The 57,671-nt window shown below is 47.6% G+C and carries 59 protein-coding genes (2 of these 59 cut by a window edge); 3 read left to right on the top strand and 56 right to left on the bottom strand.

Annotation, left to right across the window (positions count from 1 at the left end; genetic code table 11):
* The coding region annotated (locus Ga0451573_RS13210) for an IS110 family RNA-guided transposase (protein ID WP_231684597.1) crosses the window boundary (this coding region is incomplete at its 5' end): on the top strand, positions 1-644 show 644 of its 1,074 nt. Its footprint begins 430 nt before the window's first position.
* Positions 645-777: 133 nt separating this feature from the next.
* Here Ga0451573_RS13210 and Ga0451573_RS13205 read toward each other — a convergent pair.
* The 20 genes from Ga0451573_RS13205 to spoVAEA form a co-directional block, all read right to left on the bottom strand.
* Entirely contained in the window at positions 778-1,569 is a 792-nt protein-coding gene (locus tag Ga0451573_RS13205; RefSeq protein ID WP_231684596.1) for a hypothetical protein, read from the bottom strand.
* 849 nt (positions 1,570-2,418) lie between these two features.
* Positions 2,419-2,832, bottom strand: coding sequence for a GNAT family N-acetyltransferase (locus Ga0451573_RS13200; RefSeq protein WP_231684595.1), 414 nt, complete (start codon positions 2,830-2,832; stop codon positions 2,419-2,421).
* Between the two features lie 112 nt (positions 2,833-2,944).
* Positions 2,945-4,081 carry a tyrosine-type recombinase/integrase gene (locus Ga0451573_RS13195; RefSeq protein ID WP_231684594.1) on the bottom strand — a complete coding sequence of 379 codons (1,137 nt, stop codon included), beginning with the start codon at positions 4,079-4,081 and terminating at the stop codon, positions 2,945-2,947.
* A 206-nt stretch (positions 4,082-4,287) separates the two neighbouring features.
* Positions 4,288-4,974, bottom strand: coding sequence for a DUF554 domain-containing protein (locus tag Ga0451573_RS13190; RefSeq protein ID WP_231684593.1), 687 nt, complete (start codon positions 4,972-4,974; stop codon positions 4,288-4,290).
* A gap of 24 nt (positions 4,975-4,998) precedes the next feature.
* Entirely contained in the window at positions 4,999-5,172 is a 174-nt protein-coding gene (locus Ga0451573_RS13185) for a hypothetical protein (RefSeq protein ID WP_231684592.1), read from the bottom strand.
* A 10-nt stretch (positions 5,173-5,182) separates the two neighbouring features.
* Positions 5,183-6,256 (bottom strand): branched-chain amino acid aminotransferase, encoded by a 1,074-nt coding sequence (locus tag Ga0451573_RS13180; RefSeq protein WP_231684591.1) that lies wholly within the window; start codon positions 6,254-6,256, stop codon positions 5,183-5,185.
* 219 nt (positions 6,257-6,475) lie between these two features.
* Complete coding sequence (locus tag Ga0451573_RS13175) at positions 6,476-7,834, bottom strand: TrpB-like pyridoxal phosphate-dependent enzyme (protein ID WP_231684590.1); 1,359 nt, start codon at positions 7,832-7,834, stop codon at positions 6,476-6,478.
* A 43-nt stretch (positions 7,835-7,877) separates the two neighbouring features.
* On the bottom strand, positions 7,878-9,080 hold the full coding sequence (locus Ga0451573_RS13170) for a phenylacetate--CoA ligase family protein (RefSeq protein ID WP_231684605.1): 1,203 nt from the start codon (positions 9,078-9,080) through the stop codon (positions 7,878-7,880).
* A gap of 84 nt (positions 9,081-9,164) precedes the next feature.
* Entirely contained in the window at positions 9,165-9,752 is a 588-nt protein-coding gene (gene iorB / locus Ga0451573_RS13165; RefSeq protein ID WP_231684589.1) for an indolepyruvate ferredoxin oxidoreductase subunit beta, read from the bottom strand.
* A complete protein-coding gene (gene iorA / locus Ga0451573_RS13160) occupies positions 9,749-11,617 on the bottom strand; it encodes an indolepyruvate ferredoxin oxidoreductase subunit alpha (protein ID WP_231684588.1) in 1,869 nt (622 codons plus the stop codon). Before iorA ends, iorB begins: the two co-directional genes overlap by 4 nt.
* Positions 11,618-11,941: 324 nt before the next feature.
* Positions 11,942-12,928: a 3-hydroxybutyryl-CoA dehydrogenase gene (locus Ga0451573_RS13155; protein ID WP_231684587.1), complete on the bottom strand. Its 987-nt coding sequence runs from the start codon at positions 12,926-12,928 to the stop codon at positions 11,942-11,944.
* Entirely contained in the window at positions 12,925-14,016 is a 1,092-nt protein-coding gene (locus tag Ga0451573_RS13150; RefSeq protein ID WP_231684586.1) for an NAD/NADP-dependent octopine/nopaline dehydrogenase family protein, read from the bottom strand. Before Ga0451573_RS13150 ends, Ga0451573_RS13155 begins: the two co-directional genes overlap by 4 nt.
* A 393-nt stretch (positions 14,017-14,409) precedes the next feature.
* On the bottom strand, positions 14,410-15,699 hold the full coding sequence (locus tag Ga0451573_RS13145; RefSeq protein WP_231684585.1) for a TRAP transporter large permease: 1,290 nt from the start codon (positions 15,697-15,699) through the stop codon (positions 14,410-14,412).
* Positions 15,696-16,229, bottom strand: a complete 534-nt coding sequence (locus tag Ga0451573_RS13140) for a TRAP transporter small permease (RefSeq protein WP_231684584.1) — start codon at positions 16,227-16,229, stop codon at positions 15,696-15,698. Before Ga0451573_RS13140 ends, Ga0451573_RS13145 begins: the two co-directional genes overlap by 4 nt.
* Before the next feature lie 20 nt (positions 16,230-16,249).
* A complete protein-coding gene (locus Ga0451573_RS13135; protein ID WP_231684583.1) occupies positions 16,250-17,290 on the bottom strand; it encodes a TRAP transporter substrate-binding protein in 1,041 nt (346 codons plus the stop codon).
* Positions 17,291-17,508: 218 nt separating this feature from the next.
* A complete protein-coding gene (locus Ga0451573_RS13130) occupies positions 17,509-18,486 on the bottom strand; it encodes an acyl-CoA dehydratase activase (RefSeq protein ID WP_231684582.1) in 978 nt (325 codons plus the stop codon).
* A complete protein-coding gene (locus Ga0451573_RS13125; protein ID WP_231684581.1) occupies positions 18,471-19,604 on the bottom strand; it encodes an acyl-CoA dehydratase activase-related protein in 1,134 nt (377 codons plus the stop codon). The genes Ga0451573_RS13130 and Ga0451573_RS13125 overlap by 16 nt, the downstream gene beginning before the upstream one ends.
* Complete coding sequence (locus tag Ga0451573_RS13120) at positions 19,601-20,587, bottom strand: acyl-CoA dehydratase activase-related protein (RefSeq protein ID WP_231684580.1); 987 nt, start codon at positions 20,585-20,587, stop codon at positions 19,601-19,603. The genes Ga0451573_RS13125 and Ga0451573_RS13120 overlap by 4 nt, the downstream gene beginning before the upstream one ends.
* 133 nt (positions 20,588-20,720) lie before the next feature.
* The gene (locus Ga0451573_RS13115) at positions 20,721-22,289 is read right to left on the bottom strand and encodes a spore germination protein (protein ID WP_231684579.1); all 1,569 of its coding nucleotides are present in this window, start codon (positions 22,287-22,289) and stop codon (positions 20,721-20,723) included.
* Positions 22,286-22,855: a stage V sporulation protein SpoVABEA gene (gene spoVAEA / locus Ga0451573_RS13110; protein WP_231684578.1), complete on the bottom strand. Its 570-nt coding sequence runs from the start codon at positions 22,853-22,855 to the stop codon at positions 22,286-22,288. The genes Ga0451573_RS13115 and spoVAEA overlap by 4 nt, the downstream gene beginning before the upstream one ends.
* Before the next feature lie 190 nt (positions 22,856-23,045).
* Here spoVAEA and Ga0451573_RS13105 point away from each other — a divergent pair, with 190 nt between their 5' ends.
* The gene (locus Ga0451573_RS13105) at positions 23,046-24,053 is read left to right on the top strand and encodes a 4Fe-4S binding protein (RefSeq protein WP_231684577.1); all 1,008 of its coding nucleotides are present in this window, start codon (positions 23,046-23,048) and stop codon (positions 24,051-24,053) included.
* Between the two features lie 16 nt (positions 24,054-24,069).
* Here Ga0451573_RS13105 and Ga0451573_RS13100 read toward each other — a convergent pair whose 3' ends face one another.
* The 18 genes from Ga0451573_RS13100 to Ga0451573_RS13015 form a co-directional block, all read right to left on the bottom strand.
* Positions 24,070-24,435, bottom strand: a complete 366-nt coding sequence (locus Ga0451573_RS13100) for a hypothetical protein (RefSeq protein WP_231684576.1) — start codon at positions 24,433-24,435, stop codon at positions 24,070-24,072.
* Positions 24,436-24,503: 68 nt separating this feature from the next.
* Positions 24,504-24,863 carry a stage V sporulation protein AE gene (spoVAE, locus tag Ga0451573_RS13095; RefSeq protein WP_231684575.1) on the bottom strand — a complete coding sequence of 120 codons (360 nt, stop codon included), beginning with the start codon at positions 24,861-24,863 and terminating at the stop codon, positions 24,504-24,506.
* A 286-nt stretch (positions 24,864-25,149) separates the two neighbouring features.
* Positions 25,150-26,178 (bottom strand): stage V sporulation protein AD, encoded by a 1,029-nt coding sequence (spoVAD, locus tag Ga0451573_RS13090; RefSeq protein ID WP_231684574.1) that lies wholly within the window; start codon positions 26,176-26,178, stop codon positions 25,150-25,152.
* 12 nt (positions 26,179-26,190) lie between these two features.
* Positions 26,191-26,622 (bottom strand): stage V sporulation protein AC, encoded by a 432-nt coding sequence (gene spoVAC / locus Ga0451573_RS13085; RefSeq protein ID WP_231684604.1) that lies wholly within the window; start codon positions 26,620-26,622, stop codon positions 26,191-26,193.
* 480 nt (positions 26,623-27,102) lie between these two features.
* Entirely contained in the window at positions 27,103-27,297 is a 195-nt protein-coding gene (locus tag Ga0451573_RS13080; protein WP_231684573.1) for a dodecin family protein, read from the bottom strand.
* A gap of 71 nt (positions 27,298-27,368) precedes the next feature.
* On the bottom strand, positions 27,369-28,130 hold the full coding sequence (gene sigF, locus Ga0451573_RS13075; RefSeq protein ID WP_435052290.1) for an RNA polymerase sporulation sigma factor SigF: 762 nt from the start codon (positions 28,128-28,130) through the stop codon (positions 27,369-27,371).
* Between the two features lie 35 nt (positions 28,131-28,165).
* Positions 28,166-28,627, bottom strand: coding sequence for an anti-sigma F factor (gene spoIIAB / locus Ga0451573_RS13070; protein ID WP_231684571.1), 462 nt, complete (start codon positions 28,625-28,627; stop codon positions 28,166-28,168).
* Positions 28,628-28,638: 11 nt separating this feature from the next.
* Positions 28,639-28,974: an STAS domain-containing protein gene (locus Ga0451573_RS13065; protein ID WP_231684570.1), complete on the bottom strand. Its 336-nt coding sequence runs from the start codon at positions 28,972-28,974 to the stop codon at positions 28,639-28,641.
* A gap of 173 nt (positions 28,975-29,147) precedes the next feature.
* The gene (locus Ga0451573_RS13060; RefSeq protein WP_231684569.1) at positions 29,148-30,296 is read right to left on the bottom strand and encodes a D-alanyl-D-alanine carboxypeptidase family protein; all 1,149 of its coding nucleotides are present in this window, start codon (positions 30,294-30,296) and stop codon (positions 29,148-29,150) included.
* A gap of 153 nt (positions 30,297-30,449) precedes the next feature.
* The gene (locus Ga0451573_RS13055) at positions 30,450-31,775 is read right to left on the bottom strand and encodes a pyrimidine-nucleoside phosphorylase (RefSeq protein ID WP_231684568.1); all 1,326 of its coding nucleotides are present in this window, start codon (positions 31,773-31,775) and stop codon (positions 30,450-30,452) included.
* On the bottom strand, positions 31,772-32,596 hold the full coding sequence (locus tag Ga0451573_RS13050; protein WP_231684567.1) for a purine-nucleoside phosphorylase: 825 nt from the start codon (positions 32,594-32,596) through the stop codon (positions 31,772-31,774). The genes Ga0451573_RS13055 and Ga0451573_RS13050 overlap by 4 nt, the downstream gene beginning before the upstream one ends.
* A 32-nt stretch (positions 32,597-32,628) precedes the next feature.
* Positions 32,629-33,810, bottom strand: coding sequence for a phosphopentomutase (locus tag Ga0451573_RS13045; protein ID WP_269438266.1), 1,182 nt, complete (start codon positions 33,808-33,810; stop codon positions 32,629-32,631).
* A 30-nt stretch (positions 33,811-33,840) separates the two neighbouring features.
* Positions 33,841-34,728, bottom strand: coding sequence for a site-specific tyrosine recombinase XerD (xerD, locus tag Ga0451573_RS13040; protein ID WP_231684566.1), 888 nt, complete (start codon positions 34,726-34,728; stop codon positions 33,841-33,843).
* A 104-nt stretch (positions 34,729-34,832) separates the two neighbouring features.
* Positions 34,833-35,186: a hypothetical protein gene (locus tag Ga0451573_RS13035; RefSeq protein WP_231684565.1), complete on the bottom strand. Its 354-nt coding sequence runs from the start codon at positions 35,184-35,186 to the stop codon at positions 34,833-34,835.
* A gap of 12 nt (positions 35,187-35,198) precedes the next feature.
* On the bottom strand, positions 35,199-37,790 hold the full coding sequence (adhE, locus tag Ga0451573_RS13030) for a bifunctional acetaldehyde-CoA/alcohol dehydrogenase (RefSeq protein ID WP_269438265.1): 2,592 nt from the start codon (positions 37,788-37,790) through the stop codon (positions 35,199-35,201).
* Between the two features lie 95 nt (positions 37,791-37,885).
* The gene (gene spoIIM, locus Ga0451573_RS13025) at positions 37,886-38,521 is read right to left on the bottom strand and encodes a stage II sporulation protein M (protein WP_231684564.1); all 636 of its coding nucleotides are present in this window, start codon (positions 38,519-38,521) and stop codon (positions 37,886-37,888) included.
* Between the two features lie 80 nt (positions 38,522-38,601).
* Positions 38,602-39,282: a hypothetical protein gene (locus Ga0451573_RS13020; protein ID WP_231684563.1), complete on the bottom strand. Its 681-nt coding sequence runs from the start codon at positions 39,280-39,282 to the stop codon at positions 38,602-38,604.
* 16 nt (positions 39,283-39,298) lie between these two features.
* Entirely contained in the window at positions 39,299-40,516 is a 1,218-nt protein-coding gene (locus tag Ga0451573_RS13015; protein WP_231684562.1) for an endonuclease Q family protein, read from the bottom strand.
* Positions 40,517-40,734: 218 nt separating this feature from the next.
* Here Ga0451573_RS13015 and Ga0451573_RS19845 point away from each other — a divergent pair, with 218 nt between their 5' ends.
* The gene (locus tag Ga0451573_RS19845) at positions 40,735-40,866 is read left to right on the top strand and encodes a hypothetical protein (protein ID WP_269438264.1); all 132 of its coding nucleotides are present in this window, start codon (positions 40,735-40,737) and stop codon (positions 40,864-40,866) included.
* Here Ga0451573_RS19845 and Ga0451573_RS13010 read toward each other — a convergent pair.
* The 18 genes from Ga0451573_RS13010 to Ga0451573_RS12925 form a co-directional block, all read right to left on the bottom strand.
* A complete protein-coding gene (locus Ga0451573_RS13010; protein WP_231684561.1) occupies positions 40,863-41,996 on the bottom strand; it encodes a DUF3866 family protein in 1,134 nt (377 codons plus the stop codon). The genes Ga0451573_RS19845 and Ga0451573_RS13010 overlap by 4 nt on opposite strands.
* Positions 41,997-42,043: 47 nt before the next feature.
* A complete protein-coding gene (locus Ga0451573_RS13005) occupies positions 42,044-43,183 on the bottom strand; it encodes a M20/M25/M40 family metallo-hydrolase (RefSeq protein WP_231684560.1) in 1,140 nt (379 codons plus the stop codon).
* Positions 43,184-43,290: 107 nt separating this feature from the next.
* Positions 43,291-43,503, bottom strand: a complete 213-nt coding sequence (locus Ga0451573_RS13000; protein WP_231684559.1) for a transcriptional regulator — start codon at positions 43,501-43,503, stop codon at positions 43,291-43,293.
* A 51-nt stretch (positions 43,504-43,554) separates the two neighbouring features.
* Positions 43,555-43,998 carry a GNAT family N-acetyltransferase gene (locus Ga0451573_RS12995; RefSeq protein ID WP_231684558.1) on the bottom strand — a complete coding sequence of 148 codons (444 nt, stop codon included), beginning with the start codon at positions 43,996-43,998 and terminating at the stop codon, positions 43,555-43,557.
* A gap of 549 nt (positions 43,999-44,547) precedes the next feature.
* Positions 44,548-44,859, bottom strand: coding sequence for a type II toxin-antitoxin system RelE/ParE family toxin (locus Ga0451573_RS12990; protein WP_231684557.1), 312 nt, complete (start codon positions 44,857-44,859; stop codon positions 44,548-44,550).
* Positions 44,849-45,109, bottom strand: coding sequence for a type II toxin-antitoxin system Phd/YefM family antitoxin (locus Ga0451573_RS12985; RefSeq protein ID WP_231684556.1), 261 nt, complete (start codon positions 45,107-45,109; stop codon positions 44,849-44,851). Before Ga0451573_RS12985 ends, Ga0451573_RS12990 begins: the two co-directional genes overlap by 11 nt.
* Before the next feature lie 263 nt (positions 45,110-45,372).
* A complete protein-coding gene (locus tag Ga0451573_RS12980; RefSeq protein WP_231684555.1) occupies positions 45,373-46,698 on the bottom strand; it encodes a sigma-54 interaction domain-containing protein in 1,326 nt (441 codons plus the stop codon).
* Between the two features lie 21 nt (positions 46,699-46,719).
* Positions 46,720-48,444, bottom strand: coding sequence for an acetate--CoA ligase (gene acsA, locus Ga0451573_RS12975; RefSeq protein WP_231684554.1), 1,725 nt, complete (start codon positions 48,442-48,444; stop codon positions 46,720-46,722).
* Between the two features lie 64 nt (positions 48,445-48,508).
* Positions 48,509-49,072 (bottom strand): GNAT family N-acetyltransferase, encoded by a 564-nt coding sequence (locus Ga0451573_RS12970; RefSeq protein ID WP_231684553.1) that lies wholly within the window; start codon positions 49,070-49,072, stop codon positions 48,509-48,511.
* A gap of 208 nt (positions 49,073-49,280) precedes the next feature.
* Entirely contained in the window at positions 49,281-49,832 is a 552-nt protein-coding gene (locus Ga0451573_RS12965) for a 2-oxoacid:ferredoxin oxidoreductase subunit gamma family protein (protein WP_231684552.1), read from the bottom strand.
* Entirely contained in the window at positions 49,832-50,587 is a 756-nt protein-coding gene (locus tag Ga0451573_RS12960; protein ID WP_231684551.1) for a thiamine pyrophosphate-dependent enzyme, read from the bottom strand. The genes Ga0451573_RS12965 and Ga0451573_RS12960 overlap by 1 nt, the downstream gene beginning before the upstream one ends.
* Positions 50,587-51,648, bottom strand: a complete 1,062-nt coding sequence (locus tag Ga0451573_RS12955) for a 3-methyl-2-oxobutanoate dehydrogenase subunit VorB (RefSeq protein ID WP_231684550.1) — start codon at positions 51,646-51,648, stop codon at positions 50,587-50,589. The genes Ga0451573_RS12960 and Ga0451573_RS12955 overlap by 1 nt, the downstream gene beginning before the upstream one ends.
* Before the next feature lies 1 nt (position 51,649).
* Entirely contained in the window at positions 51,650-51,868 is a 219-nt protein-coding gene (locus Ga0451573_RS12950) for a 4Fe-4S binding protein (RefSeq protein ID WP_231684549.1), read from the bottom strand.
* A 214-nt stretch (positions 51,869-52,082) separates the two neighbouring features.
* On the bottom strand, positions 52,083-53,153 hold the full coding sequence (gene buk / locus Ga0451573_RS12945) for a butyrate kinase (protein WP_231684548.1): 1,071 nt from the start codon (positions 53,151-53,153) through the stop codon (positions 52,083-52,085).
* Positions 53,154-53,287: 134 nt separating this feature from the next.
* A complete protein-coding gene (locus Ga0451573_RS12940) occupies positions 53,288-54,238 on the bottom strand; it encodes a phosphate butyryltransferase (protein ID WP_231684547.1) in 951 nt (316 codons plus the stop codon).
* 482 nt (positions 54,239-54,720) lie between these two features.
* Entirely contained in the window at positions 54,721-56,181 is a 1,461-nt protein-coding gene (locus Ga0451573_RS12935) for a sigma-54 interaction domain-containing protein (protein WP_231684546.1), read from the bottom strand.
* Positions 56,182-56,333: 152 nt separating this feature from the next.
* On the bottom strand, positions 56,334-57,188 hold the full coding sequence (locus Ga0451573_RS12930; protein WP_231684545.1) for an MraY family glycosyltransferase: 855 nt from the start codon (positions 57,186-57,188) through the stop codon (positions 56,334-56,336).
* A gap of 7 nt (positions 57,189-57,195) precedes the next feature.
* A protein-coding gene (locus Ga0451573_RS12925) for a glycosyltransferase family 2 protein (RefSeq protein ID WP_231684544.1) crosses the window boundary here: on the bottom strand, positions 57,196-57,671 show its 3' portion. Its footprint extends 202 nt past the window's final position; 476 of the gene's 678 nt are visible here — the last part of the coding sequence; its start codon lies beyond the right edge, outside the window; it ends in the stop codon at positions 57,196-57,198.

Here is a 57,671-nt window from a genome sequence, read left to right as displayed (position 1 = left end):
AAAGTGTTTTAGCAGCCGCTAAAGAAGATGTTTTAGCACTACTTAAAGCAGAGTATCAGCGAAAAGGATGGGTGGAAAATATTTATGATAAATTACTGGCCGCCGCCAAGGCAAGTTTGCCCTACAAAGTCTCCCAACAGTCCAACATACGTGTTCTCCGTGAGTACATTGGCATACTCATGACACACAAAGCTCAGTTGGCTGACATACAGGCTCAAATTGTTGCAGCGGCCAAGGAGATATCTGTTTATGCTTTGTTGAGAACTATCCCCGGTGTTGGAGAAATCACTGCTGCCTTTATCCTGGCAGAAATTGAAGATGTTAACCGTTTCTCTGGTGACCATCAGCTAACAGCTTATGCCGGTCTTGATGCTTCTGTCTTTGAATCAGGTAAATTCAAATCATCAAGAAACAAAATATCAAAACGCGGGTCTGCTTACCTACGTAAGGCATTGTTTCAAGCAGCAAAAGCCGCGATACGCACTACAAAAAAGGGACCTGTAAATCCTCTATTGCAAAACTATTATCTGAAAAAAGTAAGTGCAGGTAAACCTAAAATGGTAGCCTTGGTTGCTACAGCTAACAAACTGCTAAGAATCATCTATGGTATGTGGCGGAAAAACGAACCCTTTAAACTGACCTAGAATCAACACGGGTACTGCTTTTCTTAAGTCTACCATTGGTAGGCTTGCTTTGCTATGCCTTTTTAAAAGGACAAAAAATATTTTTTAAAAAACTCTTGACGTTTACTAGCTGGTTTAGGCGATGTTGGCACATTTACCACAAAGTGTCTTTAGGAGGTTGGTTTGTAATATAGGAGTCAATATTTTCTGCAAGCACTTGTAAGCATTCATCTAATTGATCGAGAAATTTAGTTAACTCGCATTCTTTTATTACTGGTATAGCAAATCTTCCAAATTCGTATCCCTTAGAAGGATAGAAAAACGAAACCAACAGTGAATTAACTTCTTCAACTTCAATTCGCCCGTTAACTAACTCACCCTTAAATAACTGTCCGTCAAATACAATAATAGGATAATAGAAGCAAAAATTATTAGTACCATCCGTGCCAAATCTAGTTTTCATAAAATAGGAAGTTGCTTTTGTTACAGTTGTTAATGCTTTGAAAATCGTTTCGCCAGTTTCACCATTTTTAAATGCTTCGAAATAACTTCTCCCCATTACCTCTCTTAGGGCAAACGGATGTGTGTTTTCTAGCTTTTCAAGCTCTAAGATGACAAAGTCTTGCATTGGCAAGAAAGGAAGATCATAAAAATCCGCGTCATAACAAGCTTTTGGTGAAGTCAAGAAAACCCAAGGTTTACTTGCACTTTTCTTGCACTCTACTATCAAACAGTTTCTGACAGTTGTTCTCACACTTTGATCTGAATTATAAGTAAATGCATTTTTTAATGCACGCAAATCTACTTCTCTGGCTTTACCCTCATCTTCATCAACATAATAAAGACTATGAGCAACATAATAATCCTTGCCCTGTAATAAATCTGCTACCCTAAGTTCAAGCGGAAAGCCTGTTTTCTCGATTTCGTTCTTGATTTTTTCAAGCATGCATAAATACCCCCTAAGACATTCATCAAATGTGCCAATTTCGCCTAACGCGGCGCCGGGTTCCCGAAGTGCCCACGCAGTGGGCATTTGGGCATCAGCCGGGAACCCGGCTGATAGGCGACGTCGCGAGCGTTCTGCGCGAGCTATGACGTCGCCGTGCCCTCGGGAAACCGGCGCCGCGATAATCGGACGAGTGAGCGCAGCGAGCGATGTCCGCTTATCGCATTGGCACTAAATGAACTTTGTCGACCGCAGGGCTGGCGCGATTTTTGCTCTTGCACTCCGTCCACACTTACCGCAAAAATCGTGACAGCCCGAGGACCGGCAAAGTTGGGTGAGCGCTAGCGAACCATTTAGTGCGTTGTTATGCGATGTGTCGAGCCGACGGCTGGCATGGCCCCAATTCATGCAACTCTTTTTCCCCGGAGCCAGCCGGCGGGCAGGGCCGGTCATTAGGTAGCACGCCGAGCGTCAAACAGCCACCTTTTAAAAAGCTTTCATTGCTGAACCAGCCACTTTCTGCCTGTTAAGAAGCACTCTGTCGGCCGGTTCAGCTACATCAAAACGATATGTTTTTTTAAAATGAGAGAAAGCTGTTTGACGCGCCAGGTTTTTGACCCCAGAGGATTACCAGGCCCCGAAGACATTTCGCATAACGCATATTGGCTAAACGAACTTGTCTGTCGAACTGGCTGGCGCGATTGTTGCTCCTGCATCCCTTCCCCACTTACCGCAAGAAGCGTGACAGCCAGGGCGACAGGCAAGTTGGGCCGTCCCGAGACACCTTCCCCAAAGTCCGCCGTTTAGCCTGTTGTTAGGTGATGTATGAATACACCTGCCCAAAACTGATTATTTGTACTTACACATACCCGGACCAAAATGGCCATTAGGACGTTCTATAAAACCAAATTTCTTATAGAATGCTTCGCTTTCCCTGGCTGCCATTAAACCCACAAACGATCCTTCGCTTGTTTTCGTTTCTAGTAATTCCATAAGTCGCTGCAGCATAGCCGATCCAACCCCCATGCCTTGACACTCAGGAAGAACAATTAAATCTTGGATATAAAAATACAATGCACCATCTCCAATAATCCGCCCCATCCCAATGGTTCTGTTTTCGAGCAGCGCACAAATTGAAAATATAGAATCGTTTAATGCTTTTTCAAGTAATTTTTCATTTAATTTAGGCCAGCCCACCGCTGAACGGAGCCGATTGAAAACCTCCGGACTAGGCAGTTGCTCAGTTAACACATAGTTACCCAATCAAACAACCTCCAATGATGCTCTGATTATTTAAAGACCCCAAATCAGTGTGTTCATATTTCACCTATCTTCCGCATTTACGAATAAACCTTTCGTTTATGCCACCTATCTGTTAATCCTCTTCACAATCGTCAAAAGAATTTATCCTGTCCAGGGGACTCTGTATCTTCCCCAAATCCTTGCGGCTGACATGTGTATATATTTCTGTTGTCTTCGAGCTGCTATGCCCCAGTAACTCCTGTATGTATCTGAGGTCAGTCCCGCCCTCCAGTAAATGGGTGGCAAACGAGTGCCGCAGTGAATGTACAGTTACATCCTTTTTAATCTCTGCTTTTGCCCTGGCATCTTCAAATGCCTTTTGAACACTTCTCTCAGTAATATGTCGTCCTGACTGAACTCCGGGGAACAGCCACCTCTCCGGCCGGTAAAGCTCCAGGTATAAACGGAGGGCCTCTAAGGCAACCTGGGACAGAATCGTGTAACGGTCTTTTTTCCCTTTGGCCTTCCTGATATATATCATTTTCCTGTCAGTGTCCACGTCCTCAATTCTAAGCCTTACTGCTTCCCCTACCCTGAGTCCTGCGGAATAAATAATGAACAATATTGCCCTGTGTTTAATGTTTTTTATTTCCCCGAATAGCCGGATGATCTCTTGCCGGCTGAACACCTGTGGCAGTCTGTGTTCCTTTCTGGGCCGGGGTATTGCCAATATCATACCTGGATGTCCCAGTATTCTTACGAAGAGAAATTTGAGCGCGCTTATCGCCTGGTCAACACATGCTGTTGAAACACGTCTTTCATTAACCATTTGCAGAAGGTACTTCCTGACCTCTCCTTCTCCTACCCTTCTCAGGCTATTATCCAGACAATAACTTATAAATTCCTTTATTTGCCATCCGTAGGCCTTTCGCGTCTTCGGGCTGTAACCACAGAGTTTCATTTCATTATCCAGTTCTTCCAGGGTTTTTTCACATCTTTCTCCATAATCCGCCTTTTTTACACAGCCTTCACTGTTTACCGCACTATCGGCCATAGCCTGCAGTTTAGGACAAAGCTCTACAGTTTCATGTTTGAAAAGTCTTAACAGCAAATTTAACATGTTTTTAGAAATCGGTACAGTCCAGTACTTCCCCTCAGCATTCCATTCCCGGCCTTCCAGTGATTTTATCTTGGAAATCAGTTCAATGTTATATGGTACACGAATTATTACCCTGCCAAATTTCCCTGCTTCAATTTTCACCCGCGCCATTGCCCTCTTCAGTCCTTTATAGATTAAATTTCCCAGTGCTTCAGGATATTTATAATTTTCAACAATGATTTACATGTTCCCTGCATTTTCTGGATGTTATTTTGTAATATTTTTCTATTATTTAGACATTTTGGCATGAAATGCGGTTTTTAGGGTGTGAAATGCGGTTTTGAAGGGTTAAAATGCAGCTTGAGAGCAATTTCCTGCTACCCCACTCCCTGAAAAGCCAACGCAAGTATCAAAGCATAAAACACTGCCGGCAGCAGATTGCCTACCTTAATTTCCTTTATTTCCATCATTTTGATGCTAATCCCGATAATCAAAACCCCGCCTGTGGCAGTGATCTCCTTAATAACATCACTTGTCAGGAAACCCTGCAGGTATTGGGCCAATACGGTTATAGACCCCTGATAAAGAAATACGGGAATCGCGGAAAAGGCAACCCCAATTCCCAGTGTTGATGCAAAAACCACTGATGCTACTCCGTCCAGGAGTGACTTGGCATAAAGGGTCGTGGCATCACCGCTTATACCATCCTGAATAGAACCCACTATCGCCATCGCACCGACACAGTATATCAGGCTGGCGGTGACAAAAGCCTTGGTAAAATTCCCCCCGTTTCCGCCCAGCCTTTTTTCAATATTTGTACCCATAAGAGTCAACATATCCTCTATTTTCAACAGTTCTCCTGTTAATCCACCAAACACCAGACTCAGCACAACTATCAGTACATTTTCTGTCTGTAAAGCCATTTGCAGTCCGATTACCATAACTGCCAGGGATAACCCCTGAATAACCGTACTCTTAAACCGCTCCGGAATCCCCTTTTTGAGAGTTATTCCCAAACCCGTACCAACCACAATTGCCACTGCATTAATAATTGTCCCCTTCATTTATGCCTCCTGAACTGCTTTATTTTACCATTCCCGAACTGTCTTGCCTCCCGAAAAGTTTAAACCTTCTATATAAAAACAGCAAAGGGCTGACCAGTCCTTGCGTTGCAGCCGGCCAACCCTTCCGTAATTTTCCTTGTGCACTGTCATCTTCTTCTCTTCACCTGGTTCTTCTCTTCGCCTGGTTCTTCTCTTCAACAGTGTTCTTCTACTCGACCTCTTCCATCCAGTCAAAAATGTCGGCACACCTGCCGTACTGTATTCCAGTTATTTCATCATACAGCTTCAGCGAGGTTTCCCCTGCGTCCCCATTGTTTACAGTGATAATGTTGCCCTTCCAGTTAAGGGCAGAAACCGGCGAAATAACTGCTGCAGTCCCTGTGCCAAATATCTCCTGAAGGGTCCCTTTATCATGTGCTTCATATACTTCCTCAATAGTCAGCGGCTGTTCACTGACTCTCAGTCCCCATTCCCTGGTCAAACGCAAAACGGAATCCCGTGTCATTCCGCCCAAAATGCTGCCTTCCAGGGCCGGTGTGATAACAGTGTCATCTATCTTGAAAAAAATATTCATTGTCCCGACTTCTTCAATATACCTGCGCTCAACACCATCAAGCCATAGCACCTGGGTATACCCATGGGCCTTAGCCTCTTCAGCCGCCAGAATACTGGCAGCATAGTTGCCGGCCGTTTTTGCCGTACCGGTGCCGCCTTTAACCGCTCTGACATACTTGTTTTCCACCCATATCTTAACAGGTTTGAAGCCTTCAGGGTAATATGCGCCTACAGGTGACAGGATGATAAAGAACCTGTACGTCTTTGACGGCCTTACACCAATAAATGGGTCCATGGCAACAATAAAAGGCCTGATATACAATGAAGTCCCTTCACTGGCAGGAACCCAGTCCTTTTCTAAGCTGAGAAGCTTCATCAGGGCGCCGCGCACAAACTCAACATCTATCTTAGGAATGCAAAGCCGCTCAGCTGACCGGTTCATCCTGGACAGGTAGTCCCTGGGTCTGAAAACCTTCACCTTACCGTCAACCGTCCGATAGGCCTTCATTCCTTCAAATATTGCCTGTCCATAATGCAGTGTCATATTCGCCGGCTCAATACAGAATTTGCCGTATGGTTCTATCCTGGGGCTGTGCCATCCCTTACCGTCTTCATAATCCATTACAAACATATGATCTGTAAATAATGTGCCAAAACCCAGTTTGGCGTCACTCTGCGGTTTGGCTTTAAAATTAGATGTCAATGTAATATTTAGTTCACCGCTCACTTTAACTTCCTCCTCAACAATGCGCGTTTTCTGGCAACCATAAAAATAACATATTAATAGTATAAGATATTTGCATTTATTTTTCCAGTTAAACTTCATTTTTTATCATATTTTTTGCATTTACTCTGTAATGCTGATTCTTTTAGCGTTTTGTATTTTGATATTATGAAAGGGCAGATGTGTTTTGAGAACATCTGCCCTGTACATTTTTCCTATGCTTTATTCTTTAACAGGAAGCTTTTTCAGAGATTCCTCTATCAGAGAATCCGGATATTCATAGTCTTCCAGTTTACCGTTAATGTATGCATCATAGGATGGCAGGTCCAGATATCCGTTGCCGCTGAGGCAGAACAGGATAGTCTTCTCTTCCCCTGCTTCCTTTGCCTGTAGAGCCTCGTCTATAGCCACACGGATAGCATGTGATGATTCCGGAGCAGGCAGGATGCCTTCACTCTGGGCAAAGGTGATTGAGGCCTCAAAACAGGACCGCTGTGTCCTGGACACTGCCTCAATAATCCCATCATGATACAACTGGCTGACCAGTGGAGATTCCCCGTGATACCTCAAGCCTCCGGCATGAATTCCGGGCGGCATAAAGTCATGTCCCAGGGTGTACATATTAAGTATCGGCACAATTCCGGCAGTATCACCGAAGTCATAAGCAAATTTTCCTCTTGTCAGTGTCGGGCAGGCAGCAGGTTCGACTGCAACAGCCCTTATCTTGGTGCCTTTTGTAAGTTTATCCTGCATAAATGGGAATGCCAGGCCTGAGAAGTTGCTGCCCCCGCCGCAGCACCCTATTACTACGTCAGGATAATCGCCCACCTTCTCCAGCTGAGCCTTTGCTTCCAGGCCAATAACAGACTGGTGAATCATAACATGGTTTAACACACTTCCAAGGGCATAATTTGTATCGCCCCTCTGGGCTGCAATTTCCACTGCTTCACTGATAGCCATTCCAAGGCTGCCCGCCGTATCCGGGTCACGCTCCAGGATTTTGCGCCCTGATTCGGTTGTATCACTTGGGCTGGCAATTACATTAGCGCCATATGTCTGCATGAAAATCCGGCGGTATGGCTTCTGGTGGTAACTGACCTTTACCATATACACCAGGCACTCCATGTCAAAGAATTTACATGCAATACTCAGGGCGCTGCCCCATTGTCCCGCTCCCGTCTCAGTGGTCAGGCGTTTTATCCCGGCTGCTTTGTTGTAATAAGCCTGGGGTATGGCCGTGTTTGGCTTATGGCTTCCTGCAGGGCTGACCCCTTCATATTTGTAATAAATCTTTGCCGGCGTATCCAAAACCTTTTCCAGCCTGTGCGCCCGGTAAAGCGGGGCCGGCCGCCACAGCTTGTAAATCTCCTGTACCTCTTCAGGAATTTCAATCCACCGGTCTGTGGATACCTCCTGCTTGATCAGGTCCATAGGAAATATGGCCCCAAGGTCTTCCGGTCCAATCGGTTTCTGGGTTGCCGGATGAAGTGCAGGTTTGGGCAGGTTTGGCATATCTGCCATCACATTGTACCACGAAGTCGGCATTTCCTTTTCTGTAAGCAGAATTTTGGTTTCACTCATCTCATCAGATCTCCTCTCATAAGTAACTTATTTATTTGCTTAATCAACAGTCACGATTATCATAAACTCTCTTGGTTTTCTTTTCACTCCTGGGCAGGGTTCCCTTGGGCACTGCTTCAACATCTGCAATAATGCCTATTTTTGTCTTGATATTCTTTTTACATTCCCCGGCTACCTGTTCCAGGCCGCAGCCATCTTCTGCCTCCACCTTTATCAGGATTCGGTCCTTGGCATTTTCCCTGGTAAGCACAATCTGGTACTCACTGCAGGCTCCCGAAGTCACCCTAAGCACATGGTCAATTTGTCCGGGGTATATATTTACACCCTTAACCTTAATCATATCATCAGTTCGTCCCAGTACCCGGTCAATCATCGGGAACGGGCTTCCGCACCGGCACTGCTCTGTGCGCAGTGTAGACACATCATGGGTCCGATACCGCAAGAGCGGCATGCCTTCCTTCGTAAGAGTAGTAATCACCAGTTCCCCCTGAGTTCCCGGCGGAAGCTGTTTGCCAGTCTCTGGATCAATAATTTCAAATATCAGGTGATCACTCCAGAAATGTATTCCCTGGCGCTCAGGACAGTCGATTCCTATTCCCGGGCCATATATTTCTGTAAGGCCATAGATATCAAAGGTGTCTATGGCGAGGTCCTCTTCAATCCTGGCCCGCATCTTGTCACTCCAGCGTTCCGAACCAAATATCCCAATTCTGAGTTTTACCTTGTCCCTGAGACCCCTTTTATGAATTTCTTCAGCAAGGAGCAGTCCATATGATGAAGTTCCTATTAAGACCGTAGTCCCTATATCAACCATCATTTCCAGTTGTTTCTCGGTATTTCCCGGCCCTGTCGGGATAGCCATTGCCCCAAGCTGTTCCACCCCGGCCTGAAAACCGATACCCGCAGTCCATAAACCGTAACCGGGAGTTACCTGCACCCGGTCTTTGGGGGTTACCCCTGCCATTGCCATACACCTGGCCATCATTTCGGCCCATACAGCCACATCATTTTTGGTATAGGGAACTATTATCGGCTTGCCGGTAGTCCCTGATGATGAATGTATCCTGACCACCTGATCCTCGGGAACAGCCATTAAACCAAAGGGATATCCTTCCCGCAGCTCGCTCTTGGTAGTAAACGGAACCTTTTCCAGGTCCTTGACACACTGGACATCTTCAGGTTTGAGGCCTGCTTTATCGAGCTTTTCCCGGTAAAAAGGCGAATTCCGGTACAGACGCTCAACCATTGCCGCCAGCTTAGTGCTCTGCTCCTCAAATAGTTCTTCAAAATCAATCTCTACATTGCATTCTCTCTCATCAACAACCAACTATCACACCTCCACAGCCTGCCTGCCCAGCTCAAATGCCTTGCTGTTAATATCTCTTAACTTAGCAGGAATTGTCTCCAGTAATGCGGACAACAGGCCTTCTGATTTAAACGGTAAACAGGGAAGGGTTGACATCGCCCCCAAAAGTACGGTATTGGTCGCCCGGTAATTCCCTGCCTTTATCGCCAACTCTGTGGCATCCAGCATGGTCAGGCTATCGGTAGTTGACCTAAGGTATTCCATTATGGAATCAGCTTCATATGTCGATCTTCCACTGGCCACAGATACAGGTATTATCCTGGCGCTGTTTGCCAGAACGGTTCCACCCGGTTTGAGCTTGTGCAGCCAGCGAACGGTTTCCGCCATTTCAAAACCCAGCAGTACATCTGCCGACCCGTCAGGTATAAGCGCTCCATAAAGAGGTTCGCCAATTCTCACATGACTGGTAACAGTACCTTCTCTCTGGGCCATTCCAATCGTTTCCGAGGTGCGTACCGCAAGTCCGGCATCAAGAGCAGCCTGGGCAATAACCCGTGAAGCAAGAACTGTACCCTGTCCTCCGACTCCGGCAATAACTATGTCTATTCTCATAAGACCACCTCCCCGATTGCCCCGACAGGACATATCTGCCCACAGACATTACACCCGTTACAGGTATTGCCTATGGCAACCTTATCCCCATCAGAAATCATGGCCGGGCAGCCCAACTCGTTCATACACTTCTTACACCCGATACACTTTTCGGTGTCAACTGTGCATTTCTTCACAGCTTTTACAATAGCTATACATTCCCGTTTCATGATTACAACCGAAACCCCTTTATGGGCAACAGCCGCAATGGCGGTCTCCCTGGCAGCCTCCAGGTCATAAGGGTCAACCTCCCTGACAAACTCCACCCCGACTGCCCTGGTCACAGCGGCAATATCTATATGCTTCTCATTCATGCCCGTTGCCGTCCGGTTTAGCCCGGGATGCGGTTGGTGGCCTGTCATGGCCGTAGTTCTGTTATCGAGCACAACAAGGGTAATGTCTGAGTTATTATAAACCGCATTTATCAGGCCTGCCAGACCTGTATGGAAAAATGTTGAATCCCCCAGGAAGGCGATGTGCTTCCGGTCTTTTTCCACAGCTGCCATACCTGATGCAATAGTAACACTGGCGCCCATACACAGGCAGGTATCCATTGCGCTGAGCGGCGGCATTACCCCAAGGGTGTAACACCCGATATCACCGGTAAACACAGCATCATCTTTACGGGCTGTTTCTTTAAAAATATAGAATGAAGCCCGGTGGGGACATCCGGCACAAAGAATGGGGGCCCTCTCAGGAAGAGCCGGTTTTTCGCAAGTACTATCAGAGTTCCTGTTTACACCGGGTGCAGCCTGAGACTCATCATCTGCTGCCTTAGACTCTTCATTTGCAGCCGGAGAAGCTTCACTGCCGGCCAGACCGAAATAACGCACCAAAATATCCCTGACCTTATCTACATTAAGTTCTCCCTCGCGCGGTACAAACGTATCGTTTTTTCCGGAAATCCCGGCAGCCATACCGTTTTTCCAGGCCATCGCCATAACCTGGTCCTCGACCACTGGTTCCAATTCTTCAATAACAAGTACCCTATCGGTATTCTTCAAGAGCTGCAGCACCTGTTTGTCCGGCAGCGGATACGGTGTCCCAATCTTTAGGATGGAAACTTCCATATCAAGCATATCCATGGCCTCTTTAACATAATTGTAGGCAACTCCGGTAGTAATAATGCCTGCTCTGGTTTTCAGCTCCAGCTTGTTAAAAGGCGATTCATTGAAAATCTCTCGGGCTGCTTCCTGCTGCTCATTCAGCCACTTATGTTTTTTATATGCAAGACTGGGAAAAATAACCCATGAAGGGTCTTTTTCGAAACCGATACTGTTTCGCGGACCGGTTTCATTAATCTCGACATCCTGACACACATGACAGGTACGAGTTGTCGGCCTTATAAAAACCGGGAGCTTAAGTCTCTCTGAGAGTTCAAAAGCAGCGATTGTCATCTCCTTGGCTTCCTGGGGAGACGCCGGGTCAAACACCGGCAGCTTGGCAAACCGGGCAAATACCCTGGTATCCTGCTCATTCTGAGAGCTGTGGGGTCCGGGGTCATCAGCCACCACCAGAACCAGCCCTCCCTTGACCCCTATATAGGCAAGAGTCATCAACGGATCAGCAGCAACGTTGAGGCCAACCTGTTTCATGGACACAATGGCCCTGGCGCCTGCATAAGCAGCTCCTGCAGCAACCTCAAGGGCTGTCTTTTCGTTAACTGACCACTCGGCATAATAATCATACTCCCGGGTAAACCTTGCCAGGGTGCTGAACACTTCGGAAGAAGGAGTGCCGGGATAAGCCGTGGCTACCTGGACACCTGCTTCAACCGCTCCGCGGGCGATGGCTTCATTTCCCATCAACAGCATTTTCCTTGTCATGTCCTATCCCCCCATACGAAAACATTCAATACAGTATTCATTTCAAAATTGGATGGGTAACGCCGGAAACGTAGGTTAAATAGTTAAAACCAGGTCTTTTTTCTCAAAAAGCCTGGCCTAATAAACTGATCACGCTCAGCTCATCAGTTCCAGCTCAACTCTGCTCACTCATCTCTTCTAATTATTAATTTTTTTTGATGTAATCCTGCAATCTATTTCGTCACAATACTACAATAAATTGTAGCACATTTCTACAGGTTTGTCAGCAAAAATTGCCCCCCTCACTATCAATCATCACTGGAACAGGCACCACTGAAACAGGCATCACTGGAACGGTTTGACAAGCAGGCCCAGGTGGTTCAGCAAATCAGCAAACTTTTTGATCGTTTCCCGCCGATATGCGTCCACATCCATACCGCTGAAATCATAGAAACCCCGTCCTGCTCTCAGACCGGTTCTGCCTGTCTCCATATTTGATACAATTATCTCAGGCGGCTCATACCGGTCTGTTTTAAGGGCATCTTTGAGGTAATTGTCCGCATAATACAGAATGTCTCCGCCACCCCAGTCAATAAATTCAAGCAGCCCCAGGACAGCAAACCTCAGACCGAAGCCAACCCTTGCGGCCTTATCAATGTCTTCCGGAGAAGCAACTCCCTCCTCCGCCAGTCTGGCAGCCTCATTCATGGCCAAAGCCTGGATGCGCGGCACAATAAAACCTGGGGAAGCAGCACACTTGACCGGAACTTTACCTGCTGCTTCAAGGAGGCTGAGCATAGCTGTCACCTCTGATGAACCGGTTCCCTCTGCCGGACTAACTTCCACAAGCGGTATCAGGTAAGCAGGATTCAGCCAGTGTGTATTCATAAACCTCCGGGGGGAGGTTACATAGGCAGCCAGACTGTCAGACAAAAAAGTGGAGGTTGTTGATGCAATAAGGGCTTTATCTTCTGCAAGGCTGCTGATAAGACCAAAAATATAGCATTTTATGTCCATCACTTCAGGAACCGCTTCAAATACTACGCCGGCATCCTTAAGCGCTTCTTCCATCTGTTCCAGCCCGAAAAATCCGATTCGGGCCATGATAGTATCTACCTGCACTTCTCCCATTACCTTGATTGAAGCCAGCATGGTCAGGGTTTCCCTTATCTGCCTCTCTGCTGAATCCAACACCCGTTGAGTCTCCTGTGAAGACCTTTCCCGGGCATCAAGCAGCCTCACCCTGTAGCCTGAGTATGCAAAGACCTGGGCAATGCCTATACCCATGCGCCCGGCCCCAACCACCGCAATAACCGGTTTATTCCTCATCATGCTAATACACCCTTTGTCAAGAGTTTCTTCATTTCTCCTCCGGATAATCCCCGTAAGCCCATGCCTTCCAGAGTCCTGGAGCCGGCAAGCAGGTCCCTGCCCAAAATCGCCGACGCCAAAGACAGAAGTCCCCGGGCTACAGGAACATCAATACCTGCCCACTCAGCCACAGATACCAGAAATGCCAGACCACAGGCAATATCCTCAGTCATGTACCGATGCCCGTAAAGATCCAGGCGTTCCCGCCAGTCACGGCTGTCAACAAGCTTTTCATGTGCCGCGTTCCCGTACATCCACTCATCTCCGCCGGTATTGTTATAATGGTCTGCCAGAGGAAAATGCGGCGGTCTGTAGCCAAGGGCTTCCCTCACGGCTATCCGCTCTGCGTCCAGGGCATCATGAACCCTGCGTACAGCCGGCTGGGTACCCTCATTGTGAATATCCCAGAAATCAAAGTGCTCAATAGGCCCGGCATTTAGTATTACCAGCGGCGGATGGATAATAGGTCCCGCATTCATCAGCGCTCCGTCAAGGGCATCAGTTAGCTGTTCTGCTGCAGGATAAGCCTTTTTTATGATATCAAAAGCATAAGCGGATTTCTCTGCCGGAAAAACTCCGGTTGGCAGGCGGGTCGCCCGTGCAGTTACCGCAACCGTATCCGGCCCATGTTTCCTCGCCAGATAAGGAAGGGTCCCGGTTTCCGCAAAAACCACCCGGGCAGAACACCCGCTTTCTATGAGTCCCCTAGCCATTACAAGACTCCCGAAAGTTCCCGGGCAGAGCAGGATTACCTGCCCGTCCTCCAGGCACGGGGCCAGTTCCGGCACCAATGATTCCTGTGCTGTAGCCGGAAGGGGGACAACCAGGATCCGGGCACCCTGGACAACCTCAGCAATGTCACTGCCGGCAAGTGCCAGCTTAACACTTCTGGTTCCGTTAAAGTCTTTTAAAATAATAGCCTGTTTTTCAACAACAGTCTGGAAGTCCTCCCGGTTACGCCTCCATAACCGGACCCTATGTCCTCGTTCTGCCAGGTCGGCAGCCGCAGCATAAGCTCCATGGCCGCCTCCTATCACAGCTATATCCATTGTAAATATCTCCTTATAGCTTTTTTTGTAAATATCTCCTTATAGCTTTTTTGTTGTTTTTTTCTTTTCATTGGCTCCGGAAATGACCGAGGAATATGTTGAGGTGTTGTACAAGATTTTCCTGACAATGCCGCCGTTCTGAGTCTTGCTGTGTATCACCGGCAACAAGACAGGGAGTCCCCGCATGTCCGAAGATAGCGAAAGCCGCCGGGAAATTTTGGCTTGCCAAAACGAGAGGCGGCTATCTTATTAGAATAACTCCAATGAGCTATCGAGTTCGGGGACGCTGCCTTGTTGCCGGTGAGCGGCAGCTTAGACTCATAGGCGGCACTGCGGAAAATCGGTGCAACACCTCAACATATTTCATTCCCGGTCATTTCCGCGAGCCTACATTCAAAGCATAAATGTGACGATTTGCGGAAAGGCAATAAGCAAAACGGTAATTACCGCATAAGCAGCCAGGAAATAGCCCGCACCCTTAAAAATTGACATAATAGGTATCTCAGGTGTCAGTCCCTTGACCACAAAAACCGAAACCCCAACCGGTGGTGTGATGGCTCCGGCAGTTGTTACCATGCATAGTACCACGGCAAACCATACCGGGTCATATCCCAACCCGATGATAGTAGGAAAAAAAATGGGAATCGAAATAATCAGGAACCCCAGAGCATCCATCAGAGCGCCGCCAATAACGAATATCACCAGAATAGCGGACAGTATAAGTACCGGCGCTACATCCAGAGAACCGGTCCAGGCCGCAATATCGTACGGCAGCCTGGTTATGGTAAGGAACCTTCCAAACACCATAGCCCCTATCATCAGTGTAATCACCATTGTTGCTGATTTTAGGGTTCCCGCTAGGGCATCCTTAAGATTGGCAAAGGTCAGTTTTCGCATCACCATTGCTATTACCAGCGCCCCAAAGGCTCCAAAGGCGCCTGACTCCGTCGGGGTAAACCAGCCGCGCAAAAGACCTCCAATGACAAAAACAAACAGCGCCAGTGTTGGAATAACCCCTATCAGTGACCTGAGCTTATCTACGAAAGTCGTCCTGGGCCCGGCCGGCCCCAATTCGGGATTTCTCATACACAGAAAAAACACGATGGCCAGAAAAGTCATGGTCAGAATTACCCCGGGGATAATGCTGGAAACAAACAACTGCCTGACAGACTGCTCTGTCTGGAGGGCAATAACCAGCAGTACCGTACTGGGCGGAATCACTACCCCAAGGGTACCTCCTGCAGCCACAACACCTGAGCTCAAGGTATCGTCATATTTATATTTTTTCAACTCTGGCAGAGCCATGGTGCCCATGGTTGCAGCTGTCGCTGAGTTTGAACCACAGATAGCGGCGAAACCCGAACTGGCCAGGATAACTGTACTGGCCATCCCGCCCCGGAACTGCCCTACCCATTTGTAGGCTGCCTTAAAAAGACTCTCCGTAACACCGCTCCGGAAAACTATTTCACCCATAAAGATGTATAAGGGGATAACACTCATAGTATAACTGGAAAACTGGTTCCACAGGTCCGCACTGAGTACGTTGAAGGCAGCTGTAGGTGAAACCACAACCATAAGTCCCAGGAACCCCACTATAAACATGGCAAAACTTATCGGCATTCTCAGCAGCATTAATACCAGCAGCAGCAGCATCCCGATTATAGCCATTGTCAAAAGGCTCATTTCTCCACACCCCCGGTCACCTGTTTAAGAAAATCCACCAGAAGCGCCAGGGTCAGTCCTGCAAATCCCAGGGCCACCAGAAATATCAAGGGGTAGAAGGTAATTCCCATTGTCTCGGAAAGGTTGCCGTTTTCAGCAACATTAATCCCATAGATACAGACCTTCCAGCTTACAAGCCCAAAGAAAATCGTGCTGGCAAAAAGCATAATACTTCTTAAAATGTTCTGCACTCCCATTGGAAATTTTTCCACCAGAGCTTCAATATCAACATAGCCTTTATTTAGCTGGGTATACCCGAGGCCAAAGGCTGTCGTTACAGCTGCCAGCCAGCCGACTATTTCGGTAGTCCCCGCATATGGAGCAGAGATTTCCCGGGCCACGGCATTTACCACAACTGTCAGCACCATCAGCAGCAGACTGCAGCCGGCTATGCCGGCAAGTCCGTTGTTCAGATACCTGCTCAGGCTGTCAAGCCGGGATACTGTATTCCTGTTTCTTTCACGGACAATTTGTTCTTCCAATACCCCCAAAATAGAGCACCCCCATATTGCTAGTTACTGTATTTTTCTATAAGCTCATAGAGCCTCTTTTGATAAGCCTTTGCCGGAAGTCCCCGGTCCTCCATTTCCGCAACATAGCCATCCTGGATAGGCTTTAGTTTCGCGTCCCATCTTGTCTTTTCTTCCGGTGTCAGAGTTGTCATCTGCAGCCCATATTCCTGCTTGCTCCATTCTAAGGCATCCTTGACATGGTTATCCATATAATCTCCGGTCCACACTGCCATTTCACCGCTTAGCTCGTCTATTACCTGCTGCACGTCAGAAGGCAGGGATTCCCATACATCCTTGTTCATAACTGCCACAAAGGTGGTTATTGTCAGCGGGTAATCAGTAGTATACCTGGCATTTTCCGCAAGCTTCAGGTCCTTAAGGACTTCCCTGGAACTGACAAGACCTTTAACAATTCCGGTCTGCAGAGCTTCCGGAACTTCTGACATTGACATCCCCACCGGAGAAGCTCCCAGTTCCTCCAATACAGGGGTCAGGGCGCCGGATATTCTCAACTGGCGTCCCTTAAGGTCTTCCAATTTGGCAACCGGTTCTTTGACCATCAGGTGTGACGGTTCTGTGGCAAATGCGGTAATAATCTTGTAATCCTTGAAGGCTTCGGGTGGATACTCGCTTACCAGGTCAAAAACCACCTGACTGGCAACTTTGGAATTGGTGAACCCTGAAGGCAGGTCTGCAACCGCCATCAGCGGAAACCTTCCCGGTTCGTAAGTAGTGCAGGACAGGCCAATCTCAGCCACTCCGTCCCTGACACCGTCATACATATTCTTATCTGTCAGCAGTGTCCCGCCATGGAATAGTTCCACATTAACCTTTCCATTGGTCCTGGTTTCAAGCTCTTCCTTCCACTTCTCCATCTGTTTGGCCGGAAAGGTTGTGGCCGGCGCAAAAAATGCATACCTCAGAGTGATTTGTTTGTCATCCGCCGCTGCACCCTTCTCTCCCGAACTGCAGCCGGAGAAAATTATACCGGCAGCCAGGAATGTTACTAACACTAAGCTTAACACAATCGTCCTTTTCAACTTATTACCTCCTTTTAATTCTGATAATCTTGGCTAAATAATTTTTTGGGCAAAGCAAAAACCAGCACTCAAATGAGTGCTGGCAAAATCCTTCATAAAGTACCGCAAACTCACCTCAGCTATGCTCGACTCGTCTTCTATCTCATCTCATCTGGTCCGGATATCCTGTCTCAGTGTCCCCGGTTCATTAAAATTTTACCATGATACAAAAGTCCCTGTCAACTGATTTTCTTTTTCTCCCCAATCGCATTGCTCCATTTACCGCACTTGTCGTTCCATCGGGCCATTATTTTCCCGCTGGCCTTGATTTGAATTACCTCACAGAGATTGGGGCAGTCCTTGCATTCAAAACTGGTAGCTTCAAACATTTCTTCTGCCACTCCGAAGCCTTTAAAAGAAGTTGTCCCGGTTTTTCTGACGGCATCCCTGGCCAAAATAGCAGCGCCGACTGCTCCCATGACATCATAGTGCTTCGGGATAATAATCTCCGCGCCCAGCGTTTTTTCAAATGCCTTCTTGATCCCGATATTGGCTGCTACGCCGCCCTGGAAAATTACCGGTTCCAGTATCTCCTTGCCTTTGCCTACATTATTGAGATAGTTGCGCACCAGGGCATCACAGAGGCCTGCCAGGATATCAGGAAGATTATGTCCCATCTGTTGCTTGTGGATCATATCAGATTCAGCAAAAACCGAACACCTTCCTGCTATCCGTACCGGATTTCCGGCTTTTAGAGCAATATCCCCGAACTCCTCTATCGGTATATTCAGCCTTGAAGCCTGCTGGTCCAGAAATGAACCGGTCCCCGCCGCACAAACGGTGTTCATGGCAAAATCCGCGACAACACCATTCCTCAGGATGATTATTTTGGAGTCCTGTCCGCCTATTTCCAGGACCGTCTGCACCCCCGGAACCAGGTTCGAGGCGGCCACAGCATGTGAGGTAATCTCATTTTTTACTGAATCGGCTCCCACGATAATACTAGCAAGATGTCTGCCGCTCCCGGTTGTACCGACACCTCCTATTTCAACCTCGTCAGAAATCCTTCCCCTGATATACTCCAGGCCTTTCTGGACAGCCTTGATTGGCTGTCCCTGTGTCCTTATATAGAGGGAATCACATACCTTTTCATCCTGATCAATAAGCACAACATTAGTGCTTACTGAACCTACATCTATACCTAAATATCCAAACATACCGGTGCTCCTTCCTTTTCAGTAATCTCTGGCACAGCAGCTTTTTCCTTTTTTCTTGCCAGGAGATCGACAAAAGCTTCCAATCTCGTTAATACCCCGGCATCACCGGAGTGTTCATCAACAATAAGGCAGTATGTCGGAATTCCCAGATCCCGGCTCACTGTCGGGATAATGCTCTCAGCTACAATCTCCGGCATACAGGTAAAGGGCTGTACCTGAATAACTCCGTCATATTTACGGTTAGCAAACAAAACCGTACTCCCAATAGTCTCTTGGCCATGGCCGCCAACAAAGTGATTAACATAGGGCGGCGCAAGTTTCCGGGCCTCTTTGCTGCCCTTAATTTTAAGCAGGCCCATGAACAGGTGGTCATTAATCCATTCACTCAGGTAGATGGAGCGCTCCACTTCTACCCCCAGCCGACCAAGCTGTCTCTCCACTTCCAGGTTAACAAAAGGCTCCAGCATCACATAGATTTCTCCGACGATGCCGATTCTGATAACCTCCCGCTCATTGTCAACAGGTATCGCTTCAAGTTCCTGCCTGGCTGCCTCCACTGCCCTGGTAAGCTCTTTCCTGTCCGGGGCATCATCAATCCATTTCAGGGCTTTTTTATAAACTGCGTCTGCCCTTCCCGGTTCAAATTCCCGAGGCCTTATGTGGTGCAGGATTTCCTCCACCTGATCAACTGCCCTGGCCTTATACCAGGCGAACCTGATCGCCTTAATGACATCAATCCAGGAACTGTTGCCGGTAACCTTCCGAATATTTATCAGGAGTTCTGAGATATGTTTCTGGGGAGGTTCCAGTACAACCATATTCATCTTCAGCCCCATATCCTCAAGTATTTCCCTTTCCACCTGGGCATAGTATCCAAACCTGCAGGGGCCGATCCCTCCTGCCATAAGAATAGTATCAGCTCCCTTTTCGTATGCTTCAATGAAATTTCCCATATTGATTTTCAGCGGCAGACAGGCAAATTCAGGTGAATGCTGTGTCCCCAGGGTAAGCGTCCTTTGACTGGGCATCGGCGGCACTACAACTTCAACCCCCAGTGAGGTCAAAAGCGCTTTTAAACAAATATACATATTCCCCATGTGAGGAAATGTAACTTTCATAATGCAGCCCTCCTCCACCTAATCATATCCACATATGCCTCCAGTCTGGTAATTATTCCGGCTTCACCGGTATGTTCATCAATTGTCAGATTCAGGAACGGGATGTTCCTTCTCCTGCGCAGATGTCTTTCGATTATTTCACCCGTAAAGGAATCCGGCCCACAGCCAAATGAAGCGACATGAATAATTCCGTCTATCCTGTCAGACCTCATATAATGAAATGCTGAACCTATCATTCGTTTACCAAGGGTCCAAAACATCTTCTTCGGCAGTTCAGCGGACTTCTCATCTATGATCGTCCCCGTCAGATTATCCGGCGTAACAATCCTTACACCCATTTCCCTGAGCTTTTCAATCAGGTTCATACTGATATAGGAATCGTAAATATTATACCCGTGTCCAACCAAGGCGATGGTCATATCTCCCGGCTGTGCCGGGGAATGGTTCTGGTTTTCCAATCCCCTGCTCATCTCCTCAATTGCTTCAGGAGGCAGGTAACCCAGGTGGTTAAGCCGGTGAAACTTCTCCTGTTCCTCAAGTCCGGCGCGAAACGCCCTGCGAATGGTTAAGGGGTTTGATGTGAAAATCTTAGCAACTTCGGTAAACGCCTTGTCAAGGTTTTTTTCCCGGCGTGACATATTCACCGTAATGTCTATGATTGGCGGCAGGTCCGGAATATTATACCTGATCATATCCGGAAGACCCAGAAACTTGGGACAGATGTATTCCCTTCGTTCCACACTTACCATCCGGGGAATAAAAAGATAATCAACCCGGTCTTTTAAATCAAGGACATGTCCGAAATATAGCTTTACCGGCAGGCAGGCATCATCAACCGACTGCCTGACACCTTTGTCAAGTATACCCTTAGTTGTATTTCTGGATAAAATAACCTCAACTCCCAGTGCCTTAAAAAAACCGTTCCACATGGGAAAATAATAGTAAAATAACAGCGCCCTGGGGATTCCGACTTTGACTGTCATCCTTTGCGATAGCCTCCTTTATTGCATTTTTTTGCATGTTTTTTAAATGGCATTATTTACTAAAAAACCCCAGCTCCTATTATTGACTGAGGTTTCTCACTTTATACACCGCTCCTTCAAAACGGTCCCTGTATCACTCCGGTTCGCTGTCATGCTTTCGTATTTTATGCCCGTTCTTCTGCCCGTTCTTCTGCATGTTCTTCTGCACCGGCTTCCGTGCCGCATTGAAGTTGGGCTGCCGGGTAGAATCCTTAGGTTTCAGGATACTGGGTCTGAAATTATGCATGGGCACAGGAGACCTAAGCAAAATTGACAGCAGGGCTTTTCCGTTAAAAGGAATCAGGGGCCACAGGTATGGAATCCCAAAAGGCTTGGTCAGCGTCAGCAGGAGTATTATCCCGGCGACACCTGCCAGCAATCCGGGCAGTCCCATGAGAGCCACCATTATCAGCAGGCCAAACCTAAACAGCCTGTTAGCCAAGCCCAGTTCATAGCTCGGGGTGGCAAATGTCCCAACAGCAGATATAGCCATATATAAGATTGTCTCCGGGTTAAACAGCCCTACAGTTATGGCCACATCCCCCAGCATAAAGGCGGCAATCAAGCCCAGTGCTGTTGCCAGCGGCGATGGGGTGTGGATAGCAGACATCCGCAGCATATCAAGTCCCACTTCAGCGATCATGAACTGCCAGATTAACGGTATCTTGGCTACTTTGGAGGGACCGATAAACTTCAGGGATTCGGGCAGCAGCTGAGGATTATTGGCGGCCAGATACCACAGCGGCAGCAGCAGGATTGAACTAAATACCGCAATAAACCTGACCCAGCGCAGGTATGCACCGACAGTGGCATTCTGCCTGTATTCCTCCGCATGCTGCAGGTGGTGAAAATAAGTTGCCGGGGCAATAATCACACTAGGTGATGTATCCACAATTACCAGGACATGTCCCTCCAGGAGGTGTACTGCAGCCACATCGGGCCTTTCCGTATACCTCACCTGTGGCAGTGGATTCCAGTTTCCCGTTGTGATATATTCTTCTACCGATTTTTCAGCCATGGGCAGACCGTCAATTTTGATATCCTTAATCCTTGTTTTGATCGTTTCAACTAACTCAGGATTAGCTACATCTTCAATATAGGCCACACATATATCGGTTTTGGAGCGGGCCCCTGCTGTCAGCAGCTCTGTCCGCAGCCTGGGGTCCCGCAGCCTTCTCCTCAGCAGCGCTGTGTTAAAAAGGATAGTTTCGGTAAATCCATCCCTGGAGCCCCTGACGACCCTTTCGATATCGGGTTCCTCGGGTCCCCTTGCAGGATACTTCCGGGCCTCAATCAGGATTATTTCCGGCATCCCGTCAACCATAAGAGCGATAAATCCGGCCAGAACCTTTGAAATTACGTCTTCGAGTTTATCAGTGGGTAAGGCCTTTACATAGGTAATATACCTTGAAACCAGCTTCTGCAAGGTATCAGGTACAATCTCTTCCCTTTCCAGACAGGCGAAATTCTGCATAATCTCTGCAATGGGCAGGTCGTTTATAAGACCATCCACAAAGATAATAGCAGCCTTTTTGCCGCCAATCCTGAATTCTCTCAAACCAATATCATAGCTCTTGCCTATGCCAAGCTCTTCTTTGAGGATATCCAGGTTGTCCTCATATCTTTTGCTGACATCATGTATAGGGGCCATAGTTTCCGTCATTTGTCCCGCTCACTCCTGTTAAGTATTTCCATTAACGCCTTTGTGGTAATCGGAGCTCCCTTGTGATAATCATCGGCAAAATCCATTTTACCGGTATCCCCGGTTCCAATGACAACCGGTATGTCCAATTCATTGATTACATCAACCGTATCACCCTCAAGATATCTATTCCCTAGCTTCTCCGGAATTCCCAGTTTGTTCACCGGCCCGGCTATGATGGTACCGTCACAGGCCACTGATTCATCAACCTTAACTCCTTCCGTAAACGCTGTATTTGAGGCTACCGCCACCGCCCCAATCATATCTATTTCAGGGTGTTCCGCCACATATCTCAATATCCTTTCACCACAGCCGGGTCCGGATCTCCCCTTGTCGTCGACCAGGATAACTACCGGATCTGCAGGGGTTTGCTTGATCAGTTCAACAACCTGCGGGCCGGAAATAGGGGTAGGGTTTCCGGTAGTCAGCGAAATAAACCGGGCCCCGATATTTCTTGCCGCCACCTGAACCGTCCTGCCGGCTGCCAGATCTCCGTCTGTCACAACAATCACTCTTTTCCGTCTCAAAAAAATATCACCCCACAGATATTATCTGTCTCCGGCGAAAAATTATGCCTTTGTGAGAGATATCACACTTTACCGAAAGCATCTTAACATATTTTGCGGGTTGTCGAATGTTATCATAAGTACTAGAATTAATACCGGAACTGTTTGTGATTAAAATAACTATTACTGATCTGGAGGTGCCATTGTCATTATGAAATTTTCAGAATACCGGAAGATAGGTTTAAGAAAACACGTCCAGGCTTTTTTTGTCCTGCTGTCCCTGTATATTGGATGGCAGTTTCTCAATTTTTACCGCTTCCTGGAATCATCAGGCTTTTCCGGGAACCCGGTCCGCCCTCCCGGAGTTGAGGCCTTTATCCCTTTAAGCGCTCTGGTGGGACTGCGTTCCTGGCTTGGCACCGGCTTTTTTGACAATATCCATCCCGCTGGAGTCACCTTACTGCTGGCAGCGCTTGTTGTTTCCTTCCTGTTTAGAAAATCATTCTGCAGCTGGATTTGTCCCTTTGGCTTTCTTGAAGAAATGTTAAGCCAGGTTGGACTAAAGCTTTTTCGCAAAAAAATAAGGATGCCCCGCTGGGTGGACATCCCTCTGAGAAGTATCAAGTATATTCTGCTGGCATTTTTTGTGGGCAGCGTTTTTCTGATGATGTCACCTGAAGCAGCCGCATCCTTTGTAAACTCACCCTATAACAAAATGTCTGACATTAAAATGCTGGAATTTTTCCTGAACATAACAATGACCGGGTTCCTTGTTTTCGCCTTCCTGATTATTATGTCTATTATTATTGAGAATTTCTGGTGCCGCTACCTTTGTCCATATGGCGCTCTGATGGGCATCCTGGGCTGGCTGAGCCCATCACGAATTTCCCGCAATGAAGCTCTTTGTACAGGGTGTGGAGCCTGTGACCGGGCTTGTCCCGGAAAACTGGCTGTCAGCAGTTCTAAGCGTATTATCAGCCCCGAATGCACTAGCTGCCTGACCTGTATCGAAAAATGCCCCTCAGCCGGCGCCTTGAAATATCATATCCCGGGAATCCCCGGTTCAGAAAAACCCTTTCTGCAAAAATATAGCCTCCACATAGTTATGCTGGGAGTATATGTACTGTTAATTACTGTTGCCAAGGCCACCGGTCATTGGGAGACCTCGGTAACCAATGAAGACTTCCGGATGCTGTACAGTATGCTGGATATGTTTTAGAAATTAGTTAATTTATTCAACCCATTTTGACTGCCTTCCGTTTTATTCTTCTCCAGATTAATATGCCTGCAAACACCAGGCCAAAAAGGATGAAATGTTTAAATATCAAAACCGGCACTATCCCTTTTAGTTCGGCCGGAAGCAGTTCATACCGGTTAAAAGCGATGACGCGTGGAATACCTCCCGCCAGTATCCATACCAGTGAGATAACAGCCAGTCGCGAAAAATAACGGTAAATCTTGATGAAGAACTGTTTTTCCTTCGGTGAACTGTTCTCATCAACCTGACGTGCAATATATGTCATCAGCAGTGTCAGTGAGATAATCATTGCAGTGGCTACGTCATGCAGGTAATTATTGAGGATAATCAGATAACCCTCCACTGTTGGGGACCCCCTTTGTTGTAAGTGATATATCACTTATTACACAAGCGGGTCCCCAATTCCTTCTGTCACTCTCCGCGGGGACTGAAAACTGCCGCTATCAGGTATCCGAAAATTATCGCTGCCGCAATACCTACTGCTGAAGCCTCAACCCCTCCGCCAAAAGCCCCCAGGAGCCCGTTTTCCTGAACACCCTTGATGGCGCCCTGGGCCAGGAGATGTCCAAACCCGGGAAGGGGAACCGTAGCCCCCGCACCGGCAAAATCTATCAGTGGCTGATACAGCCCAAGTGCACTGACAGCGACTCCGCCGGTCACAAAACCAACCAGGATATGTGCGGGAGTAATCCTGTAACTGGTTAGGTCCATCAATAGCTGGCCAAGCACACAAATTCCTCCGCCCACTACAAATGCCTTAACATAATCCATTTTTCAACCCCCTACCGGGTTTTTGTAATTTTCAACTACAAGCTCTGAAAATGACCGTGGAATATGGTGAGGTGTTGTACAAGATTTTCCTTGCGCTGACGCTGAGAGAAATATTACCGCAGATCCGCTAAGCGAAGCCACAGACCGGAGCCACGGATGGCGGAGCCGCCATTGAGGCAGGAGGCCGAATTGGCGGTTTAGTATGTGGCTTCGCCAGGAACAAGGTTATATTTCTCCGGCGTCAGCGCTGAAAATCGGTATAACCCCTCACCATATTCCATCCCGGTCATTTCCGTAAGCTTGCAGTTGATTCTATAACTACTGCATGTCCGATACCGGGAATAGACTCACCCTGAAAACTGCTGATGGGGCTTAACAACGCTCCCGTCCCCACTCCCAGTACTCTTCTGTATTTTCCGGCCATGATCTCTCTCATCAAATATCCGTTCAGGACAACTGCCGAACAGCCGCAGCCGCTCCCTCCCGCATGAGTGTCCTGTGCCGGATCAAAGATAAGTATACCGCAGTCAGTATAATTCTTTGAAATATCATAACCGGCCTGCTTTACCAATTGTTCGGTCAGCGCCCTGCCTATCGCAGCCAGATCACCGGACACAATCAGGTCGTAATCGGAAGGACTCCTTCCCGTGTCTTTAAAGTGTTGGATTATAGTATCTGCTGCAGCAGGCGCCATGGCGCTTCCCATATCTGCGGCATCTTTAATACCCAGGTCAATGACTTTACCGATAGTGACATGAGTTATGGCCGGCCCCTTTCCCTCACGTCCGATAACTGCCGCACCGGCTCCGGTCACCGTCCACTGTGAAGTCAGGGGTCTCTGGACACCCATCTCGGTCGGATATCTATACTGGCGTTCCGCAGTGTCATAGTGGCTGGAAGCAGCTGCCAGTACATAATCGGCAAATCCTCCCTCTACAAACATGCCAGCCAGTGCAATTCCTTCAAACATAGTGGAACAAGCCCCATACAGGCCAATAAACGGTATTCCCAGGTCCCTGGCGGTAAAGTTGGCTGAAATCAGCTGATTAAGCAGGTCTCCGGCCATCATAAAATCTATCTCATCTACTGTCAGACCTGCTTTGCTGATGGCCAGCTCACAGGCTTTTGCAAGCATTTTTTGTTCAGCTTTTTCCCAGGTCGCCTGACCGTTTAAGGTATCTGGGAGCACCACATCAAAGGTTCTCCCCAGCGGTCCCTGCCCTTCTTTGGGACCGGCAACCGCCGCATTTCCCCGGAAAAAGGGCGGGTTTTGCAGAGTTATGGTCTGCTTTCCGGTTTTTTTTTTTGCCGCCATGTATCCGGCCCCCTACTTGAACAAATAGGTTATCAAACCTACCATCCATGCGCTGATAAAACCATAAGCCAGCACCGGTCCGGCGATTGTGAACATCCTCTGGCCCACTCCAAAAACCATTCCCTCTCGCTTAAATTCCAGGGCTGGGGCAACTATTGAGTTGGCGAAACCGGTAATTGGTACAATCGTTCCGGCACCCGCATATTTTGCTATGGAATCATATACTCCCAGGCCGGTTAACAAAGCTGCCAAAAAAACCAGAGTGGCCGACGCGGCAGCCCCGGCATCCGGCCCGGTAAGCCCCATGGAAAGGTAGAAATTTAACAAAGCCTGTCCCAGAGTACAGATAAGCCCTCCAAAGAAAAAAGCGCCGCTCACGTTCCTGACCAATGGTGGCTTTGGCTTTGTCCGGGCTACCATCTCGCTGTAAATCTGTTTCTGCATCTCATGTGCAGAGGGCAACGCCCGGTCCTGCTTCCTTCCCTTCACTTCCCGTCACTCCTCCATCGTCTTTCCGATAAGCGCCATCACAAGATCTCTTTGCATCGCTGTACACTTATAATCTGCCAATCCACTTTAATTTTATGCGTCATAAGAGATTTTGCAATATTTTTGAGCCATTAAAAATGTTAAAAAACAGGGGTAGATGTGTTCCGAAAGGCGGTGTCTGTCGTCCGTCCGGCCAGCGACCCGCGAAGCGGGAGCTGATGCCGGCGGAGACGTCTGGGGGTCCCCCCAATCTGTCGAAGCCCCGGCCTTTCTGAAAGGCCGGGATTCGGTAACGGATTGGGGGCCCCGCCGCAGGAATACATCTACCCCTGTCCATGCTGCATTTTAATTGGAGATGACCGTAGAATATGGTGAGGTGCGGAAAATCAGTACAATGCCTCACCATATTCGTTCACGGTCATTTCAACTTAGCTGCTATTCTGTATAGGCAATTTTCACATTAGCCTTGAAATCCACTAGATCCCCTTCAACAACATCTGCCGTGAGATTGTAGACCTCAACACCGCTGATATTGTCAAATTTTCTGGAGGCATCCTTTACTGCATTCTGGACTGCGCTTTTCCAACTGCTCTCAGACTCACCTATTACTTCGACTACTTTTACGTACATGTGCCGACATCCTCCTTAATGTTTTTACGTAACCCTATAAGAATTTTCCCCTAAATAACGAAATCTATGCATCAACCATTATCCTGTTCATCTAACATTATCCTGATATTTTTCAGAGCCTGCCGCTCTATTCTGGAAACCTGAACCTGGGAAATATTCATAATTGCGGCCACCTGAGACTGAGTCTTGTCTTCAAAAAAACGCAGTAAAAGCACCGATTTTTCTCTATCTGGAAGTCTCTGCATGACATCCTTTAAAGCAATCTTGTCAAACCATCCACTGCTTTCTTCTGTTTCCCCTGCTATGGCATCCATGACATAGATTGGGTCACCATCATCCTGATAGACCGTCTCAAATATGGAAGTTGGTGTTTGAGCCGCTTCCATCGCTGTAACGATCTCCTCACCGGTGAGTCCGGTATATTCAGTTACCTCCTGGATGGAGGGCTCCCTGCCCAGACTTGCAGTCAGTTCCTCCCTTGCCTTATGTACCCTGTGAACTGTCTCCTTTAGTGACCGGCTTACCTTAACAGGGTTATCATCCCTGAGAAACCTTCTGATTTCCCCAATAATCAAGGGCACCGCATATGTGGAAAACTTGACATTATAACTCAAATCAAACTTATCAATAGCCTTTATCAGTCCTATTGTCCCAATCTGAAACAGGTCCTCCAGTTCGTGTCCCCTGTTGTTAAAACGCTGTACCAGGCTGAAAACCAGTTTCAGGTTGCAATTCACCAATACCTCTCTGGCCTCTTCATCCCCGTCCTTAACCCTTCTTAACAGGCTTTTTATTTCTTTGTCCGAAAGAAGCGGGAACCGGGGAAGATTCATTTCCGATAACCGGGTATTCAAATTTCCCACCCCGCTTAATTCTTTTCAGATATTATTTCAGATGCTGCTGCCACACTTCCGGGCGGCTTTTTGGACATAATTACCCTGGTTCCCTTGTTGACAGTGGACTCTACGTCCAGGTTGTCCATAAATGACTGCATAAAGGTGAAACCAAGTCCCATTCTCTCGGGGTCAGTCGAAAAAGCAGGTTCTATTGCTTTGGATACATCTGCAATCCCTTTACCCTCATCCTCAATTATTAATTCCAACACTTCATCATAAATAGTACATAATAAAGTAACAATTCTGTTGGGGTCATTGTCATATCCATGTATGATACTGTTTGAGACTGCTTCCGAAACGACAACCTTTATTTCCTCCAGGTCTTCCAGGGTAAATTCCAGCTGTGCAGCAAAAGCAGCAGCTGCCAGTCTGGCCAGAGGCACATTCTCCGGTACGGACATAAACGATAATTTAATTTGATTCTTGATCTTCATTTCTAGACCCCCTACATTGCCTCCAGGGCATCATTTTCTGTTTCAAATTCGCTTGTAATACGCAGAATACCTGACAGTTCCAGGATTCTCCTTACCTGTGGCGGCGCTCCCACTAAAGCCACCTTTCCCCCGCCCATGGTGATGTTTTTGTACCTCCCCAGAATTGCTCCCAATCCTGAGCTGTCAATAAAGTTGACTCCCGCCAGGTTCAGCACCAGGTTTCTGGAACAGTGGTTTTCCATCAATGCATCTGTCTTCCTCCGGAAATCATCTGCAACCAGCATATCCAGTTCTCCGGACACCCTTAAAATCAGTGTTTTCCGGTTAGCCACAGACTCAATATTCATATATTGCACCCACCCTCCTGTACATGCTAACGAATTCTACAGGCTGGATTCTTTTTCCTTCAAATCTGCCGTGAAACAATTGTAAGGTTATGTCGAGTATTGGGTGAATAAATATCCTTTAAACAATAAAGCATCCCCCTCGCCTGAGGGGGACACATTTGTCCATTATAGATTTACTGGCTGTACGAGTAAACATTTTTCAGGAGTTTAAACATTTGCCTGAACACCGTACCTCTGGGAATGTCTTTGGTCGAGACAAGGTCAACCTTGAGCACCTCTTTACCCTCTTCATAGACGACTACCCGGCCCAGTGCCTGCCCCTTGCTGACAGGAGCAATAACTGTCGGGTCTACAAAGACCTTATGGGTTACTGTTTCTTTCTGCCCTTTGGGGACTACAGCGCTGACTTCACCCTTTGCCGCTGCGTTCAGCCAGTCAACAGTGCCCTTGCCAACCCTGACCTTACCCATCACCTGTCCGGAAGGCGCAATAGGAACTGCCTCAAACTGAGCGAAACCATAGTTATACAGTTTCATGGATTCCCTAAAATGGCTCCTGGGTTCAGGTGTTGCCATAACCACACCAATCAGTCTCAGGTTATCCCTTTCGGCAATTGATGCCAGGCAGTACTTGGCCTCATTTGTCCATCCGGTTTTACCCCCCAGGGTTCCCCGATACCACCAGAGCAGTTTGTTGGTATTGTTAAGGATAAATTCGCCGCCCCTAAGGTCATATCTCTTGATTGAAGTTAATTCAAGGAACAACGGGTGTTTTATGGCTTCCCGCATCATTACCGCCAGGTCCCCGGCTGATGTATAATGTCCTTCTGCAGGCAGCCCGTAAGCATTGACAAAGTTGGTATGTTTGCAGCCCAGCTCAGCCGCCTTTTGATTCATCATTTTAACAAAGGCCTCATGGGAACCGGCGATATGTTCAGCAACGGCAACACAACAATCATTGGCCGACCCCACTGCTATTGCAATCAGCATGGTCTTCAGGGACATCTCTTCACCCGGCTCCAGATATATCTGTGAACCACCCATTTGTGATGCATTTTCACTAGCCTGAACAGTATCCGTCAACTTCGCCCTGCCATTTTCAATAGCATCAAATGCCGTCAAAAGTGTCATCACTTTGGTAACACTGGCCGGCGGTAATTCTTTATCCGGCTCTTTAGCAAATAATATTTTCCCGGTAGCAGCGTCAACAAGTATAGCTGACTCGGCTGTGGTCTCCAATTCCGGCTGAGCGCCAACCTGAGAAGACTGGAGTATCAGCATCAAGATAACGGTAACCAGACAAAACAACTTTTTAAGTTTCATTTTTCCGCCCCCTCTTGAAATTCACTACTGAAATTTCTGATTCAAACATTTCTAAGATTTCATTTAAAGTATTTCAATTTCTTAAGGGGGTTATTCGCACTTTCTCAAAGGCGCTATTCGCCAAACCAGTTTTTCACCGGACAAACCTATCTGTTAGTACAGTTCGACTCCTTCTGCAGTCACCTGGCCCCAGACAAGCTTTCTGGCCGCCGGTGGCTCCTTGCTGATAGTGAATGCCTCCAGGACCATATTCCTGCTCCTGTTCGCCGTTTCTGTATTACTCACATGGAGAACTGCCAGAGTTTCACCCCTGGCAACTCTTTCCCCGCGCTTTTTCTTCAGCTCAATTCCCACCGCAAGGTCAATCTTAGATTCTTTGGTCTCCCTGCCGGCGCCGAGCATCATGGCAGCAATGCCTATTTGTTCTGCCCTGATTCCCGAGATATAACCGTCCTCAGGTGCAGTCAGCTCAATTTTTTCACCTGCCTGAGGAAGTACTGACAGATCGTCAATAAATGAAGCATCCCCGCCCTGGTTTACCACCAGTTCCCTGAGCTTTGCCAGGCCGCGGCCGTTATCCATTATTTCTTCCAGCATGCCTCTGGCCTCATCTGCTGATTCTGCCGGCCCAGCCAGGTGTACCATCTGGCTGCCCAGAACCAGGCAGAGCTCCCTAAGGTCAGCCGGACCTTCCCCCCTGAGGCACTCAACAGCCTCCCGTACTTCCAGGGCATTACCCACCGTCTGTCCCAACGGCTGTTCCATGTCTGTAATCAGAGCTGTAGTCTGTCTGCCCACATGTGTACCAATTTCCACCATAGCCTTTGCCAGGTCCACAGCGCTGGGCAGGGTTTTCATAAAGGCGCCGTCTCCTGTTTTCACATCCAGGATTATGGCATCTGCCCCGGCAGCTATTTTTTTGCTCATCACACTGCTGGCAATGAGTGGAATGCTGTCAACCGTAGCCGTAACGTCCCTTAGAGCATACAGCTTCTTGTCGGCAGGAGCAAGGTTCCCAGTCTGACCTCCGATACTGATTCCAATGCGGTTAACATTTTGAATAAACACTTCCCGGTCAAGGGAAGTATTAAAACCAGGGATAGACTCCAGTTTATCTATTGTCCCTCCGGTATGTCCGAGTCCTCTCCCGGACATCTTGGCAACCGGGACTCCGGCTGCGGCCACCAGCGGCCCCAGGACCAGGGTTGTCTTGTCACCAACACCGCCCGTACTGTGCTTGTCTACTTTCCTGCCCTTTATTCCAGATAGGTCAACCCGGTCACCTGAAGCCACAATCGCCATGGTCAGGTCAGAGGTCTCCCTTGCCGACATGCCCCGAAAAAAAACAGCCATAACAAAGGCTGCTATCTGATAGTCAGGAACACTACCTGACATATAACCGGCAATCAGCTGGTTTATTTCTCCGGCAGACAGCTCCATGCCGTTTCTTTTTCTGAGAATTATATCATATACCCTCATTCAGGGTTCACCTCATCCAGGACCCCTTTAACCAGAGTGATAAACTGGTCCCGCACCCTGTTAGCCGTTTCCATAACCTCTGCATGGCTAAGCCTTTGCGGCAGGACTCCTGCTGCCATATTGGTAACACACGATATTCCCAGAACCCTGATTCCGGCATGATTAGCCACGATGACCTCAGGCACTGTTGACATGCCTACAGCATCAGCGCCAATGGTCCTAAGATACCTGATCTCGGCGGGGGTCTCATAAGAGGGTCCTGTCAGACCCGCATATACACCTTTGCGGCAGGCCAGCCCGTTCTTTCGGGCTACCTCCTCTGCAATTCGGATTAATTCCCTGTCGTAAGCCTCAGACATATCCGGAAACCTGGGCCCGATATCATCATAGTTTGGCCCTATCAAAGGATTTGTCCCCATCAGGTTAAGGTGGTCGGTAATCAGCATCAGGTCACCTGAGCTGAAGTCCCGGTTGATTCCTCCAGATGCATTGGTAACCAGGAGAACCCGGACCCCCAGTTTCTGCATCACCCTTACCGGAAACACAACCTGTTCCATGGCATACCCCTCATAAAAATGAAAACGTCCCTGCATCAGCGCCACATTTTTGCCGGAAAGTTCACCGAAAATAAACTGGCCTTCATGTCCCTCCACTGTAGAGACAGGAAAATGAGGCAGTTCTGAATAATGCAGCCTTTGCTGATTTTTCACCTCGGCAGCCAGAACGCCCAGTCCGCTCCCCAGAATAACTCCCACCTGAGGACGAATTGACACTTTCCTCCTGATAAAATCAACAGTTTTCTGAAGCTTCACTGAACTCATATATACTTCTCCTCCCTCCAAGGCATTACAAACTATAACACTTCTTTCAAAAAGCTTGTCCCATGGCTGGTCTGCAATCCGAAAACTTCTGCTATGGTTGCAGCTATATCGGCAAAGCTCTGCCTTACACCCAGGTTAGTCCCCTTTTTCCCCACAGGGCTGTAAACCAGCAGGGGGACATATTCTCTTGAGTGGTCAGTACTCTCTGTAGTCGGGTCACAACCATGGTCTGCGGTAATTATGAGGAGTTTTTCCTCACTGATCAAGTCTATAATTTCCGGCAATCGGCCATCCAGTTCCTCCAGGGCCCGGGCATATCCTTCCGGATCATTCCGATGTCCGTAAGATGAATCAAAATCCACCAGATTGGTAAAAATAAGCCCTTCCTGCGACTTTCCCAGAAATTCCAGAGTCTTATCGACTCCATCCATATTATCAGTTGTGTGTACAGCTTCAGTAATTCCCCGGCCTGCAAAAATATCCTCAATTTTGCCGACTGCCTGTACAGCTCTGCCGCTTTCCTTGAGCATGTCCAAAATTGTCGTCCCTACAGGTTCCAGGGAAAAATCATGTCTGTTGGAGGTTCTTTTAAACTCCCCCGGTTTGCCGATAAAAGGCCGCGCAATCACCCTGCCTACGGCATAGTCTCCTGTCAGAATTGCTCTGGCAGTCCGGCACATTTCATAAAGCTCGTCCAGGGGGATAATCTCCTCATGGGCTGCAATCTGAAACACACTGTCAGCTGAAGTATATACTATCGGTCTCCCGGTTTTTATATGTTGTTCACCCAGGCGGGCCATTATCTCAGTCCCGGAGGCCACCTCATTACCCAGGGTCTTTCGCCCTGTCCTGGTTTCAAATTCTTTGATAATAAAATCAGGAAACCCTTCGGGAAATGCCGGAAACGGCTTTTGCAGGACCAAGCCTGATATTTCCCAGTGACCGGTGGTAGTATCCTTGCCGGCGGAGACCTCTGCCATTCTGCCAAAGGAAGCCAGAGGCGCTTCTGCCGGAGGCGCCCCTGAGATTTCCACAATATTACCCAAACCCAATTTCTGCAGATTGGGAATCTGCAGGCCTCCAACTGCCTTGGCTGTATTTACCAGGGTATTGCTCCCTCTGTCTCCATATGCATCGGCATCAGGAAGTTCACCGATACCCAGACTGTCTATTACAATTAAAGTTATGTTTCTTATTTCTTTTATATTGCTCATCTTAACCTCTCCTGCTGCATAAATTAATAATCAAGCCCGCGGGTGGCTCTTGGTATATACCTCCCTTAAACGTCCTTTGGTAAGGTGAGTGTAAATCTGTGTTGTAGTAATATCGGCATGCCCCAGCATCTCCTGCACAGAACGCAGGTCAGCCCCGTTTTCCAGCAGATGGGTGGCAAAGGAATGTCTCAGGGTATGTGGGGTAATATCTTTGGCAATCCCGGCCTTGTTGGCATACTTTTTGATAATCTTCCAAAACCCTTGTCTGGTAAGTCTTCTGCCATGCTGATTGACAAACAGGGCCTTTTCAGATCTGATTTTAATCAGTTTTGCTCTCCCTTTTTGCAAATATTCGCTGACACATTTGCGGGCCAGGCTGCCCACAGGCACAATCCGTTCCTTGGAACCCTTTCCGAAACACCTTATGTACCCCATTTCCAGGTTAATGTGATTTATGTCAAGGGAAATCAACTCACTGACCCGTATTCCGGTAGCATAGAGCAATTCCAGCATTGCCTTATCGCGCAGCCCGGTGGGTTCTATCCCTCTGGGCTGACTCAACAGGTTTTCAACTTCATTAACGGTTAGGATACGAGGCAGCTTTTTTTCCAATTTGGGTGATTCCAGGTTTGCTGTCGGGTCTTTTTCAATGTACTTCTCCCGCAGCAGGAAATGATAAAATGACTTCAGCGCTGCCAAATGCCTTGACACGGTAGCAGTAGCCCGTCCTCTTTTCTGCAGGAAGAGCATGTAAGACATAATCACATGTCTGGTAGCTTGCTGTACATCATCAACCTTTTCATTCTCCAGAAATGCCATAAACTGCTTTAAGTCCCGGTTATATGAATCAAGTGTATTATCTGCCAGACCCCGCTCTACCGCAAGGTAATTGATAAATTCTTTAACCAGGCTTTTCATCCCTTTTACCTCACTTTACACGTTATCCGAATCATATTCATCCGAAAAAATAAGAGTAGCCCAGACTACTCTTATTTCCACAATAAACCACCGAAATCCTTTTTTCATTGGTCCCTGTGGTAAAAATCTCTAACTTTAACAACAAACTGGTCTAGAACAGTTGGGTTATTCTCTTGGGTTTCCCTGACCTGGTTCTCCACCCTCATAGGATTTCCACTTGGTTTATCATCTCTAAGCCATCCTTCCCTGATCAGCTCATTACCGTGGTACATGTTGTATAAATGGCCAACCACCAGCGCCAGAACAAGCAGTGTTACCAAAACCCGAAAGCCCGCGATAATTTTCCTTTTCGTGCGGGGCCTCAAAACGACCAGCACCTGTACCACCTCTTCTTTTCCTTTTTTATTGGGAGCATCTATTATCATATTTTTATGACAAGAAGCGGGAAAATAGAACACATAATACCACCTTTAGTGCAGATAGGCCTCCCGGTATATTTCCTCAATTTCCTTTATCAGGGGCATCCTCGGGTTCGAAATGGTTGACTGATCCTCAAAAGCCTTCTCCGCCAAAAGGGGCAGTTTTTGCAGGAACTCCTTTTCGTTAACCCCGCATTCGGCAATGCTCATGGGCACCTGAAGCTCTGCCATCAGGTTTCTTATAGCTGCCACCAGGCTGTTGACCCCGTTTTCCGGTGTATCTGCCTGCAGTCCCAGGTAAGCGGCTATCTGGCGGTACTTTTCCGGTGCAATAAAGTGTTCATACTTGGGCCAGGAAGCAAACTTGCTGGGTTTCTGGGAATTATACCTGATTACATGTGGCAGCAGGATTGCATTGGCCCTGCCGTGAGGAATATTAAACTCCCCGCCCAGTTTATGGGCCATGCTGTGGTTGATTCCCAGGAAGGCATTGGTGAAAGCCATCCCTGCTATACATGAGGCATTATGCATTTTTTCCCTGGCCTCCTGATCCTTACCGTCCCGGTAGGCTTTGGGCAGATATCCAAATACCAGTTCAATTGCCTTCAGGGCCAGGGCATCGGTGTAATCTGATGCCATCACCGAGACATATGCCTCAACTGCATGTGTCAGGACATCGATACCGGTATCGGCAGTTACCTGTGCCGGCACACTCATCACAAAATCAACATCAATAATCGCCACATCCGGGGTCAGCTCATAATCAGCCAGAGGGTATTTTATATCCTCTCCTTTATCTGTAATGACTGCAAAGGCGGTGACCTCGGAACCTGTTCCACTGGTGGTGGGAATAGCCACAAATCTGGCTATTCTGCCCATTTTGGGGTACTTATAAGTACGCTTCCTGATATCCAGAAACTTTAATTTAAGGAATTCAAACTCCACCTCCGGGTGTTCATAAAAAAGCCACATGGCCTTTGCTGCATCAATAGCAGAACCTCCGCCGAGAGCAATAATGGTGTCAGGCTGAAACTGCTTCATAAAACGGTAACCCTTCCTGACCGTTTCCAGAGACGGGTCTGGCTCCACATCGTAAAATACATCGGTATAAACATGTTCAACTCTTTTCTGAAGATGATACATGACCTTATCCAAATAACCCAGTTCAACCATTGCCGGGTCAGATATGATGACAGCCCTCCGCACATTGGGCATTTTAGCCAGGTACTGGATACTCCCCGATTCAAAATAAATCCTCTCAGGCACACGAAACCACTGCATCTTAACCCGTCTCCGGGCTACCCTTTTTACATTAATCAGGTTGGCGGCACTGACATTGGAGGTAGTCGAATTATGTCCCATGGAGCCGCAGCCCAGGGTGAGTGACGGCATATTGGTGTTATACATTTCCCCAATAGCTCCATGGGTGGCCGGAGCATTTACGATAATACGCCCTACCCTGATTTTTTCGGAAAAGTTTCTGATGACATCCTCATTGGCGCTGTGGATAACGGCCGAATGACCCATCCCGCCAAACTCAACCATATCTGCAGCCTGTTTAATCCCGTCACGGTAACCATCGACAATATAGCAGGCCAGAACCGGGCTGAGTTTTTCTCTTGATAGAGGATAATCAGCGCCAATCCCCTCCAATTGGGCCACCAGTATCTTGGTATCAGGCGGAACCCGAAAACCTGCCATCTCTGCAATTTCTACTGCCGATCGGCCAACAATATCAGGGTTCAGGGAGCACCTGTTGGCACAGGTAGCCATCTTAGACAGAGCCATTATTTCATCATTATTTAAAAAGTAGCAGCCGTAATGCTGCATTAGGCTCACTGTATCTGGCGCAATTTCACTGTCAATAATCACCGCCTGTTCCGAAGCGCAAATCATGCCATTATCATATGTCTTGCTGAGGATCAGGTCGGTAACTGCCCTGTTAATATCAGCGCTCTTTTCAATATAACAGGGAACATTCCCGGGTCCGACTCCCAGGGCGGGTTTCCCCATACTGTAAGCCGCCTTCACCATTGATGAACCTCCTGTAGCCAATATAGTAGCCACACCGGGGTGGGCCATCAGATAGGTGGTTGCTTCCAGCGAAGGCTGTTCTATCCAGGAGATACAATTCTCCGGAGCCCCGGCGGCAATTGCAGCCCGAAGCATAGTCTCAGCAGCGGCAGCGCTGCATTTCTGGGCCCCGGGATGAAACGCAAAGATAATGGGGTTGCGGGTTTTTATTGAAATCAGGATTTTAAACATTGTAGTTGAGGTAGGATTTGTTACCGGAGTGATCCCGGCGATTACCCCAACCGGTTCCGCTACTTCCAGATAGTCCTCCTCCTCATTTTCATGGATAATCCCTACTGTACGGTGGTATTTGATACTGTGATACACCGACTCCGTGGCAAACATGTTTTTGGTTATTTTGTCCTCATAGATCCCCCGGCCAGTTTCCTCTACCGCCAGCTTTGCCAGTTCCATATGCCTGTCCAGACCTTCCAGGGCCATGGCCTTCACTATATCATCCACCTGTTTTTGGTCAAGCCTAAGGAACTCCGCCGCCGCAGCAGATGCCATTTTTACCAGTGAATCAATGTGGTTTTTAATCCCTTCAGACAAAGCATCATTACCAGTCATAATTTAAAAACCTCCGGTTCAGAAATGTTTACACATACTCTAACCAAAGGTTTTCCTACTCTACACCTTTATATTCAGCCATCCGGGATACTTTTTCATCTTATATAGCCGGCGACAGATTTGATCACAACAGGAGTGACATATGTTTCCAGGAGCCCGGCAGCGCCGGCGACTACACACAGTACCAGCATTACGCCGGTATAGGCACCAAGGTAACTTCTGATTCCGGCAGTCGTCCGGGACTGAAAACGCCTCCTAATCAACATCGCAGAAAAAGACATGGCAGCCACACCTCCAACGATAACGGCAGGAATAATCAGCAGATTGTGGGGCAGCACTGATATCAAAGCAAAGATAAAACCCTTTACTGCCTTTTCCCGGACCAAAAACCCGATGGTAAAGCCGATCACAAATCCCTTGGCAAATACGGCCACTATCACCATTGGAATACCAATGACTGTAAGACCCAAAATATACATGGCAGCTATAATATATACGCTGTTGAATATATTCTTTCTGAAAAACACCTGCTCACTAACCGGAGAAGTGGTCACCTGCTCCAGAAAGCTGTTAAAATAAGCAGACAGGTGGTCAGCCTGATCTGTGCTGATTTCCCCGGCGGCAGCAGCCCCAAAGGCAATTCCGGCAAAGAGAAAAACGGTAATAAAAAGAAACAGATACCATTTCCTGGCCAAATATTCAACTGCAACTTGTCTGACCCAAAAACGCATCCGGCAGCCTCCTTTTGTCCTATATAACCAAATTTATGGCCGCAAATGCATTTTTATGCCTATGTTATTTTTTGCCCAGATTATTTCCCCAGAGCAATAAATCCTTCCTCAATAATTAATCTCATAATATACTCAGCAGCCAGGATATCTTCCAGGGAATTGGCGCTGGCAGCAACAACCGAAATCCCGGTTCCGGCCTGTTCCGCTGCGGCGACAGCCCTTTTGGCAGCCGCCCTGGCAGGCTCGGAACCCCGCTTTTTGATGGTCCTGGCAATTGTTCCGGTTATCACCGCAGGTGCGCCCGCGGTAACAGCGGCATCATAAGCCACTCCCCCCGTATCGGTAACTGCAACAACAACCTTTCCGGAAAACTCACCCAGTTTGGTCGTTTCTGCGCCAATATTGGGATAGACAGCATCTATCAGAGCGCCTGTACTCAGTACACCCCGAATGGTCCTGCCGGCTCTGGCACGCCGTTCCTCTTCTGTCCCCACCCTGGGCTCACTGATAATTATGACGCCGGTACCCGCTTCTCGGGCTGCCCTGCCTGCCATTTCACCGATGGTCTCCGGTGACAGCTTCACCGGAGCTCTTGATGCATCCGGGCTGGCCCCGAACACCCTTAAGGCACCTGCATCCAGGGCTGCTTCCAGGGTTGTCGACATATCAATAACATCAACAACCATGACCACATTTTTAGCTTCCGCGGCCTTGACCGCACCTGATGCATTAACTGTGAGAAAAACTCCACTGTTTGACATTCCGGTATCACCACTTTCATTTATGAACTCTTCCGTAATAACCCCCGCCGCCGGCCGATACCGTTAGTTTCCCCTGTCTGGCCAGGACTATCATCTCAGCTGTCTTATTACCGGCCAGGTTTTCCAGGGCCGCCTCACTGTAATGATGCAGTATCTGCATCTCAGTTGCGGCCTGCAGCAGCTTATCCAGGGTCTTTTTACCTATGCCCGGAAGATTCTCCAGGGGAATCTGGTGGTAGTACGGGGGCCTGTGCTCCGGAGGCGCGGAAGAGGTATTATCCCTGATCTCATAAATCCGGTCCAAAACCCCAATAACCACCCTGCGCCCGTCAACCGGTAAACCGCAGCCGGTACAGCTCATAACCGGCGGCTCATCCTTAACCGTCAGACCACAATCTTCACAATAAGTCCGGTGGTACTTGCCCAATTTGGGGTCAAACCCGTAATTTGCCATCACGCAGCGGCCATTCTCGCGCCTGAGCGCCATCACAAGCTCACTGTAGTCAGGCTGCTGCATCCTGATAATGTTGTATTCCCGGCCTATTTTGGGCAGTGAATGGGCATCCGAATTGCTGATAAAGCTCTTCCCGGACAGTTCAGAAATCATATCGGCATAGTTGGAGTCAGAACTCAGTCCCAGTTCAACTGCAGGAATCTTAGCCCAGGTCTCCGGGGACATGATCTCCAGAGCGCTGCTCACACAACTGCCATACATTCCCTTATGTGGAGTAAAGGCATGTGCCGGAACGACTATCCCGCCAATTTGTTCTACTGTTGCTACTACTTCCTCAATCGACATCCGGCACTTCTGGGAGCTCAAACCGATATTCCTGGTACGGCCAGGCTTAGCTAGTTCTCCCGTAAACCGCTTTACCTCATCCAACCCCGGAAAATAGCACAGGCAGTGAGCGCTTCTGAATTTATCCTGACCATCAGCCCGAATACATTCGGTTGTCTCCACTTCGCTTCCCGGTATCAGGGTTACCCGGTCCCTGTACCGCAGCCCGCCGTTTTCCAACTTAACCAAATCACCGGATGCGAGCAGTTTTGTCAAATCCTCCATAACATCCGGTGAAGAACTATCTACTATCCCCACTATATCTATGCCTTTGCGCGTCATACATTCCTTGAGGATGTTGGCAACTGTAAGGTTCATCGAAGCTGTAATTTTAACGGGAGCGCCGTTTCCGGCCCTCCCTATGTGGACGTGCAGGTCCGCAAAATAATTCTCCATATTTCCTCCAAATTTGTTCCCGGAAATAACCGCAGATGTAATCCGGTGAGCTATTGTACCGCTTTTCCGCACTTCACCAGATTACACGGTTATTTCCGAGAGCATAATAGTAGTAAATTTGTCGCTAATAATTTCTCTGTAAGGTGAATACACTATATATACCTTTGTTGAAAACAAGCTTGGCAGAACTTTTCTGCCCGGCAAAGGAGGTATTCCATATGTTAAGGGAATTCATTTACAGTGACCGGGTATATATATTCGGTACGGTCTCCGAACTCAGGGAACGCCTGCGGGAACACGCAGCGAATTATAACACGGTCAAAGCCCTGCTGGATGACCTGGCCCCCTAAAAAACCACATATCTGGTAGCCAGGACTCCGGCCGCCCCTGCAGCCAGGAAAAATTCCCGGTCCTGGCTCATGGTCCTTCCCATAGTTGTCACCACAATATCCTTTTCAATCAGGAATCTCAGCGCCGAGCTGCCATCTTCGGTAATTACCTCATGGTCAAAGGAAATCCCTGCTTTTAATAATTGCTTGTTTACGTAGTCTTCCTTAATTGGGTCCATGACCGGTATGGGGACAACACACGGGGTTATGGCAATTTTACTTAACACCGTAATCGAATGATGACTTAAACCGGTATGCCGTTCCCTGGGGTCAACAAAACTTATCCTGGGAATGGCAATCGCCCTGCCTTCCAGAATATTGACCGCATTAATTATTTCCCCCTGCTCAATACCCGTAAAACCATATTTAGTGCCTGTGCCTACTATCCCGGGACCCATGGTAACGATAATAACATCTGCCCGGGCAGCCTGTTTGGCCGCAATCAGCCCGGTATAAATATTTACTGCTTCAAAATCACCGCCAAAGGCATGTCCCACACTTACGGTAGCATCAATAAGCCCCTTATCTATTAGTTCCGCCACTGTTTTGCTCATCTGCAGCGGCAGGGCTGCCCCATCTGTCATCACATACGCCACCCGGAGCCGGCCCCGGCTTGCCGCCTTAACCCCAGCCGCTGCCGGAGCCAGCATACTGTGGAGTGTCCCCACAATAACCGGCGTTTTTTTCATTGACTTGAAATCTTCAATCTTGGGTCTTGCGGGATTAAGCTCCTCTTCCACACTAAAACACTTCACCTGCATCGGGGTGTAGCGCAGTTTCATGATATGGCCAATTTCATCAATGTCTTTTGTCTTCACGCTGAAATTTGCCATTACAAAATGCTGCCCGCCACTGCCCAGCTTTTTGTGGACAGCAGTTGTATTCAGCGAAACTGAGTCCCCTATCTGCACAGGTCCTGTCATAAAATCATAGTTAATCGCCCTGGCGATTTCCCCTTGGTTTTCTCCCTGGTTTTCCCCCTGGTTTTCCCCCTGGTTTTCTCCTTCAATTGGAATTGCAACTCTTATTTCGGTAACTCCCCGCTTGCGTTCGACAATTTCGGTTACCTTCCCCTGGCGGATTCTAATCAATTTTTCACCCGCTTTCAGCGCCTTAATGTTTTTTCGACTATATGTGCTTATGCCTTTCTTTTGGCTGTATTTTTGATAATCTCCACAAGGTATTGTGCATTCAACACCAGATTGTCGATGGTGATAAATTCCTCGGTCGAATGCACTTTAGACATCCCTATCCCCAAATTAACTGTAGGAATCCCATACCCATTGAGAATATTGGCATCACTGCCGCCTCCCGTGCTTACCGGGACCGGCTTCTGGCCCATGGCCACAGCAGCCTCCATGGCAATAAGAACAGCGGTATCTGTTACTTCGAGCTTAAGCCTGGGGTATAAAAAATCTTTTTCAACTGTGACCTGTGCTCCATATTCTCTGGCTGTTGCTTCCAGGATTTCAACTATCCGGTCTGTTTGTCTCTCCAGTTTTTCCGTATCAATACTCCTGGTCTCACCTTCGATGTTGACCAAATCAGGAATGATGTTGGTAGCTTTCCCGCCTGAAATCACGCCAATATTAGCAGTAGTTTCGTTGTCAATCCTGCCTAGCTGCATCTGTGATATTGCTTTGGAGGCAATATAGATTGCATTGATACCGTCTTCAGGGCTTATTCCGGCATGTGCCGCCTTTCCTATAATACTTGATTTTATCCGGTACTGAGCAGGAGCTCTGGTAATTATTGTTCCGGCTGCGCCGTCACAGTCAAGGACATAGGCAAGCTGAGACCTTAGTCTCTTATGGTCCAGGTTTTTAGCGCCTTTCAATCCGCCTTCCTCGGCAACTGTAAATACAACTTCGATGTCCCCGTGAGGAACACCCTGTTCTTTCAATACCTGAATGGCTTCCAGGATAGCGGCTATGCCGGCCTTATCATCAGAGCCAAGCACGGTAGTGCCGTCCGAATAAACAGCGCCGTCCCTGACAATGGGGTTTACGCCGCGCCCCGGCTCGACGGTGTCCATATGTGCGCACAGGAGAATTACCGGCGCCTCACTAACCGTGCCTTTAAGAGATGCTATCAGGTTTCCCGCCGGGTTTCCCCACTCAGTGCCGATAGCATCTCCTGCCTTATCCTCATAAACTTCAAGTCCATTTTCGATCAGTCTGCCCTTCAGGTAATCGGCTATTTCCCTCTCGTACATGGTAGGTGAGTCTATTTTCACCAGCCTGATAAATTCATCCAAAATCCTGTCTCTGTTTACCATAAGATCCCCCAAACATGTAATTTTTACCACTTTATCTTTTCCTGCATACGCATTTTTATGTACCTACTAAAGAATTCGTCAATGACCCTGCATTTCTCCTGCACTGGCTACAGCCAGGGAATTTTATCAATATGATCCCCCTGCAGCACCGGGGTAATTGCCGACTGTAGCGGTTCCGGGACCTCCTTTAGTTTCATATTATCTATCTTAAGTATTTTTGCGGTATCCACTTTTACCTTTTCCGCCAGCTCCCTGGCTGTTAGACACTGGTTTTTTCTTAGTTCCCTGACGGTTTTCTTCCTAAATGAACCGAAAAACACCTGACCTGCCCCCTCCATACTTATATTATATTTAATCGTTATATGCAGAATTTACTTTATATCAAAAAACATTATTTTGAATCTGATTCCACTACCGGCAAAGGCTTCATGGTCAAGCCAGTCGGTTTCAGCCCGAAATCCTGTCTTTTCCCAAAATCCAATGGCGGTATTGCGGGCATAGACATATATTGAGTTAATTCCTTCAGCCTTAATATATTTAAGCGCTTCATTCCATAGGCCTTTGCCCGCTTTTTGTCCCTGGTACTCCGGAAGAACAGCAGCATGCCTTAACTCAGCAGTTTTGTCTTTATAAATAATCACCACAAAAGCGCCAACTACGTTGTTGCCTTCCCGCGCCGTAAAAATAATCTCAGCCTCTCCCTTGTCGAACTGATGGCGGACATTAGGCATCCCGCGCGGTTTCCACAGCACTTCATAAAGCAGATTATCCACCTGTTCAAGTACACCTTTATCTTTTTCCACAGCGAACTGCAATCGACCCGCCTCCTCTTGTTTTATTCCAGTATACAATATTTTTTAAATTTCAAAAACACCGGAGATAGTTTAGTCCTTATATGACAACAGAATATGGGTGAAAATCATGTGGGGAGCCTTGGTTGCAATGGGAATTTCAATGCTAGCTGGGGGGTATGTTGAATGGTATGTTGGAATATGGTTAGCCTCAAAAGCTATGAATAAGCTCACTAAGTGGTTAGTAAAAAAAAAAGGACTTTAAACTTGCCACGAGGTACTATTCATGGTCTTGGCCATATGGTGTAGTTTATGTCTAAAGTACGTAAAATAACCAGATGACTGGGGTCAACTCCATAACTTACGAGTATGACACAAATCGCAACATAACCAGAGTTGGCAACAAAGTCTATATTTATGATGCCGACGACCGCCGGGCCGGCATACTTACCCATCCGGGACTACTATGTTTGGTAAACCCGTTGCAAACAGCCTTTTCACTGATGTAAATGTTGCCCTCACTCTATCTGTCTGGAGTTGATAGTGTCAACAAAATAAAGTTGGAATAGTTGTTTAAATAAACTCAGGATAGTTTCTGCCACCGTAAATTATTCTAACAATAAAAACCTTCTTTGCTTCATCATCAATACGGTATAGTACAAGATAATTCTTGATAACAATTTTTCGATATCCTTCTCTACCGAGTCTAGCATCCTGGCATCGGCTATACATGCGTGGGTTATTTACAACCTCGATGTAACTTTTCTCTACATCGTCAAGAAAACTTGCGGCCGCTGTGGGATTTGCAAGTTCTACAGCAATGTAATGAACAATATCATCAATATCCTTATGAGCCTCTTTTGAAATGACAAGTTTATAAGCCATATTTTTTTCTTGTTTTTCTTAAAGATTCAAATCCATCCATTACTTCACCTTTATCAATAGACTGCTCTGCTTCATCTAACTTTTTGTATATATCATTCATTAACATAGTTTTCTCATAGGTCTCCATGCTCATGATAACCATATCCCCATAGCCATTTTTCGTTATAAACACAGGTTCTTTCGCTTTACGACACAATTCCGATAGTTCACTGGTTTTCTTTAAGTCCCTAATTGGAATAATTTGAGGCATAATTTTCATCTCCTTTTATTCTCTGTGAGTCAATTATATCATAATTATGCCCTATTTACGAAGTATAATTACCTTCATCCCATTAAATTAAACGGCCCACCCTGGATTTCCAGCCCTTAGCCAGACTGCGCGCTTCTTCTGCTGGAAATGCTTCGTAAAGCGAATACATCACCTACACCATACCGGTAGGTCCAACTACCCGACATAAAAAATAACCGGCAGCGCTGTCTGAAGGCGCTTCCGGTTTCCATGAGGAGGCTTGCTTAGATCAAGCCATATTTATTTAACTTGTTATAGAGGCTTCTTTTGGATATTCCCATCTGTTTGGCGGTAACTGTACGGTTACCCTGATTCTCCGCAAGTCCCTGGAGAATCAGCATTCTTTCCACTTCACCAATTACCTCCCTGAGTTCTGTGCGCCTGGCAGGGACGTTAACCCCCAGAGGTGGCAAATATGTCGGGAGGATAATTTCATCAACCGGTGTCATCGAAATCATTGCCCTTCCGATGGCATTTTCCAGTTCCCGGACATTGCCCGGCCAGTTGTAAGCAAACAGGATTTGCAGGGCCTCCGGCGATATCCGTGGCGTCTTCCGACCAAAATCACCGGCTGTCTTTTTTATCAGATGAGCTGCCAGCAGAGGAATGTCGGCCCGCCGCTGTCGCAAAGGCGGCACCAAAATAGGCAGCACATTTAACCTGTAGTAAAGATCTTCCCTGAACTCATTTTTGTCTATCTTGTGTTCCAGATCGGCATTGGTAGCAGCCAGCACCCGGACATTAACCGGAATGGGTGCAGTCCCGCCAACCCGGACAATTTCCCGTTCCTGCAGCACCCGTAACAAACGGACCTGCAGACCCATATTGAGGTCGCCAATTTCGTCAAGCAGTAGTGTACCACCATCGGCCTCTTCAAAATAACCTTTCTTGCCGCCCCTTAATGAACCGGTAAAAGCTCCCGGCTCATATCCGAACAACTCGCTTTCCAAAAGTGTAGGGCTGATTGACGCACAGTTTACCCTGATAAATGGCCCCTGCCGCCGCTCACTGGCATTGTGAATCGCATGAGCAAACAATTCCTTGCCGGTGCCGCTTTCACCCCTGATTAAGATGGTTACAGATGTATCGGCAGCCCTGCGGGCCTGCTCAAGTACCGCCTTCATTGCGTCACTGACACCTAAAATATCCTTAAAGGAACACTTAACCTGCAAGTGCCTGATTGAGTCCCTGGCATCAGCCAGTTCTTCTGACAGTCGTTTAATTTCTGAAATATCATGGATTACCCCAACACTGCCCCGGAGTTCTCCATTCACGATAACAGGGGCTACATCAACTACAACTTCCTTTTTGGCCGGTCCCATTTTTAACCTGACACCATGGACAGGCTCTTGTGTCTCCAATACCTTTAGATGCATACTTTCCCCTTCAGTAACGGCAACTGACGCCGATTTATTGAGGACATCATTTTCCATAAGGCCGGTAATTTTGGTATAAGCCGGGTTAATCAGGATACCGTTCCCTTTTTCGTCAACTACCGTAATTGCATCATATGTACAGCGGATAATGGCCTCAAGTAACGCATTCTCCATAAACCATCCCTACTTCTTCGGTTAATCCTCCAAGGTTGACAGGTCGCCTGTGGGCAGCCCCATTTCTTCAGCCTTCAGCACCCGGCGCATGATTTTGCCGCTGCGGGTCTTGGGCAATTTATCCCTGACTTCAATTTCTCTTGGCGCCGCATGTGCAGCCAATTCCGTCTTCACAAAATTTCTAATCTCCTCAGCAAGCTCAGGTGACCAGGCGAATCCCTCCCGCAGGGAAATAAACGCCTTAATAATATTACCCCGCACCTGGTCAGGTTTGCCGATGACCCCGGCTTCAGCCACAGCCGGATGTTCCACCAGCTTGCTTTCCACCTCAAAAGGTCCCACCCGTTCCCCGGAGGTCTTAATTACATCATCTACCCGGCCCTGGAACCAGAAGTATCCATCTTCATCCATATAGGCAGAATCGCCGGAAACATACCAGGGGTCATACTTGAAATATTCGTTGTATTTTTCCGGATTCCTCCAGATTTCTTTCATCATGCCCGGCCACCCCTTTTTCAGGGCCAGGTTTCCCATACGCATAGGTGGCAGGATATTGCCGTCATCATCTATTATAGCGGCCTCCACACCGGGGATCGGCTTACACATGGAACCTACCCGGATATCCATACAGGGGTAGCAGCAAATCATATTTACACCGGTTTCCGTCATAAACCATGTTTCGTGAATCCTGACCCCGAAAACCTTCATAGCCCACATAATAACCTCGGGGTTTAAGGGTTCTCCCACACTGGTGATGTGCCTTAAGCTGGACAGATTGTGTTTTTTTACCAGCTCTTCATCGGCTGCCATCAGCATTCTGAATGCAGTGGGAGCGCTGTACCATACTGTTACCCCGTACTTCTCAATAGTACCATACCACTCATCGGCGCTGAAACGTCCGCCTCTGATGATAGTCGCCTTACCTAATAGCCAAGGCCCCCATACCGAATAGGAAACACCCGTTATCCACCCCGGGTCGGCAGTACACCAGAAAACATCGTCTTCACGAAGGTCATGTACATATTTCAGGGTAAACAATTGTCCCAGCATGATATTATGTGTATGCAGGACACCTTTGGGTTTCCCGGTAGACCCTGAAGTATAAAGAAGAAACATCGGGTCATCTCGATCCACCCACACCGGAGTTAATTTATCTGAGGCTTCCGCCATTTCCTTCTCATAACATATTTCACCTGACATCAGGTCCTTTTCATCAGATCCAATAACAATTACATGTCTGAGGTTGGTTAAGCCGCTTCGGGGAATCCGGTTTTTCAACGCCGGAGTTGTAACGATCGCCACCGCTTCACTGTCTGCCAGCCGGTCACGAACCGCATCTTCCATAAAGGCTTCAAAAAGCGGTCCGGCAATAGCCCCAATTTTCACGATACCGGCAAAAGTTATCAGCAGTTCCGGCGTTCTGGGCATAAAGATAAATACCCGGTCGCCTTTGCTTATTCCCAGTTTCAGCAGCAGATTGGCGAATTTGTTGGATTGCTCCTGCAGCTGGGCAAAGGTGACTTTTATTTCCTTATCTCTGTCACAATACAGTATTGCCGTTTCCTTCCCCCTTCCTCTTTCCTCCACCTGCCGGTCAATTGCTTCATAGGCAATGTTTAGTTTCCCGGTTGTATACCAGCTAAACTCCTTCTCCACACTCTCCCAGGTAAATGATTCGGCAAACTTATCATAATTTTCCATATTGTGTTTACCCTGTGACGGCAGCAGTACTTGATAATCCACCATTAATTTCTCCCCCCAATTTATATTTAAGGCCTTTATTTTTCACCTCCTAACCCGCGTCTGTCTGTCAGTGCAGCAGGTCTGTGGCCATTTCCATAAAAATACTTTCCATTGTTTCCAGTGAATAGTTAAGGTTTAACCTGTAAGGATGGTAAAGGAGCTGGATACTCGATTGAACGATGACCGGGTCAAGAGGGAAAAAATCCAGGTCCAGCGGAATACAGCCCAGCTTCAGAAAAAATGCCTTTCTTTTTAAATAATGGTCCTTCTCCTGGCAGAGTTCCAGGATATGACCGGTACACTCCGGATAACGGTCCTTTAAAAAATCCACCATCCGCCAATATAACTGCGAACCTATCCCCTGATTGCGGTAATTCTCCAGAATTACCAGAGCATCAATAAAGCCTACTCTGTTTTTAGGGTAATAATAAAAGATTACAAATCCGGCCAATTCGCCGAGGCATTCAGTGTATAACACATGTGCTTTGATTTTTTCGGTATCACCCAGCAGCAGTTTGCTAACCAGTGAATCAATGTCTCTGGCCGAACAATGAAACATTTCCCGGCAATATTTTTTGATAATGCCAAAATACCCGGATTCCCGGTTTCGCAGCTCGTGGAATTTATACATTCCCATCCACCTCCATGACAGGGTCTTGTTTCACTATATTTATAATGCAATTTTTATGCCAAACCTTTTATACCATTATAATCAAGGAATAACCAGACTCTGCTCAAGGGAAGTGTGCAGTTATCTTTACGCACAAGAAAAAAACTGCCTGCTAAATTATGCAGACAGCTTTGGAGTACTTATTGCTTTGGAGTAGCTAATCTATCGATTATATATTTGCCTGTTTGGCGAATTCGGCCCCCAGTTCCATGGCCTGTCTGTTTAACGGAATCAGGTTATGCCTGCGTTCCGGCAGCACTTTTTTCAGGGATTCAACTATAGAGTCAATTGTAACCACTTTAGTAATCTCGATATAGGCCCCAAGAATAATTATATTGGCCACCCTGGTGTTATCAAGCTTTTCATTGGCCAGTTCATTTGACGGTATTTCCAATACTCTCAGGTCATCACGGGGGATATCTGCAGTAACCAGAGAACTGTTTATCAGCAGAAGACCTCCCGGTTTCAATAGCGGCAGGAATTTTTTCAGCGAAGGCTGGTTCATTATAATGACAGTTGAGGGTTCAGTAACTACCGGTGAACTGATCTCCCGGTCAGATACGGTAACAGCACAATTTGCTGTTCCCCCGCGCATTTCCGGGCCATATGAGGGTATCCAGGCTACATTTTTGTTTTCGATCATGCCGGCATAAGTGATCAGCTGCCCCATCGACATGACACCCTGACCCCCGAAACCGGCGATTATAAGCTCTTCGAGCATTACCTGCTCACCTCCCCGGGTGTTTTGAATTCTCCAATGGGGAAATATGGCAGTACATTCTCTTCCAGCCACTTTATAGAAGCGACAGGTGACAGTCCCCAGTTAGTCGGACAGGTCGAGAGGATTTCCACAATGGCAAAGCCTTCTCCTTTAATTTGAATCTCAAATGCCTTTTTTATCACCTTTTTTGCCTTAATAACATTAGCCGGGTTGTGTACTGATACCCTTGCAGAATATGTCACCCCGTCAAGCACTGCCAGCATTTCGGTAAGTTTCACCGGATAACCGGCTCTGCTGCTGTCTCTGCCTTCAGGAGTTGTTGTAGTCTTCTGCCCTACTATTGTTGTAGGGGCCATCTGCCCCCCAGTCATCCCATAAATGCTGTTGTTTACAAAGAGACAACTGATCTGCTCTCCCCTGGCAGCAGCGTGTACAATTTCAGTAGTCCCGATAGCCGCAATATCACCATCACCCTGCAGGGAAAAGACAACCTTATCCGGGTGTACTCTTTTGACTCCGGTGGCTACTGCCGGCGCCCGCCCGTGTGAAGCCTGCTGAAAATCAACATCCCAGTAGTCATAGCAGAAAACAGCACACCCCACAGGACCTACGGCAATAGTATTTTCCCTGATACCTAATTCATCAATCACCTCAGCCACCAGGCGCTGGATAATGCCATGGGTGCATCCCGGACAGAAATGCATTATCCTGTCAGTCATTGAGGCAGGTCTGGTAAACACTTTTTTAACTGCCATCAGCGAACACCCCCTGCAGCTATTTTTTTTACTTCAGCATAAATCTCGGCCTTTGTTGGCACTATCCCGCCTGTTCTGCCCAGGAAATGGACCGGTTTCTTCCCATTTACAGAAAGACGTACATCTTCCACCATCTGGCCATTGCTCATTTCAACTGCCAGGAAGGCTTCGGCATGGTCGGCAGCCCTGTAATACGGCTCGTCAGGGAAAGGCCACAGGCTCACCGGCCTGATGAGTCCTGCCCTGATACCATCTTCCCGGGCCTGGTCTACAACAGCCTTGCATATCCTCGCTGTTGTCCCATATGCGGCCAGTACTATTTCAGCATCTTCAGCATAATATGATTCATGTCTTTTTTCTACAGCTGCAATACCGTCATACTTTGCCTTCAGCTTCCTGCAGTGTGCTTCAAGATCCTCTGGAACTATATACAGAGATGTAATCAGATTTCTTGTCCTGCCTTTGGCGCCGGTGGTAGCCCATGGCTTTTCGGGACCACTCTTAATTTCCTTAACCTTAAATTCAACCGGTTCCATCATCTGGCCCAGTATACCATCCCCCAGTATCATCACCGGATTCCGGTAACGGTCTGCCAGTTCAAAGGCTTCCATGGTCAGGTCCACAAGCTCCTGAACTGAAGCCGGTCCAAGCACAATCAGCCTGTAATCTCCATGACCGCCTCCCTTGGTGGCCTGGAAGTAATCAGACTGCGCAGGGCCGATATTGCCCAGCCCCGGTCCTCCTCTGACCATATTCACGATTACACAGGGAAGCTCAGCTCCTGCAATATAGGAGATCCCTTCCTGCTTCAGGCTGATCCCGGGGCCTGACGATGATGTCATTACCCGGGCTCCCGAGCCGGCGGCGCCAAATACCATGTTTATTGCCGATATTTCACTTTCAGCCTGCAAAAAAATCCCCCCGACTTCCGGCAGCCTCTTTGCCAGATATTCGGGAATCTCGTTCTGTGGTGTAATCGGGTAACCAAAGAAACACCTGCATCCGCCCAGGACAGCTGCTTCTGCGACTGCTTCATTTCCTTTCATCAGTACTTTACCCAATCTATTTCTCCTCCCTTTCTACTTCAATTGCAACATCAGGACACATTAACGCACACAAGGCACACCCTTTACATTTTTCATAATCTGTTACCACCGCCGGGTGAAACCCGGATACATTCAGCTTATTTGATATTTCTATCAGTCTCTGGGGACATGCGGTAACACAGAGTCCACAGCCCTTGCACCGGTCTTCACAGATAATAGCTCTTCCCTTTGCCATTTACAGTCCTCCCTTCGGTGTCATTTTGGGACCCTTTAAATTCAAATAACCCCCGCATTATATAAATGGAGGGTTTGCAGTGTTTTACCATCGATAAACAGACGACACAGACTCTTATCCCCTTTTCGCGAAGCTCCCCCAGGTTTCCCGAACAGGAAATAAGGATGGACATATTTGACCACCCTTACTATTATAAAGCATAAGTGTATATTTGTTAATAAGTTTTCGCGGATTCAGCGCCCGAAAGTACCCTTATCCCGCCACAGGCCAAAGCCTGCATTTCATCCTCACCGGGATACAGCCTGACAGGGGCCATAAAACCAACCCGTTCTTCTATCCATTTAACCAGCGTGCTGCTGTATGCTATCCCTCCGGTAATGATGATAGCATCAACATTGCCCTTAAGTACTGCTGCACAGGCCCCAATTTCCTTGGAGACCTGGTAAGCCATTGCCCGGTATACCAGCTTTGCCTCCTCATCTCCATTGTCAATCCTTTTTTCCACTTCCACAGCATCATTGGTATCCAGGTAAGCCGCCAATCCCGCATTGCCAACTAGTTTTTTCTTCATTTCCTCTCTGGACAGCCGCCCACTGTAGCACATTTCCACCAGCTTCCCTGCCGGCACACCCCCGCTTCGTTCCGGGGAAAACGGCCCATCACCCGGAAGGGCATTATTCACATCAATAACGCGTCCTCTGCGGTGAGCGCCGACAGATATGCCTCCCCCAAGGTGTGCCACAATTAAGTTAACATCCGTATAGTCTCTGGCCATCTCCTCTGCGGCCCTTCTGGCGACAGCCTTCTGATTCAGCGCATGGAACAGGCTTTCCCTGGGGTTGTCCGGCATCCCGGAAATCCTGGCTATGGGCTCCATTTCATCAACAGAGACCGGATCCACGATAAAGGCCGGAATATTAAGTTCTGCAGCAATTGCATGTGCTATCATTCCCCCCAGGTTGGAAGCATGAGAGCCGCGCCGCTCCTCTCTCATATCCTGAAGCATTTTTTCATTAACCAGATAGGTTCCCCCCGGTACCGGTCTAAGAGGACCGCCCCTGCCCACAACCGCATTCAGCTCACTGACATCAATCCCGGAATTTTTAATATTATCTCTTACAATTACCAGCCTATATTCCAACTGATCAATTATTTTGGCATACCTTTCCAGATCCTTAACGCTGTGCCTGATCGTTTCCGCATAAACAGGCTCAACATCTTTAAATACGGCAATTTTAGTGGAGGTGGAGCCAGGATTTATAATAAGCTGGAGATAGTTTGTCACTTCAGAAACACAACCCTTCCCAGTAATTGGTGTTTTGCGGGATAAATCTATTCGAACATTATTCTCCTGAATAAAAACCTGTTTTATACGTCCATGATTCTTTGCTAAAAAAATAAGTTGTGTCTGCACACAACTTAAACAGCTTTAAGGCTTTTATCGTCGCGTTTACTGTTGCTTCCGGATTCCTGTTTGCTGGTCATCAGCACACCCAGCGCCACAGAAACCAGTTTTGCCTCATGGGAGTCGGCTCTTGAGGTCAGTATAACCGGCGCCTGTGCTCCCATGACTAATCCGGTTATTTTGGCCCCGCCCAGGAAAACCAGGGCTTTATATAAAACGTTGGCCGCATCGATATTGGCCAGCACGAGAATGTCGGCTTGACCAGCCACCGGGCTGGTCACACCTTTGGCACGGGCAGATTCCTTGGACAGGGCTAAGTCCAAGGCTAAGGGTCCGTCAATGATACAATCCCCGATCTGACCCCTCTCAGCCATCTTGGAGAGGAGTGCAGCATCGACAGTGCTCGGCATGTCCGGATTAACCAGTTCCACACCTGCAATAACAGCAACCTTCGGCTGCTCTATCTTAAGGGCTTTTGCCACATGGACGGCATGCTTAACCATATCCACTTTCTGATCAAAAGTTGGCATAATATTCATTCCGGCATCAGTCATCAACATCAGCCTGTCATAACCCGGCGACTCGAATACGGCAACATGTGTCAGCACACTGCCGGTGCGCAGTCCGATATTCTTATCCAGGACGGCCTTCAGGATAACAGGCGACTGTACAGCGCCCTTCATTAACATGTCGGCTTTCCCGGCATGAACCATAAGCACAGCTCTTCTCACTGCCTCTTCAGCATCGGCTTCATGAATCAGCTCAAATTTATTGAGGTCAACTTTCCTTTCAATGGCAATCCTGGCAATCTCCATAGTATCACCCACCAGAACGGCATCCGCTATACCGCTGCTCTGGCACTCCCTGGCTGCCTCCAAAACTGACCCATCCTGGGCTACAGCGATAGCAACTTTTTTGCGGGGACACTTTTTAGCCTCATCAAGTATTTCCGTAAAGGTCCGCATGGTATTGCACCTCTCTTTCACATGCAGTGTATTTAAATATCCAATGCTCAAGTATTCTACATGTATATTCTTATGCAAATATCATGCCAGTTTTCTATATTTATCCTAAACCCCTTATTTCCTATGTTTTTATCACCTTTTTGTACTACGCCCGTAGTTTGTGTGCAAGTATTCACATGCACAAACTCTCCTTACATGCAATCTTTTGCAGTGCTCACATAAAAACTTGACTTACTGCTTAACTAAGCATCCGAGTTACTATAAGTTGAAACCATGAGGTTAGTTTTGTCTCAATCTGGAGTGATTGTATTTCAATTTTTGACTGTAGGTTAAGGGAGAGTCAGATATGTTCCGGAACAACGAGTCTGACGTCCGTTTGTCGTTTCCCGCGATTAGCGGGAAACGGTAACAAACTGAGTTGTAGCCGTCGTGAAGGAATTTATCTGACTCTCCCAGGACTAATATCTAAAATTGATACACAATCAACCTATCCTATGTTTCTCCAACTTATAGTACAGACTCCTTATGGCAATGCCAAGCTCCCTGGCAGCCATCGTTTTATTTCCGCCTGTCTTCTGCAGGGCCTTTTCCAGAACTTGCTTCTCCGCAGCATCCATGATTTCTGTAAGTGTCCCTTCAAAATCCGAAAAACCCAAATCCCCTAACATGCTGTGGTCCTGTGACTTCCACTGGGGCCGGTCACCTTTCCCAAGCACCGGCACATGATGCGGCAGTATCGTTTCTTCGTTATAATTCATATTTATAATGGTTCTCCCCACTACATTTTCCAACTCCCTGACGTTTCCGGGCCATTCATAAGCACTTAGGATATCTATCACCCGGGGCGCTATTTTGGCAACCCTGCGGCCATATTCCTGACCCAGTTTTTGCCTGAAATGAGCTGTCAATAGAGGAATATCTTCTTTGCGCCCCCTAAGAGGAGGTACGAAAATCGGGACCACGTTAAGCCTGTAATATAAATCCTCTCTGAAAGTGCCTTCATTAATTCTCTGCTCCAGGTTTGCATTGGTAGCTGTTATCAGCCTGACATCTATCTGTACCGACTTGCTGCCTCCCACTCTGATCAGCTCTCGTTCCTGCAGCACTCTAAGCAGTTTAGCCTGAACAGCGAGATTAATTTCGCCAATTTCATCCAAAAATATTGTCCCCCCGCAAGCCTCTTCAAAATACCCTTTCCGGCCGCCTTTCACAGCTCCGGTGAATGCCCCTTCTTCATATCCAAAGAGTTCACTTTCCAGGAGGGATTCTGCAATGGCAGCACAGTTAACCCTGACAAAAGGTCCGCGCGACCTGGAACTGTGGTTGTGAATGGCATGGGCAAACAATTCTTTTCCGGTCCCGCTCTCACCTCTCAGGAGAACGGTAACCGGTGTATCGGCAGCATGTCTGGCCTGTGAAATGGCAGACTGGACAAGCTCACTTTCCCCGATAATGTCTTCAAAAGTATATTTGGCAGTCATCCGCCTGATCAGGCTTTTGGCGTGTTCAAGTTCTTCGGTAAGTTTGCGGATCTCAGAAATGTCATGAATGATACCAACACTGCCCTTTACTTTCCCATCAATGATTACCGGAGCCACATTTACCACTACCGCTTTCTTATTTTTCCCGACCTTCATTAAGGCTCCACGGACAGGCTTTCTCGTCTCCAGAACTTTCAAATGCATACTTTCGCCTTCAGCGATATCAACCGTGCACGGCTTATTAATGACATCCTCTTCACTGAGCCCGGTTATTCTGGTGTATGCCGGATTAATTAAAATCCCGCAGCCTTTCTCATCTACCACGGAAATCGCATCATCAGTGGAATGAAGAATTGCTTCCAGAAGACTCCTGACTTCCTTTAACTCATCTATCTGATGAGCCATGTTCTTCATTTCATTAAGAATAACATCCAACGACGGTTCACTATTGCTGTTTTTCATTTTTCCTTCCCCCCATGGCCATTGGCCGACAGCCAGTATAACGACCGGAATACATCACACTACTGGCAATACATCACACTATTAAACATTTCTTTTTATGTTTGCAAATTCCTGCATGGTATCGTAAAATTCCATGTACCATTCTGCATACTTCATTTGCGCCCTATCATATCAATATATGTCAGAACTTTATTTTCTTCAATGATTTTTGTCAGTGAATACTTTTCAGTCAGCAGATGAAATCCCAGTAAAAACAGTAAAAATCCAGCCTTAAACGGGATACTCAGGGTAAAAACCGCCGTAAAGCCCACAGTCGCGCCCAGCACATTTGAGCCGGTATCGCCCATCATAGCCCTGGCTTTTAGGTCAGCAGGCAGATAAGCCAACAGGCTTCCGGCAATCACAGCCAGATAAGCAGTATATTCCCCGGATAATTCCGGGCTGCAGAAATATCCGGCCACAGTTATAAATGCACCGGTTAACAGAAAGCCCTTGGCCGCCCTGCCTGGTCTCAGGTCAAGAAGGTTGACGGCATTGGTAGAAAAAGCAATAATTAAGGAATTCAACAAGAGAAATATCCATCGGTCAAAGCCGGCGCCATCATTTATCTGCAGGCTTACCAGAATGGCAATTACCCCCCCGGCCAGCGCTTTCAGGGCTCCGGTAGTCAATTCCTTCTCCAATAGCAGTTTTTTGAAATGCCCCTTTAAGCCGGTAGCATGTCTGGTACCGAAAACGTCATCGACCAGACCAAAAAAACACATCCCGCCCACAGCAAAAAGAAAGGCATAGACACCGCGGTCAGCCCAACCCACCACGGCAGCGCCGGTCAGGACGATAATAGCGGAAAAAAGGAAAACCATCCCCACTCCCAGAGGAATTTCCTCCTTACGATAATTCGGTTTTACAAAACCTGCCTCTGTCAGCATCCCCATTATCTGAGGAAGCATCAGTCGGGCAACGGCAAAAGAGACAGCCATCAGCCCTGCATTATAAACCCAAGCCATAGATCGGTCACCTCTTAATAGCGCGTCGGGTCAATACCCTGAATACATGCACAAACTGTTTACCGCGGTGCATAAAACCGCTTAAATCCCTGCCTGTTTCAGCATGGGTCATGTTTACCTCAACTTCCTTTATTGAAAAGCCCTTGCGTGAAGCATCTATTGTCATCCCGACTTCAACACCGTAGCCTGATTCAAATCCGCCCAAAGCAGTAATCACTGCTCTTTTCATCACCCGCTGCCCGGACAAAGGGGCCAGCACCTCCAATCCGGTAAAAAGCTTGATTCCGCCGCGAGCCAATCCTTTGACCAGTCCAAAACCGCCTTTCTTTCGGGCCCGGGGAAACTTGGCTACCGTCATGTCTGCCTGACCTTCCAGCACAGGTAAAATCAATTTCTTCACTTCGGCTGCGGAAGCTCCCAGGTCTCCGTCAACCAATGCAATAATATCACCACTTACCTGTTCCATCCCCGTATTTAGGGCTC

It is taken from the genome of Phosphitispora fastidiosa, assembly GCF_019008365.1.
GTDB classification, from domain to species: Bacteria; Bacillota; Thermincolia; order Thermincolales; family UBA2595; genus Phosphitispora; species Phosphitispora fastidiosa.
The sequence above is the reverse complement of the archived record's forward strand: the minus strand, read 5'-3'. Positions and strand labels throughout refer to the sequence as shown.

Excerpts from the sequence above, each read along its gene's own strand:
- Ga0451573_RS13205 (WP_231684596.1), bottom strand. The coding sequence starts at position 1,569 with ATGCTTGAAAAAATCAAGAACGAAATCGAGAAAACAGGCTTTCCGCTT.
- Ga0451573_RS13195 (WP_231684594.1), bottom strand. The coding sequence starts at position 4,081 with ATGGCGCGGGTGAAAATTGAAGCAGGGAAATTTGGCAGGGTAATAATT.
- Ga0451573_RS13190 (WP_231684593.1), bottom strand. The coding sequence starts at position 4,974 with ATGAAGGGGACAATTATTAATGCAGTGGCAATTGTGGTTGGTACGGGT.
- Ga0451573_RS13175 (WP_231684590.1), bottom strand. The coding sequence starts at position 7,834 with ATGAGTGAAACCAAAATTCTGCTTACAGAAAAGGAAATGCCGACTTCG.
- Ga0451573_RS13170 (WP_231684605.1), bottom strand. The coding sequence starts at position 9,080 with ATGGTTGAGCGTCTGTACCGGAATTCGCCTTTTTACCGGGAAAAGCTC.
- iorB (WP_231684589.1), bottom strand. The coding sequence starts at position 9,752 with ATGAGAATAGACATAGTTATTGCCGGAGTCGGAGGACAGGGTACAGTT.
- iorA (WP_231684588.1), bottom strand. The coding sequence starts at position 11,617 with ATGACAAGGAAAATGCTGTTGATGGGAAATGAAGCCATCGCCCGCGGA.
- Ga0451573_RS13155 (WP_231684587.1), bottom strand. The coding sequence starts at position 12,928 with ATGATGAGGAATAAACCGGTTATTGCGGTGGTTGGGGCCGGGCGCATG.
- Ga0451573_RS13150 (WP_231684586.1), bottom strand. The coding sequence starts at position 14,016 with ATGGATATAGCTGTGATAGGAGGCGGCCATGGAGCTTATGCTGCGGCT.
- Ga0451573_RS13145 (WP_231684585.1), bottom strand. The coding sequence starts at position 15,699 with ATGAGCCTTTTGACAATGGCTATAATCGGGATGCTGCTGCTGCTGGTA.
- Ga0451573_RS13130 (WP_231684582.1), bottom strand. The coding sequence starts at position 18,486 with ATGTTTGGATATTTAGGTATAGATGTAGGTTCAGTAAGCACTAATGTT.
- Ga0451573_RS13125 (WP_231684581.1), bottom strand. The coding sequence starts at position 19,604 with ATGAAAGTTACATTTCCTCACATGGGGAATATGTATATTTGTTTAAAA.
- Ga0451573_RS13120 (WP_231684580.1), bottom strand. The coding sequence starts at position 20,587 with ATGACAGTCAAAGTCGGAATCCCCAGGGCGCTGTTATTTTACTATTAT.
- Ga0451573_RS13115 (WP_231684579.1), bottom strand. The coding sequence starts at position 22,289 with ATGACGGAAACTATGGCCCCTATACATGATGTCAGCAAAAGATATGAG.
- Ga0451573_RS13105 (WP_231684577.1), top strand. The coding sequence starts at position 23,046 with ATGAAATTTTCAGAATACCGGAAGATAGGTTTAAGAAAACACGTCCAG.
- spoVAE (WP_231684575.1), bottom strand. The coding sequence starts at position 24,863 with ATGGATTATGTTAAGGCATTTGTAGTGGGCGGAGGAATTTGTGTGCTT.
- spoVAD (WP_231684574.1), bottom strand. The coding sequence starts at position 26,178 with ATGGCGGCAAAAAAAAAAACCGGAAAGCAGACCATAACTCTGCAAAAC.
- spoVAC (WP_231684604.1), bottom strand. The coding sequence starts at position 26,622 with ATGCAGAAACAGATTTACAGCGAGATGGTAGCCCGGACAAAGCCAAAG.
- Ga0451573_RS13080 (WP_231684573.1), bottom strand. The coding sequence starts at position 27,297 with ATGTACGTAAAAGTAGTCGAAGTAATAGGTGAGTCTGAGAGCAGTTGG.
- sigF (WP_435052290.1), bottom strand. The coding sequence starts at position 28,130 with ATGAATCTTCCCCGGTTCCCGCTTCTTTCGGACAAAGAAATAAAAAGC.
- spoIIAB (WP_231684571.1), bottom strand. The coding sequence starts at position 28,627 with ATGAAGATCAAGAATCAAATTAAATTATCGTTTATGTCCGTACCGGAG.
- Ga0451573_RS13065 (WP_231684570.1), bottom strand. The coding sequence starts at position 28,974 with ATGAATATTGAGTCTGTGGCTAACCGGAAAACACTGATTTTAAGGGTG.
- Ga0451573_RS13060 (WP_231684569.1), bottom strand. The coding sequence starts at position 30,296 with ATGAAACTTAAAAAGTTGTTTTGTCTGGTTACCGTTATCTTGATGCTG.
- Ga0451573_RS13055 (WP_231684568.1), bottom strand. The coding sequence starts at position 31,775 with ATGAGGGTATATGATATAATTCTCAGAAAAAGAAACGGCATGGAGCTG.
- Ga0451573_RS13050 (WP_231684567.1), bottom strand. The coding sequence starts at position 32,596 with ATGAGTTCAGTGAAGCTTCAGAAAACTGTTGATTTTATCAGGAGGAAA.
- Ga0451573_RS13045 (WP_269438266.1), bottom strand. The coding sequence starts at position 33,810 with ATGAGCAATATAAAAGAAATAAGAAACATAACTTTAATTGTAATAGAC.
- xerD (WP_231684566.1), bottom strand. The coding sequence starts at position 34,728 with ATGAAAAGCCTGGTTAAAGAATTTATCAATTACCTTGCGGTAGAGCGG.
- adhE (WP_269438265.1), bottom strand. The coding sequence starts at position 37,790 with ATGACTGGTAATGATGCTTTGTCTGAAGGGATTAAAAACCACATTGAT.
- spoIIM (WP_231684564.1), bottom strand. The coding sequence starts at position 38,521 with ATGCGTTTTTGGGTCAGACAAGTTGCAGTTGAATATTTGGCCAGGAAA.
- Ga0451573_RS13020 (WP_231684563.1), bottom strand. The coding sequence starts at position 39,282 with ATGTCAAACAGTGGAGTTTTTCTCACAGTTAATGCATCAGGTGCGGTC.
- Ga0451573_RS13015 (WP_231684562.1), bottom strand. The coding sequence starts at position 40,516 with ATGGAGAATTATTTTGCGGACCTGCACGTCCACATAGGGAGGGCCGGA.
- Ga0451573_RS19845 (WP_269438264.1), top strand. The coding sequence starts at position 40,735 with ATGTTAAGGGAATTCATTTACAGTGACCGGGTATATATATTCGGTACG.
- Ga0451573_RS13005 (WP_231684560.1), bottom strand. The coding sequence starts at position 43,183 with ATGGTAAACAGAGACAGGATTTTGGATGAATTTATCAGGCTGGTGAAA.
- Ga0451573_RS12990 (WP_231684557.1), bottom strand. The coding sequence starts at position 44,859 with ATGGCTTATAAACTTGTCATTTCAAAAGAGGCTCATAAGGATATTGAT.
- Ga0451573_RS12985 (WP_231684556.1), bottom strand. The coding sequence starts at position 45,109 with ATGCCTCAAATTATTCCAATTAGGGACTTAAAGAAAACCAGTGAACTA.
- Ga0451573_RS12980 (WP_231684555.1), bottom strand. The coding sequence starts at position 46,698 with ATGGAGAATGCGTTACTTGAGGCCATTATCCGCTGTACATATGATGCA.
- acsA (WP_231684554.1), bottom strand. The coding sequence starts at position 48,444 with ATGGTGGATTATCAAGTACTGCTGCCGTCACAGGGTAAACACAATATG.
- Ga0451573_RS12970 (WP_231684553.1), bottom strand. The coding sequence starts at position 49,072 with ATGTATAAATTCCACGAGCTGCGAAACCGGGAATCCGGGTATTTTGGC.
- Ga0451573_RS12965 (WP_231684552.1), bottom strand. The coding sequence starts at position 49,832 with ATGCTCGAAGAGCTTATAATCGCCGGTTTCGGGGGTCAGGGTGTCATG.
- Ga0451573_RS12960 (WP_231684551.1), bottom strand. The coding sequence starts at position 50,587 with ATGGCAGTTAAAAAAGTGTTTACCAGACCTGCCTCAATGACTGACAGG.
- Ga0451573_RS12950 (WP_231684549.1), bottom strand. The coding sequence starts at position 51,868 with ATGGCAAAGGGAAGAGCTATTATCTGTGAAGACCGGTGCAAGGGCTGT.
- Ga0451573_RS12940 (WP_231684547.1), bottom strand. The coding sequence starts at position 54,238 with ATGCGGACCTTTACGGAAATACTTGATGAGGCTAAAAAGTGTCCCCGC.
- Ga0451573_RS12935 (WP_231684546.1), bottom strand. The coding sequence starts at position 56,181 with ATGAAAAACAGCAATAGTGAACCGTCGTTGGATGTTATTCTTAATGAA.
- Ga0451573_RS12930 (WP_231684545.1), bottom strand. The coding sequence starts at position 57,188 with ATGGCTTGGGTTTATAATGCAGGGCTGATGGCTGTCTCTTTTGCCGTT.